The organism is Ancylobacter polymorphus (assembly GCF_030813495.1).
Lineage (GTDB): Bacteria > Pseudomonadota > Alphaproteobacteria > Rhizobiales > Xanthobacteraceae > Ancylobacter > Ancylobacter polymorphus.
The window spans coordinates 1-54,466 of record NZ_JAUSUI010000003.1; the positions used below are offsets into that span (position 1 = coordinate 1).

The 54,466-nt window shown below is 64.6% G+C and carries 61 protein-coding genes (1 of these 61 cut by a window edge); 27 read left to right on the top strand and 34 right to left on the bottom strand.

The genetic code is table 11. From position 1 onward, the window contains the following. Positions 1–178: 178 nt before the first annotated feature. The 14 genes from J2S75_RS07335 to J2S75_RS07395 all read right to left on the bottom strand — a co-directional run bounded on the left by J2S75_RS07335 (position 179) and on the right by J2S75_RS07395 (position 11,486). The gene (locus J2S75_RS07335) at positions 179–619 is read right to left on the bottom strand and encodes a CopG family transcriptional regulator (RefSeq protein ID WP_307019169.1); all 441 of its coding nucleotides are present in this window, start codon (positions 617–619) and stop codon (positions 179–181) included. A 5-nt stretch (positions 620–624) separates the two neighbouring features. Then, positions 625–2,616: a conjugal transfer protein TraG gene (locus J2S75_RS07340; RefSeq protein ID WP_307019170.1), complete on the bottom strand. Its 1,992-nt coding sequence runs from the start codon at positions 2,614–2,616 to the stop codon at positions 625–627. A gap of 21 nt (positions 2,617–2,637) precedes the next feature. Then, entirely contained in the window at positions 2,638–4,377 is a 1,740-nt protein-coding gene (locus tag J2S75_RS07345) for a relaxase/mobilization nuclease domain-containing protein (protein ID WP_307019171.1), read from the bottom strand. Between the two features lie 554 nt (positions 4,378–4,931). Then, positions 4,932–6,020 (bottom strand): IS110 family RNA-guided transposase, encoded by a 1,089-nt coding sequence (locus tag J2S75_RS07350; RefSeq protein ID WP_307019172.1) that lies wholly within the window; start codon positions 6,018–6,020, stop codon positions 4,932–4,934. A 181-nt stretch (positions 6,021–6,201) separates the two neighbouring features. Continuing rightward, positions 6,202–6,864 carry a lytic transglycosylase domain-containing protein gene (locus tag J2S75_RS07355; protein WP_307019174.1) on the bottom strand — a complete coding sequence of 221 codons (663 nt, stop codon included), beginning with the start codon at positions 6,862–6,864 and terminating at the stop codon, positions 6,202–6,204. A 1-nt stretch (position 6,865) separates the two neighbouring features. Then, positions 6,866–7,411, bottom strand: a complete 546-nt coding sequence (locus J2S75_RS07360; protein WP_307019175.1) for a S26 family signal peptidase — start codon at positions 7,409–7,411, stop codon at positions 6,866–6,868. After that, complete coding sequence (locus tag J2S75_RS07365; protein ID WP_307019176.1) at positions 7,408–7,929, bottom strand: DUF2840 domain-containing protein; 522 nt, start codon at positions 7,927–7,929, stop codon at positions 7,408–7,410. Before J2S75_RS07365 ends, J2S75_RS07360 begins: the two co-directional genes overlap by 4 nt. After that, complete coding sequence (locus tag J2S75_RS07370; protein WP_307019177.1) at positions 7,926–8,177, bottom strand: ribbon-helix-helix protein; 252 nt, start codon at positions 8,175–8,177, stop codon at positions 7,926–7,928. The genes J2S75_RS07365 and J2S75_RS07370 overlap by 4 nt, the downstream gene beginning before the upstream one ends. After that, positions 8,174–8,827 (bottom strand): ParA family partition ATPase, encoded by a 654-nt coding sequence (gene parA, locus J2S75_RS07375; protein ID WP_307019179.1) that lies wholly within the window; start codon positions 8,825–8,827, stop codon positions 8,174–8,176. Before parA ends, J2S75_RS07370 begins: the two co-directional genes overlap by 4 nt. A gap of 211 nt (positions 8,828–9,038) precedes the next feature. After that, entirely contained in the window at positions 9,039–9,926 is an 888-nt protein-coding gene (locus tag J2S75_RS07380) for a replication initiator protein A (protein WP_307019180.1), read from the bottom strand. A gap of 8 nt (positions 9,927–9,934) precedes the next feature. Beyond that, on the bottom strand, positions 9,935–10,216 hold the full coding sequence (locus J2S75_RS07385; protein WP_132036201.1) for a helix-turn-helix transcriptional regulator: 282 nt from the start codon (positions 10,214–10,216) through the stop codon (positions 9,935–9,937). A gap of 121 nt (positions 10,217–10,337) precedes the next feature. Further along, positions 10,338–10,973 carry a DUF2285 domain-containing protein gene (locus tag J2S75_RS22465; RefSeq protein ID WP_370874100.1) on the bottom strand — a complete coding sequence of 212 codons (636 nt, stop codon included), beginning with the start codon at positions 10,971–10,973 and terminating at the stop codon, positions 10,338–10,340. Continuing rightward, positions 10,915–11,118 carry a transcriptional regulator domain-containing protein gene (locus J2S75_RS07390; RefSeq protein ID WP_307019181.1) on the bottom strand — a complete coding sequence of 68 codons (204 nt, stop codon included), beginning with the start codon at positions 11,116–11,118 and terminating at the stop codon, positions 10,915–10,917. Before J2S75_RS07390 ends, J2S75_RS22465 begins: the two co-directional genes overlap by 59 nt. Before the next feature lie 107 nt (positions 11,119–11,225). Next, a complete protein-coding gene (locus tag J2S75_RS07395) occupies positions 11,226–11,486 on the bottom strand; it encodes a DNA -binding domain-containing protein (protein WP_307019182.1) in 261 nt (86 codons plus the stop codon). A 264-nt stretch (positions 11,487–11,750) separates the two neighbouring features. Here J2S75_RS07395 and J2S75_RS07400 point away from each other — a divergent pair, with 264 nt between their 5' ends. Continuing rightward, positions 11,751–12,026 (top strand): helix-turn-helix domain-containing protein, encoded by a 276-nt coding sequence (locus tag J2S75_RS07400; protein ID WP_307019184.1) that lies wholly within the window; start codon positions 11,751–11,753, stop codon positions 12,024–12,026. A gap of 23 nt (positions 12,027–12,049) precedes the next feature. On the opposite strand, the gene J2S75_RS07405 is transcribed toward J2S75_RS07400, so the two are convergent. Next, positions 12,050–12,988 carry a LysR family transcriptional regulator gene (locus J2S75_RS07405; RefSeq protein WP_307019185.1) on the bottom strand — a complete coding sequence of 313 codons (939 nt, stop codon included), beginning with the start codon at positions 12,986–12,988 and terminating at the stop codon, positions 12,050–12,052. Then, positions 12,985–13,821 (bottom strand): hypothetical protein, encoded by an 837-nt coding sequence (locus J2S75_RS07410; protein WP_307019186.1) that lies wholly within the window; start codon positions 13,819–13,821, stop codon positions 12,985–12,987. The genes J2S75_RS07405 and J2S75_RS07410 overlap by 4 nt, the downstream gene beginning before the upstream one ends. A gap of 200 nt (positions 13,822–14,021) precedes the next feature. On the opposite strand from J2S75_RS07410, the gene J2S75_RS07415 reads away from it, so the two are divergent. The 8 genes from J2S75_RS07415 to J2S75_RS07450 all read left to right on the top strand — a co-directional run bounded on the left by J2S75_RS07415 (position 14,022) and on the right by J2S75_RS07450 (position 20,900). Further along, positions 14,022–14,705 (top strand): GntR family transcriptional regulator, encoded by a 684-nt coding sequence (locus J2S75_RS07415; RefSeq protein WP_307019187.1) that lies wholly within the window; start codon positions 14,022–14,024, stop codon positions 14,703–14,705. Positions 14,706–14,713: 8 nt separating this feature from the next. After that, complete coding sequence (locus J2S75_RS07420) at positions 14,714–15,835, top strand: ABC transporter ATP-binding protein (RefSeq protein WP_307019188.1); 1,122 nt, start codon at positions 14,714–14,716, stop codon at positions 15,833–15,835. A gap of 31 nt (positions 15,836–15,866) precedes the next feature. Continuing rightward, the gene (locus J2S75_RS07425) at positions 15,867–16,940 is read left to right on the top strand and encodes an ABC transporter substrate-binding protein (RefSeq protein ID WP_307019189.1); all 1,074 of its coding nucleotides are present in this window, start codon (positions 15,867–15,869) and stop codon (positions 16,938–16,940) included. Beyond that, entirely contained in the window at positions 16,937–18,109 is a 1,173-nt protein-coding gene (locus J2S75_RS07430) for an ABC transporter permease (protein WP_307019190.1), read from the top strand. Before J2S75_RS07425 ends, J2S75_RS07430 begins: the two co-directional genes overlap by 4 nt. Then, complete coding sequence (locus J2S75_RS07435) at positions 18,106–18,924, top strand: ABC transporter permease (protein ID WP_307019191.1); 819 nt, start codon at positions 18,106–18,108, stop codon at positions 18,922–18,924. The genes J2S75_RS07430 and J2S75_RS07435 overlap by 4 nt, the downstream gene beginning before the upstream one ends. Next, positions 18,921–19,145, top strand: coding sequence for a hypothetical protein (locus J2S75_RS07440; RefSeq protein WP_307019192.1), 225 nt, complete (start codon positions 18,921–18,923; stop codon positions 19,143–19,145). Before J2S75_RS07435 ends, J2S75_RS07440 begins: the two co-directional genes overlap by 4 nt. Further along, entirely contained in the window at positions 19,142–20,584 is a 1,443-nt protein-coding gene (locus J2S75_RS07445; RefSeq protein WP_307019193.1) for an amidase, read from the top strand. Before J2S75_RS07440 ends, J2S75_RS07445 begins: the two co-directional genes overlap by 4 nt. A 112-nt stretch (positions 20,585–20,696) precedes the next feature. Continuing rightward, positions 20,697–20,900, top strand: coding sequence for a transcriptional regulator (locus tag J2S75_RS07450; RefSeq protein WP_307019195.1), 204 nt, complete (start codon positions 20,697–20,699; stop codon positions 20,898–20,900). Positions 20,901–21,213: 313 nt separating this feature from the next. Here the strand turns inward: J2S75_RS07450 and J2S75_RS07455 are convergent, their stop codons facing one another. Together J2S75_RS07455 and J2S75_RS07460 are read right to left on the bottom strand one after the other, a co-directional pair. Then, positions 21,214–21,921: a GntR family transcriptional regulator gene (locus J2S75_RS07455; protein WP_307019196.1), complete on the bottom strand. Its 708-nt coding sequence runs from the start codon at positions 21,919–21,921 to the stop codon at positions 21,214–21,216. A gap of 23 nt (positions 21,922–21,944) precedes the next feature. Beyond that, positions 21,945–23,096, bottom strand: coding sequence for a M24 family metallopeptidase (locus tag J2S75_RS07460; RefSeq protein WP_307019197.1), 1,152 nt, complete (start codon positions 23,094–23,096; stop codon positions 21,945–21,947). A 126-nt stretch (positions 23,097–23,222) separates the two neighbouring features. On the opposite strand from J2S75_RS07460, the gene J2S75_RS07465 reads away from it, so the two are divergent. From J2S75_RS07465 to J2S75_RS07475, 3 genes are all read left to right on the top strand, one after another. Then, positions 23,223–23,960, top strand: a complete 738-nt coding sequence (locus J2S75_RS07465; RefSeq protein WP_307019198.1) for a maleate cis-trans isomerase family protein — start codon at positions 23,223–23,225, stop codon at positions 23,958–23,960. After that, positions 23,961–24,647: a GntR family transcriptional regulator gene (locus tag J2S75_RS07470; protein ID WP_307019199.1), complete on the top strand. Its 687-nt coding sequence runs from the start codon at positions 23,961–23,963 to the stop codon at positions 24,645–24,647. A 103-nt stretch (positions 24,648–24,750) separates the two neighbouring features. Continuing rightward, positions 24,751–24,969, top strand: coding sequence for a helix-turn-helix domain-containing protein (locus J2S75_RS07475; RefSeq protein WP_307019200.1), 219 nt, complete (start codon positions 24,751–24,753; stop codon positions 24,967–24,969). Positions 24,970–25,023: 54 nt separating this feature from the next. Here the strand turns inward: J2S75_RS07475 and J2S75_RS07480 are convergent, their stop codons facing one another. Further along, complete coding sequence (locus tag J2S75_RS07480; RefSeq protein ID WP_307019201.1) at positions 25,024–25,350, bottom strand: DUF736 domain-containing protein; 327 nt, start codon at positions 25,348–25,350, stop codon at positions 25,024–25,026. Between the two features lie 649 nt (positions 25,351–25,999). On the opposite strand from J2S75_RS07480, the gene J2S75_RS22540 reads away from it, so the two are divergent. After that, positions 26,000–26,311 (top strand): hypothetical protein, encoded by a 312-nt coding sequence (locus J2S75_RS22540; RefSeq protein ID WP_442320028.1) that lies wholly within the window; start codon positions 26,000–26,002, stop codon positions 26,309–26,311. Between the two features lie 223 nt (positions 26,312–26,534). Here J2S75_RS22540 and J2S75_RS07490 read toward each other — a convergent pair whose 3' ends face one another. From J2S75_RS07490 to J2S75_RS07540, 11 genes are all read right to left on the bottom strand, one after another. Further along, entirely contained in the window at positions 26,535–26,702 is a 168-nt protein-coding gene (locus tag J2S75_RS07490; RefSeq protein WP_165933656.1) for a hypothetical protein, read from the bottom strand. Positions 26,703–26,984: 282 nt separating this feature from the next. Then, positions 26,985–27,407, bottom strand: a complete 423-nt coding sequence (locus tag J2S75_RS07495) for a type II toxin-antitoxin system VapC family toxin (protein ID WP_307019202.1) — start codon at positions 27,405–27,407, stop codon at positions 26,985–26,987. Beyond that, the gene (locus J2S75_RS07500; RefSeq protein WP_307019203.1) at positions 27,404–27,658 is read right to left on the bottom strand and encodes a FitA-like ribbon-helix-helix domain-containing protein; all 255 of its coding nucleotides are present in this window, start codon (positions 27,656–27,658) and stop codon (positions 27,404–27,406) included. The genes J2S75_RS07495 and J2S75_RS07500 overlap by 4 nt, the downstream gene beginning before the upstream one ends. Before the next feature lie 85 nt (positions 27,659–27,743). Next, positions 27,744–28,670: a DUF2493 domain-containing protein gene (locus tag J2S75_RS07505; protein WP_307019204.1), complete on the bottom strand. Its 927-nt coding sequence runs from the start codon at positions 28,668–28,670 to the stop codon at positions 27,744–27,746. A gap of 367 nt (positions 28,671–29,037) precedes the next feature. Then, positions 29,038–30,072, bottom strand: coding sequence for a DUF7146 domain-containing protein (locus J2S75_RS07510; protein ID WP_307019205.1), 1,035 nt, complete (start codon positions 30,070–30,072; stop codon positions 29,038–29,040). A gap of 69 nt (positions 30,073–30,141) precedes the next feature. Then, a complete protein-coding gene (locus J2S75_RS07515; protein ID WP_307019206.1) occupies positions 30,142–32,205 on the bottom strand; it encodes a ParB/RepB/Spo0J family partition protein in 2,064 nt (687 codons plus the stop codon). 174 nt (positions 32,206–32,379) lie between these two features. After that, positions 32,380–33,573, bottom strand: a complete 1,194-nt coding sequence (locus J2S75_RS07520) for a DUF932 domain-containing protein (RefSeq protein WP_307019207.1) — start codon at positions 33,571–33,573, stop codon at positions 32,380–32,382. 123 nt (positions 33,574–33,696) lie between these two features. After that, positions 33,697–34,491, bottom strand: a complete 795-nt coding sequence (gene pstB / locus J2S75_RS07525) for a phosphate ABC transporter ATP-binding protein PstB (protein WP_307019627.1) — start codon at positions 34,489–34,491, stop codon at positions 33,697–33,699. 41 nt (positions 34,492–34,532) lie between these two features. Beyond that, the gene (pstA, locus tag J2S75_RS07530) at positions 34,533–35,453 is read right to left on the bottom strand and encodes a phosphate ABC transporter permease PstA (protein ID WP_307019208.1); all 921 of its coding nucleotides are present in this window, start codon (positions 35,451–35,453) and stop codon (positions 34,533–34,535) included. Between the two features lie 15 nt (positions 35,454–35,468). Then, the gene (gene pstC, locus J2S75_RS07535) at positions 35,469–36,398 is read right to left on the bottom strand and encodes a phosphate ABC transporter permease subunit PstC (RefSeq protein WP_307019209.1); all 930 of its coding nucleotides are present in this window, start codon (positions 36,396–36,398) and stop codon (positions 35,469–35,471) included. 63 nt (positions 36,399–36,461) lie between these two features. Further along, complete coding sequence (locus J2S75_RS07540) at positions 36,462–37,463, bottom strand: PstS family phosphate ABC transporter substrate-binding protein (RefSeq protein ID WP_307019210.1); 1,002 nt, start codon at positions 37,461–37,463, stop codon at positions 36,462–36,464. A gap of 480 nt (positions 37,464–37,943) precedes the next feature. Here J2S75_RS07540 and pstS point away from each other — a divergent pair, with 480 nt between their 5' ends. The 14 genes from pstS (at position 37,944) to arsH (ending at position 49,806) form a co-directional block, all read left to right on the top strand. Continuing rightward, positions 37,944–38,960, top strand: coding sequence for a phosphate ABC transporter substrate-binding protein PstS (pstS, locus tag J2S75_RS07545; RefSeq protein ID WP_307019211.1), 1,017 nt, complete (start codon positions 37,944–37,946; stop codon positions 38,958–38,960). Between the two features lie 20 nt (positions 38,961–38,980). After that, positions 38,981–39,868 carry a metalloregulator ArsR/SmtB family transcription factor gene (locus J2S75_RS07550; RefSeq protein ID WP_307019628.1) on the top strand — a complete coding sequence of 296 codons (888 nt, stop codon included), beginning with the start codon at positions 38,981–38,983 and terminating at the stop codon, positions 39,866–39,868. Between the two features lie 88 nt (positions 39,869–39,956). Further along, entirely contained in the window at positions 39,957–40,931 is a 975-nt protein-coding gene (gene phnD, locus J2S75_RS07555; protein ID WP_307019212.1) for a phosphate/phosphite/phosphonate ABC transporter substrate-binding protein, read from the top strand. A gap of 40 nt (positions 40,932–40,971) precedes the next feature. Further along, positions 40,972–41,817, top strand: a complete 846-nt coding sequence (phnC, locus tag J2S75_RS07560) for a phosphonate ABC transporter ATP-binding protein (RefSeq protein ID WP_307019213.1) — start codon at positions 40,972–40,974, stop codon at positions 41,815–41,817. Beyond that, on the top strand, positions 41,817–42,620 hold the full coding sequence (gene phnE, locus J2S75_RS07565) for a phosphonate ABC transporter, permease protein PhnE (RefSeq protein ID WP_307019214.1): 804 nt from the start codon (positions 41,817–41,819) through the stop codon (positions 42,618–42,620). The genes phnC and phnE (J2S75_RS07565) overlap by 1 nt, the downstream gene beginning before the upstream one ends. Next, the gene (gene phnE, locus J2S75_RS07570; protein ID WP_307019215.1) at positions 42,620–43,438 is read left to right on the top strand and encodes a phosphonate ABC transporter, permease protein PhnE; all 819 of its coding nucleotides are present in this window, start codon (positions 42,620–42,622) and stop codon (positions 43,436–43,438) included. The genes phnE (J2S75_RS07565) and phnE (J2S75_RS07570) overlap by 1 nt, the downstream gene beginning before the upstream one ends. Positions 43,439–43,547: 109 nt before the next feature. After that, positions 43,548–43,934: an ArsR/SmtB family transcription factor gene (locus tag J2S75_RS07575; protein ID WP_307019217.1), complete on the top strand. Its 387-nt coding sequence runs from the start codon at positions 43,548–43,550 to the stop codon at positions 43,932–43,934. Further along, the gene (locus tag J2S75_RS07580; RefSeq protein WP_307019218.1) at positions 43,927–44,478 is read left to right on the top strand and encodes an arsenate reductase ArsC; all 552 of its coding nucleotides are present in this window, start codon (positions 43,927–43,929) and stop codon (positions 44,476–44,478) included. The genes J2S75_RS07575 and J2S75_RS07580 overlap by 8 nt, the downstream gene beginning before the upstream one ends. A 10-nt stretch (positions 44,479–44,488) precedes the next feature. Then, positions 44,489–44,914, top strand: a complete 426-nt coding sequence (arsC, locus tag J2S75_RS07585; RefSeq protein WP_307019219.1) for an arsenate reductase (glutaredoxin) — start codon at positions 44,489–44,491, stop codon at positions 44,912–44,914. Positions 44,915–44,932: 18 nt separating this feature from the next. Continuing rightward, positions 44,933–46,015 (top strand): ACR3 family arsenite efflux transporter, encoded by a 1,083-nt coding sequence (gene arsB / locus J2S75_RS07590; RefSeq protein ID WP_307019221.1) that lies wholly within the window; start codon positions 44,933–44,935, stop codon positions 46,013–46,015. 89 nt (positions 46,016–46,104) lie between these two features. Beyond that, a complete protein-coding gene (locus J2S75_RS07595; protein ID WP_307019222.1) occupies positions 46,105–46,422 on the top strand; it encodes an ArsR/SmtB family transcription factor in 318 nt (105 codons plus the stop codon). 41 nt (positions 46,423–46,463) lie between these two features. Continuing rightward, entirely contained in the window at positions 46,464–47,801 is a 1,338-nt protein-coding gene (locus J2S75_RS07600; protein WP_307019223.1) for an NAD(P)-binding protein, read from the top strand. Beyond that, positions 47,798–49,054, top strand: coding sequence for an MFS transporter (locus J2S75_RS07605; protein ID WP_307019224.1), 1,257 nt, complete (start codon positions 47,798–47,800; stop codon positions 49,052–49,054). Before J2S75_RS07600 ends, J2S75_RS07605 begins: the two co-directional genes overlap by 4 nt. Then, complete coding sequence (gene arsH, locus J2S75_RS07610; protein WP_307019225.1) at positions 49,054–49,806, top strand: arsenical resistance protein ArsH; 753 nt, start codon at positions 49,054–49,056, stop codon at positions 49,804–49,806. Before J2S75_RS07605 ends, arsH begins: the two co-directional genes overlap by 1 nt. 24 nt (positions 49,807–49,830) lie before the next feature. On the opposite strand, the gene moaA is transcribed toward arsH, so the two are convergent. The 4 genes from moaA to J2S75_RS07630 all read right to left on the bottom strand — a co-directional run. Next, positions 49,831–50,823: a GTP 3',8-cyclase MoaA gene (gene moaA / locus J2S75_RS07615; RefSeq protein ID WP_370874107.1), complete on the bottom strand. Its 993-nt coding sequence runs from the start codon at positions 50,821–50,823 to the stop codon at positions 49,831–49,833. Between the two features lie 126 nt (positions 50,824–50,949). Next, positions 50,950–53,412 (bottom strand): arsenate reductase (azurin) large subunit, encoded by a 2,463-nt coding sequence (locus tag J2S75_RS07620; RefSeq protein WP_307019228.1) that lies wholly within the window; start codon positions 53,410–53,412, stop codon positions 50,950–50,952. Between the two features lie 11 nt (positions 53,413–53,423). Continuing rightward, entirely contained in the window at positions 53,424–53,948 is a 525-nt protein-coding gene (locus J2S75_RS07625) for an arsenate reductase (azurin) small subunit (protein ID WP_307019229.1), read from the bottom strand. 189 nt (positions 53,949–54,137) lie between these two features. Continuing rightward, positions 54,138–54,466 carry the end of a sigma-54-dependent transcriptional regulator gene (locus tag J2S75_RS07630; RefSeq protein WP_307019230.1) on the bottom strand. 994 nt of this gene lie beyond the right edge of the window, so only the last 329 of its 1,323 coding nucleotides appear in the window; its start codon lies beyond the right edge, outside the window; its stop codon occupies positions 54,138–54,140.

Sequence of the window (54,466 nt, forward strand, 5' to 3'; positions counted from 1 at the left end):
TGTGCTGATCTCGCTCACGGACGCCTCCTCCAGTGGTGATGAACACATCCACTCTGACACATCGATGCCGTCAGGGGGCGTCCACCCCATCGCTTTTGGGCCGCGGCTGTTGCCAGATCAATGACCGAAATGGGGCGCAAAACGAACGTCGCTGAAAGAGCAATCGAAGGGGTCAACTTCAGCTGCCCCCCTCCTTCTCCGGTCCCCCAACATCCTCCACGATCTCCTGCCGCAGCTGTGGCCCCTTCGCGAGACGCCGACCGAGCGCGCTTGTGTAGGCTGCGTAGCGCTCGGAGAGCTTGGCCCGCGCGGCCTGGGCGGCGGGTTCGGGCAGCGCGGGGGTGGTGGCGAGCCAGAAGCGGATGAAGGTGGCGAAGGCCTCGGTCGAGATGCCGAGATCGCGCTCCAGCCGCGCGAGGCGGCGATCAATCTGGCCGAGGCGTCTGGCAAGAGCTGCCTCCTGGCGCTCGGCGCTGTCGGGGGACAGGAAGGAGGCGATCGCGGCCTGGGCAATCAGGGACATGGACTGGTCGCGCTGGGCGGCATAGTGCGCCAGCATGTCCATGATGTCGGGCTCGAGATAGACGGAAATCTGCGCTTTCTTCGTGCGACCTGCCATGGCGATCACAGCTCCATGCCGTCGTTGGGAGTTAGGCTGACCTGTCGGGCCACGCCTTGCATCAGTCCGGTCATGCGCCGGTTCCGGGCGGGGACGCCGTCCATCTCGTCGTCGCGATCCAGACCGAACTCGAACTCGTTCTCGATGGGCTGGCTTTTCTCGACCGGCTTGACGCGGCTGAGCTCGGGCTGAAGCCGGTGCTCCGACCCGGTCAGATCCTCGTCTCGACCTTCGATGGCGGCACTCCCACCCTTACTCTCCTGAGGCCTGGGCAACGGCAGCGTGGTCCAGTCATCGTGTTGGACGGTCGGGCCACGAGACCGCGTTGGCGGCGGCAAAAGCCGGTCCCGGAAGCGCGCATCCTCGTAGTAGCGCGCCTTCTTCGCCCGGATCGGCGCAGTGCCGGCGACCATGATGATCTCGTCCGTGGGCGGCAGCTGCATGACCTCGCCGGGGGTGAGCAGCGGGCGGGCGGTCTCCGAGCGCGACACCATGAGATGACCCAGCCACGGTGAGAGCCGGTGACCGGCGTAGTTCTTCATCGCCTTCATCTCAGTGGCGGTGCCGAGCGCATCGGAGACGCGCTTGGCGGTGCGCTCATCGTTCGTGGCGAAGCTCACCCGGACATGGCAGTTGTCGAGGATCGAGTTGTTCGGACCATAGGCCTTCTCGATCTGGTTCAGCGACTGGGCGATGAGGAAGGCTTTCAGGCCATAGCCGGCCATGAAGGCGAGCGCGCTCTCGAAGAAGTCGAGCCGCCCCAGCGCCGGAAACTCGTCGAGCATGAGCAGCAGACGATGGCGTGCGCTCTTCGCCTGCAGGTCCTCGGTGAGGCGGCGGCCGATCTGGTTGAGGAGGAGGCGGATCAACGGCTTGGTGCGGTTGATGTCGGAGGGTGGCACCACGAGGTAGAGCGTGGTCGGCGTTTTTGCAGCGACGATATCCGCGATGCGCCAGTCGCAGTGCCGCGTCACCTCGGCAATCACCGGATCTCGGTACAGGCCGAGGAAGGACATCGCGGTGGAGAGCACGCCCGAGCGCTCATTGTCGGATTTGTTCAGCAGCTCGCGGGCGGCGCTGGCGATGACGGGATGCGGGCCCGCCTTGCCGAGGTGGGCGGTCTTCATCATGGCGTCGAGCGTGGTCTCGATCGGCCGCTTCGGATCAGAAAGGAAGGCGGCGACGCCGGCGAGCGTCTTGTTGGTCTCAGCATAGAGCACGTGGAGGATAGCGCCGACCAGCAGCGCGTGGCTGGTCTTCTCCCAGTGGTTTCGCTTTTCCAGAGAGCCTTCGGGGTCCACCAGGATGTCGGCGATGTTCTGGACGTCGCGGACTTCCCATTCACCGCGGCGCACCTCCAGCAGTGGATTATAGGCGGCGGACTTGACGTTGGTCGGATCGAACAGCAGCACGCGGCCATGTCGGGCCCGGAAGCCGGCGGTGAGCTGCCAGTTCTCGCCCTTGATGTCGTGGACGATGGCCGATCCCGGCCAGGTCAGCAGCGAGGGCACCACCAGGCCGACGCCCTTGCCGGAGCGGGTCGGCGCGAAGCACAGCACGTGCTCGGGCCCATCATGGCGCAGATAGTTCCGTTCATACCGACCGAGGACGACGCCATCGGTGCCGAGGAGCCCGGCAGCGCGGACTTCCTCCCTTTCGGCCCAGCGCGCCGAACCATAGGTGTCGACCCGGGAGGCCTCGCGCGCCCGCCAGACCGACAGCGCAATGGCGACCGCGATGGAGAGGAAGCCGCCGGAGGCGGCGATCAGCGCCCCCCGGAAGAACACCTCCGGCGCATAGGCATCGAAAAAGTACCACCACCAGAAGAAGGCCGGCGGGTAGTAGATCGGCAGGCCGAGAAGCGCGAACCACGGCGCGCCCAACTGTGCCTGAAAGCCGAGGCACCAGGCCACATATTGTGTGGCGCCCCAGATGGCAGCCAACACGATCAGCAGCACGGTGAGGATCTGCCCCCAGAGGATTTTCGTCGCCGACATGGTGATGATCTTTCTCTCGGGTCAGAGGCCGAGGCCGCGCTTGCGACCGAAACTCCAGTCGACGCCACCATTGTCACGGGCGACACCGGAGACATGCTTGCCGAGCTGGCGCTCCAGAGAGGGTGACCAGGGCACGAGCTGGAAGCCGAGCCCGTCGTCGAGCATGGCGAAGCGGCCGGAGGCGAGGTTGAGGCGCTGGCGATACGTACCGGCGACATACTCGCCGCTACCGGCCTTGTTGAACGGCAGCCCGGTCTCGGCAGCGAGCTTCTCCCCCACGGCCTCCAGTTCCCGGCGGCGGAGCGTGTCGATGAGGTTGCGGGCGAAGACGACGCGCTGACCTTGTCGCTCGGCCAGCCCCTCGCGGACGAGATGCTCGGCGCGCCGGTCAAGTGCCTGGCTCACCTCCGCGCCGAAGCCGCCGTCCGACAGAGCGACGGGGTCACGCGCAATGGCCTGCCGGTCGAGCCAGGTGGCGCCGGTCGCCGTGACCTGATGGGCGAGATCGAGATCGGAGCGCACCGCGAGCGCGACACGCCGTTTACCGTGCGCATCATCGAAGGTTCGGAGCTCGACGATGGCGCCGGCCGCACCGTCACCAGCGGCATCGAGATCGGGCAGCCGGATGTGATGGGAACGCCCGTCCACGCCATCGACGATGGCAAAGGCGGAGCCGTGGAGTTCATCATCGAGGCCGCGCGCGACCAGCCGGCCGATCACCGGTACGTCGAGGCTCTCGGCGGCGAGGACATAACTCGCCATACCGCGCTCGATGCCGCGTTCGGTGAGGGCGCGGTGCATGCGCTTGATGATGTCGCCGCGCTCCCCCAGCCCGCGCAGGGTGGCTTCCGCTTCCGGCTCCATCACCCATTGCGCGTTGCCGATCTCGGTGGCGAGGCCGAGCGCCTCGAGCTTCCGGAGGCGCCCAATCTTCAGTGAATGGTGGTCATTCGGCTGTTGGCCGGGAGCCGGCGCCATGTCGATGATGCCGCTCTCGCGGGTCTCGCGGAGAAGCTGGCGGTCGAGCTCGGTCCAGCGTTCAGCCTCGATCTGGCGTTCCAAACTCCGGCGGATATCGAGCTCGGTGCGGGGGCCGAGTTCTTGGGTGATCAGGTCACGGGCGCGATCGCGCATGCCCTCCTTGATGTAGTCGCGGGAGATCACGAGATCCTGGCCATCGTCGCGGCGGCCGCGCACGATCAGATGCACATGGGGATGCTCGGTGTTCCAGTGATCGACGGCGACCCAGTCGAGCCCGGTGCCGTGGTCCTTCTCCATCTGCCGGGTGAGGTCACGGGTGAAGGCCTGCAGGTCTTCCATCTCCAGGGCGTCGTCGGGCGAGACGATGAATCGGAAATGGTGACGGTCCTCGCGGCAGCGCTCAGCGAAGGCGTCGACATCCGCGCTGTCGCTCTCGGGACCGAACAGCCGCGCCTCCTCGCCATTGCGGGTCACCCCCTCGCGGCGAAGATAGGTGAGGTGCTGACTGAGGGAGCCCGCGCTGGCCGTGTGTCGGACGACGCGGGCCTTCACCACGGCGCCGCGTGAGCGTGGCGTGATCCGGCGGCTGGCCTGAAGGCTGGCGACCTGTCCGCTGCCGAAGCGCGAGCGGTTGCCGGTGGCGATCTTGGCCGAGCGAGAGACCCCGCCGCCGGCCTTCCGGGCCGCAGCGAGCGCCTGGGCGACGAAGGGGCGGGCCTGCTGGGCGCGGGTCGAGCGGATGCGGCCGGGACGGACTCGGAACTCGCGGTCATCGCTCATGGCGAAGCCTCGCAATGTGCGGAAAATCGTTGATGCGGTGCCATTTGCGGCACGCGCAAACCTTGTGGTTCGGCTCCACAAGGTGCCGAAGGCACAGGAAAGACGTGCAGAAACAACACCCCGACCGCAGCGCAATGTGCGCCCTTTTATCCTGCCCTCCTAATCGGTCGCACTTTTGGTGATCTTCCTGCCATCGTCGTTTCTCCATGAATCTGCGAAGATATACGAAACTGTTCTCTACAGCGCGCCTGCGCCGCCTGGCCGTGAGTTCCGATGCGCCGTGCACTCCTCCGCGCTCATCGACGGGAGATTCCAGCTGCCCATGAGCAGCGTCCGAACCGTCGCGGCGCAATTTCCCATCGGTCTGACGGAGCATCATCACAGGCACTCGGGCGCGGTCCGGCCGTCTTGCGATCGGCGCGGCCGCAGGCAAGATAGCGTGCGTTCCGTCGTGGATGGTCTGCATCGGTCCTCATCCGCCGGGGCGGATCTCCATGTTCAGGCCGCGTCGGTCGTCCTGCGGCCGCGCTGCGTTTGCTGTGTCGTTGGACGGGTCATGCGTGCGCTCCCAGAAGCTTGCGGCCCTTGACCTGCGCGCGCCGTTCGGTCGCGGTCTCACTCGCCGCCGGGTCGCCGACATAGAAGGTTCCGTCGCTCCACATGGCGTGCATGATGACGGCGAGCTTGCGCGCAACCGCCACCACCGCTTTGCGGTGGCAGGAGCGTTTGGCGATCTGCTGCCCCCAGCTTTTGACCTTGTCCGTGCCCTTGAACCGGGTCAGCAAACCGGACGCCGCCTCGTAGAGCGCGCTGCGCACATCGGCATCGCCGGCTTTCGAGATCCGCCCCTGAACGTCGATCGACGTGCCGGACTGCCAGCGTTTCGATGTCAGCCCGAAGTAAGCCGCAACGTCGCGCGAACGGCGGAACCGTGTCGGATCATCGATCGCCGTCATGAACGACAAGGCCGTCACCGGCCCGACGCCGGGGATTGCCAGGAAGCGTCGGCACAGCTCGGTGCGCGCCACGATCTTCACGACGAGATCGTGCAAGCGGCCATACTGCTTCCACAGCGCGGCGCGGGCCGTCAGCATGGCGTCCATCAGCTCGCTCGACAGCGGATCATGCGCCACCGCCTCACGCACCGCCTGATCGAAAGCGCCTCGCGATGTGGCGCCGAGCTTGATGCCGAAACTCTTCAGCGAATGACGGATCGCGTTCTCCAGATCGAGAAATTTGCGTTTGAGATTGCGCCGGTGCGTCAGTAACAGGCGCATCCGGTAGCAATCTTCCGTCTTCACATGTGCGGCCCGGAACCAGCCGGTGCGCATGATGTGCGCGATGCCGAGCGCGTCCATTTCGTCGGTCTTGTTGCGCTGCGCCGCCATCGCGGCGCGCACATGCTGCGTCTCCAGACAGATCACCGGCAGGCCGAGCTTGGCGAGTTCGGGATGCAGCCAGGGCGACAGTGAACCTGCTTCGTGGCCAACGCGTCGCAGCCGCGCCGCGAAAGGTTTCAGCACTGCGAACAGTGCCTCCGGCTCGGTCGCCACTTTGACCGTCAGATGCACGTCGCCGCGATCGTCAACGACGCACACCGCCGTCTCGTCAATTGCGACATCCAGCCCGCAAAAATACTCCATCAGCCGCCTCCTGCGTGGTTTGACGGCCACGACAGTATCAGCGCTGGAAACCGCGGCTGTCGGACCAGGTGCGGCCTGCCGATTACGGGCGGCACTCGTGCGGTCGTCGTCTCTGTCATGCGCCTCCCGGCCCTCCATGGAGCGCCGGAACCCGCCAGAATGCGAAAGCCGGTCGGCGTGGTCATGGAGCCCTCCGCGATGGCAAAGGTGCAACGAAGAGCGTGCTCGATCGCGGGGTGAGGAGCGCCGCATCGGTGGGATTGCTGCGCGCAGTCTGTGCGGCGAACAGCGGCGCCTTGCGCCAGCTTTGCGCCGTTGGCCGCACCAATTCCGTAGCGCCGGCTGCAGACTCTTTGTCGATGATCGGCGCCAACGCTGCGATGTAAGTGCGCGTCTCCTGCGGCAGCGGCGTGCCGGCAAGCGACGCCTCATAGCGCGCCGGCCCGGCATTGTAGGCCGCGAGCATGGCGCGGGTGCTGCCATAGCGGTCATGGAGCTGGCGCAGATGGGCAGCGCCGGCGAGGATGTTGTCGCGCGGGTCGAACGGATCGGCGCCGAGACCGTGATGGACGCGAAGCTCGTCCCAGGTCGCGGGCATGATCTGCATCAGCCCCATGGCACCGGCATGCGAGACGGCGCGCGGATCGCCGCCGCTCTCGGCCCGCAGGACGGCTCGGATCCAGACGGCTGGAAGCTCAAAGCGCTGCGCAGCCTCGTCGATAAAGTCGGCGTAGGAGGTGACAGCATTCGCCAAGGTCGGCGACATGGTCTGCGCGGCGGCAGAGCCGGGCGAGGCGCCGCCGATCAGCAGTCCGGATGCGAGAAAGAGCACAGCGCGATGCATGTCAGCGCACCGCCGCGCGCCAGACGAAGTCACTGTTGCCGGCTTCATCCGTGAGGAGTGGCATCGCACGACCGATGACGGTCCCGTCTGAGATCGGCCCGAAGTAGCGCCCGTCGAGACTGTCGCCGACGTTCGGGTTCATCAGGAACACTTCGCCAGCCGCGATACGCCGGCAGCCCTGCCAGACCGGCAGATCGCGGCCCATGCGGTCGCGCGGCAGCGCTTCGCCAAGCGGTACGCCATCGACGGTGATGGCGTTGCCGAGGCGGCAGACTTCCTGTCCCGGGAGCCCCATCACACGCTTCAGCAGCGGCGTGCCTTCGCCGATATAGCCACGCGCGATGAGGAACGCGGCGAGCGGCGGCGGCTGCATCACCGCGACCAGATCGGTGATCTCGAGATGATCCGCCGGCTCGACCGAGTAGAGCCCGACAGGAACGCTCGCCGAGACATTCCAGATCAGCTTCAGCGGCGTCGGCAGCGTGGCGGCGTAGGCCATGCCGACGCTGGCGGCCGCAGCCATCAGCACATAGGCGGCGCGGTTCATTGACCGCACTCCCGCCGCTTCAGCCACGCCTGATGGCGCTCTATCGTGTAGGCGCGCGGCTCGAAGCCGACGCTGACGCGGTGCGCGACATGCCCCCAGTGGTCAGGAGCGACGGTCGCCGCATCGATGCCGATCGCTTCGATAGCGTCGATGTGCTGAAGGATTTTCTCGACCTTCGGCCAGCCATCGACCCGCAGCAGGATCTCGCCGCCGGGGCGCACGAAGGGCAGCGTCTGGTAGCCGTCGCCCGGTGCCACGCAGCGCACGATGTCGAGGCGGGAGGCCACGGTGCCGAAGTCGTTCGACGCCCACCGGACAAAGGCGAAGATGGAGCCGGGAGGGAAAGACAGGATGCGCCGGCGGCGATCCAATAGCTGCTCATTTGCGTGATGGCCGAAGCGAATCCAGTTCTCGATGCGCTTCTCGATATGGGTCAGCTCGACATGGGTCAGGGCATCGGATGGGGGACTGGACGCGGAAGCCGTGCTGGCCGCACTGGGCGCAAACGCCGCGCTCATGGCAGATCTCCAGACTGGGGAGGGAATTCACGCGCGAGGAGGTCGCGCAGCATCTCGGCGACGGTGACGCCGCGCCGGAAGGCGGCGACCTTGATCCGCCCGCGCAGTTCGGGCGTCACATCGATGGTGAGGCGCGCGGTGAACGTGGCGCCGGGGCGGTGCTCTGGCGCGACATTCGCCGCCTTGATCCAGTGCTCGGGATCGGCAGGTCGGGAGGCAAAGTCGCGGCGGATCGGGCGCTCGCTCATGGCGCGAGCCTCCCGAGGTCGAGACAATTGATCTCGGCGGCGAGCGCAGCGATCTCGCGCGTGGCCGGCCCTGCATCGTCGCGCTCGAAGACGAGACGTCCGGATTGCGCGGCCGCCGCAAAGGCGATGCGCTGTCCGACGGTGCTGGCGAGCACCGGGGGATCGTGGTCGGCCAGCGTCCGCGCCGTCTCGCGGGCGAGAACCGTGCGCGCGCCGCAGCGGTTCAGGACGAACCGGACCAGCATCTCCGGGCGGTAGATCCGCGCCTCGCGGATCAGCGCCAGCATCTCGGCCGAGGCCCATCCATCGAATGGCGAGGGCTGCACCGGGATCAGCACCAGATCGGCGGCGAGCAGCGCCGATCGCATCAGCCCGGCGACGCGGGGTGGTCCATCGATGACGATGTGATCCGTGTCACGCGCGAGTTCGGGCGCCTCCCGGTGCAGCGTATCGCGGGCGAGGCCGACGACACCGAACAGCCGCGGCAGTACCTCGCGACTGCGCTGCTGCGACCAGTCGAGGCTGGAGCCCTGCGGATCGGCGTCGATCAGGGTGATCCGCTGTCCTTGCCGGGCCCATTGCCCAGCGAGATGCAGCGCCAGGGTGGTCTTGCCGACCCCGCCTTTCTGGTTGAGGAGCGCGACGATCATGGCGCGCTCCGCACGTTCAGCGGCGACACACGCGTCGTAGTAGAATGGCGTAGTTCCGTTAGAAGGATTCCGAAGGAATCCGGGTTAGAGAAGTTACGGACGCCGGAAGCCTCTGATTCAGAAGACTGAATCGTCGATTCTGGTCCCCGATAGCACGAGGATCCGGTCCCTGATGGCACGAGGGTACTGGTCCCCGATAGCACGAGATGATTCACAGCTTGTCCCCAGATCGGATGGCCGCGAGACGGCGGCGGGTTGGCAGGGCAAGGCGTGCAGCGTCGATCTCGGCGAAGGAGAGGATGTCAGCAGCGTCCGTCTGGCGGCGCATGCCGAGCTGGTAGCCGGGCAGCGCCTGGCGGCCGACGATCGCGCGTAGGTCATAGGCGAAGTGCTTGAGGGGCGAGAGGCTGCCGGATTTGGCGTGGAGGTGAGCGACGTCGAAGCTCCAGCCGTGGTCCTGGTGCCCGCCATGCTTGCGCACGAGGCGGTAGAGCCAGCGTTCCAGCCCGCCCGTCAGCCCGAAATAGGTGCGGTCGATGGTGAGCACGAGCGCGTCGTCGAGCACGGCGCGGTAGAACCAGTCCGGCAGGATGAGGTCGACGCCGTCGGGCCGGCCGTTGCGGTCGGTGCGCTCCTGCCATTCATTGATCCAGGAGAAGCGGTGCCGGCGCCCCTCCGCGGGCTGGCGGATGGTGGTCGAGACCGTCGTGGATTGGAGGCGGTCGAGCGCGGCCTTGAGGCGCTGATAGTCGCGCAGGGAGGTGCCGCGCCCGACAAAGGTGAGGATCTCATAGGGCGTCGCGGCCATCAGGCGTGAGGTTCGCAGCCCCGCGTCGCGCGCCTCGACGATCTGGCTGGCGGCCCAGATGAGAATGTCGGCATCCCAGATGGTCGCCATGCCGTGGTCGGGCACGGCCTCGACCCGGATGGCGATGCTCCCGGTCCGGAAATCGATCGGCGCCACGCGATGGGTCTTGGAGAGGGAGAAGAAGGGATAGGCCATGAGATCCTGCGCATCTCTTGGCGCGAAGTCGCCCGGCAAGGCGCGGAACTGATCGAGCTGTCCGCGCTCCGAGAGGCTGTGATGCCGCGCCGCCATGGGAGCGTTCAGCGTGCGGCGCGGCCGGCGAACGAACCGGCGGCAAGCGCGTGGCGCTTGGCCGGCAGGACGGTGCCGCGCGGATCGGATGTCGAGGTGACCGCGCCGCGCTCGGTCCAGGCCTGCAGGTCGTCGATGGAATAGACGACGCGTCCGCCGAGCTTGCGATAGGCGGGACCGGTGCCATAGGTGCGGTGCTTCTCAAGCGTGCGGGCCGACAGGCTGAGAAATTCGGCGGCTTCCTTGGTGCGCAGGTAGCGCGGCGGGAGGGTGGCGAGATCGGGTCGCATGGAGCGGGCCTCCGTGGGCGTGGCGGGAGCCGCCGGAGTGCGGCGGCGGACGGTGACCACGGTGGCGGAGGAGGAATGTCGGGAGGGATGGGGAAGATTGGGGGACTATATTTCCCACCCCCTAGCGGGGCGAGGTGCAGCGGCGGCGTCTATGCAACAGCTTGCGATAGTCGCCCGCGACCATTCGGCTCGCATCCTCGACAAGCGCGATGACCGTGTCGCGCAGGGAGGACGTCTTCCAGGGCGCTGCTGCGACACGAACGGCACCGAAGAGTCCGGTGGCAATCTCACGATAGGTCGCACCCGCGCGCCGAGCGTCCTCTGCCTGAAGCATGTGGCGCAGGCGTTGACGCTGCTGGAGCGTGATCCTCCGATCCGGCGGCATGGACGCAGTCCGCATATGGGCAGACAGCCGCAGCAGAGCCTCGATCCGATCTGGGAGGTGTGCGTCCATTAGCACGAGAGCACAAAGGGATGGATCGAGGCGACGGCCTTCTGGCAGCATAACGGTAATCGCGTCCCGGCCCGCACCGATGATCGCACAAACAGATGCGTGCTGGTGATGTTCCCTGCCTTGAGGTGTATTACCAGCGTTCGGAGGGCCATAGGCAGTGTCGCTTGGCGCGACAAGTGAGATCAGGCCGGGGTCGGTTTCCAGGTCCCAGATGACGGAAGCGTCTCGGGCATCACATGTGGGGTCAATCGGGAAATCGCAGACCCCAGCGGGCTCGCATGAGCGCCGCGAGGGTCTCCTCATCGGCTCCGTCGGCCGCACAGAGTTTGGCAAAGTCTTGCCGATACGCCTTGTTACGCCGAAGCCATTCCCAGGCAAACTGTGCAGGCGAGAGAGTATCTACGAAGGCGTAAGCCTCTGATGACTGCCAGGCCGATTGCAGGACCATCCGGATCCCTTTCGAGCGTGCCGCGATACGCCGGACGATCTCGTCTGAGGGGAGCTTTCGGAAGAAACGCCAACGACATGCCCTGATGCCCAGCAGGCATCACCCGATCACTTGTCGGGTCGACGCAGGAGTTGCTGATATCCCTCTGCCGACATCCAGCGCGCTCGGGCCAGATGGGCCGCGTGGACACGCCGGGCGTGTTCCGGCGCGGTGAGCGGATCCAGGCTGAACAGCAGCGCGACAACTTCCTTCCAGTCGGCGCCCGCCGCTTCGGCATCGAGCAGCCGCAGATAGAGCGCGGCATGACTGCGATCGTAGTCGGTGACGGTCGGCGCATCGGGCGGCGCGTCGCGAAAGGCTCGGGTCATGGCGAGCGTCGCTCTTCATCGTGAGGAGCGAGAGCCTAGAGCGACGACCCGGTGAGGTGGTAGGTCGTGGAGCGGCATCACGTGATGAGGTGCCGGCATCGCGGAAGGCGCGGCATGACATCCACCTCGTTACGAAAGGGCGTGAAGCTCCCCTTCAGTACACGCAGTTGGCGGTCGCTTCAGTATGCCAGCGCGTAAAGCATATTAGTTACTACATATTATAGTTGATAAACTTGATTGCGGAAATCCGCGACCGCTTGCGCCATGGACATGCGCAAGCTGGTCGGCCGCAATCTCGCGCGCCTGCGTCAGGCTCAGGAGCTGACGCAGGAGGAGCTTGCCATGCGTTCGGGGTTCAGCCAGCAATATCTGTCCGACGTTGAGCGCGGCCTCAAAAATCCGACGATCATCACACTGTACGAGATCGCGCTGGCCCTGAGCGTGAGCCATGTGGCGCTTGTCGAGCCGGACGGCATGGCGAACGAGATGGCGCCACAGCCCAAGCGAAGGCGCGCCGCAGGCGCGAGCCGGATCAAGTGACACGACAACGGCATGTGTTGAGATCACGTCTGGGCGGCGCACCGGTGGCTTGGGGATTTCCTCAGTTCGCGCGCGACGGACAGAAACCGGGTCAGAGCAGGGTTGGGATTCGAGCGTGACCAGACGGCACGAAGCGGCAATCCCTGTCCTGTGAGAGGACGGCAAGTGACCGCTGCATGAGATGACAGGGAAACGGTTGTCAGCGTCAGGCCTTGTCCAAGCGCGACAAGTTGCAGGAGGTTTGTCTCCCGAGTGAGCGGCTCAACCGAAAGGCAAACAGTAGGCACGTGGGCGAAGAGGTCTCGGAAAACGGGCAGAGCCGGGTCGCCCGCCATGAAGATGAAGTGCCGCCCGGCCAGTTCATCGAGGTCGATCATGGGCGACGTGGCGAGAACATCGCGCTCGGCCATGACGATGAGCACAGGCTCGTCCCACAGATCGAGCTCGGCGTGGCTAGTCACCGCGGGGCAGCCGACTTGGAGGGTGACATCAAGCTCATGCCGGCGCACTGCCTGACACTGCGACGCCGGGTCCGTATCGAAGAGTTCGACACGGATGTTTGGGCAGACGTGTAGGACGCGACGAAGCAACTGCGTGAGCCCAGCTCCCGATGTGATCGGGGGCAGGCCGATGCGAAGCACGCCATCCTGTGCCGTTCCGGCGCGCTCCACCGCCAGTGCTGCCTGCGATGCCTGTGCCAGGATTTCCCGCGCGGGCCCCAGCAGACGACGGCCGGCGAAAGTCGGCCGCACGCCGGCATGGGATCGGGCAAAAAGGGTGGCCCCAATGGCATCCTCAATGTCACGAATACGCCGGCTCAGCGTCGATTGCTGCACACCCAGGCGGTCCGCTGCCCGCCGGAAGCTGCCCTCTTCGGCTGCCGCGAGAATGAAGCGCCAATGTTTCATCAGGAACGGATCGAGGCGCTGGGCAATGGCGGTGATATCGGGCTGAACCTTCATGCACCGTCCTCGCGAGGCGTCGACAGGTGGAAGGCAGCGTAGATATAGCCGGTCGTACGCTCCAGCCGATCATCCATGCCTTGCTCGGCCATCAAGGCGAGGATGGAGGCGCGCTCCTGCGCGGTCGAGAACCTACGTTGGCGTTGCCTGAGGTTTGGCTTGGCGATCGTGGCGAGTCCGAACCCCGCTAGCATAGTGGCGATTTCCCCGTAGCCGAACGGATGCATCGCGAAGCTCGCCACCCAGGGGCGTGAATCGGCGGTCGCCTCATAGACCTGTTGGAATGTTCGCACCGTTGCATAGCCAACGCAGCCGGTACTAATGATTAGATCCGCGCCTCGAAGAGTGTCGCGGTCTGTCACGGACAGAGGCTCTATCTCCAGATTAGCTGCCACCGCCGCTTCTATCAGGCCGACATCGCGGGCGTAACGCAATGCGCGACGGCTGGGATCCAGACCCACGAACTCAAGGTCTTCTCGCCGCTGCTGATGCGTGAAGAAGACCCGGTGATCCTCCAGGCGATGGGTCGACAGCGGTCCATCCTGCAGGATGTAGGCGGCATAGAGGTCGTCCAAGGTGAGCCGGGAACGGAGCAGAGCCGCATTGAGCCCGTAGGATGCACCCACATCAACGATCTTGAGAGGTCGACGTGGCCGCTGGCGGCGCAGGTCCTCAATGATCCCTTCGAACACCGGTCTGGCACGGTCGCAGATCATGTAGTCGAGAGCGAGATGGGCTTGGTAGTAGGCGTGCGGCCAGGGCTGGTCATAGGTCGGCGAGAAATCATGTTTGGCTGACCCCAGTCCTGATTCATACCCCCTCATCGACATCATCCGCTTTCGCCTTTTCTCGCGTTACAGCGAGGAATTTTCGCGTTCGGCGTAGTCGATGGCAAACTACATTCGAGAATGTATGAGATATTTCATGAACTTATTCCAATTGCAGCAAGCCGGTATACCGGCTTACTAATCCGGGACGCCGTCGTTGACGATACATATTTTAAGATGTACCAATTTGTCAGCAGGAGGCCGCTATGACCGTGACTGTTGAGAGCCGACCCACGCCAAGGGAGCGGTTTTCCGCTATCCACCGCGCTCTGCGCGACCGCATCTGTCTTCTGATTTACCCGCCCGGGACCGCACTCAGCGAGGCCGAGCTTGCACGCGAATTCGGTGTCAGCCGCACCCCTATGCGGCGGGTGATGCAGGCGCTGGAAAATGAAGGGCTGATCGAGACCACGCCGAATGTCGGCTCGATGGTAACCTCGGTGGAACTTAAATCGCTGCGCGACGCCTATGCGCTGCGGATGAAGCTGGCCGAGCTGCTCGGCGATCTCAACCCGGCGTCGATGCTCGCCGCCATTACCGGTACGCTCCGCGAGCTTCTGGCCGAATGCCAGCCCCTCAGCGGTCAGGTCGATGTGCGGGCCCTGGCCCAGATCAGCCACCGGCTTCAGGACGAAATACTGCATCTTTCGGGCAATGCCGAATACCGGCAGGTTTCCGAGGTTCTCTATTACAAGACGATCCGCGCCTATCTCGAGATACTGCCCGAACTGAACTGGGCGGCTGAAGTCGCGGCGCAAGCCGACGAGATCAATGAGATACTGGCCTCGCTCGCCGCCGGCGACATCCGCGCGGTAGGCTTCATCCGGCGCAACCACATCGCCCGCACTCTTAACCGCATCACCAGCTTCATGCTGGGTGATCACGATTGAGGGCGCCCATGCTGATGAAGGTTACCAGCGCGCTGGCGCGATCAGGCAACGGGAACCAGGCGGAAGCTCTTGTGCTGCGCGGCGTCGATAAAACCTATGACGGTGTCAGCAAGGTAGTGGACGCGCTTGATCTCGATGTTCACCCGGGTGAGTTCCTCACGATCCTCGGCCCTTCGGGCTCCGGCAAGACCAGCCTGCTGATGATGCTCGCCGGCTTCGAGGCGCCGAGTGCCGGTAAGATCGAGATCGGCGGGCGGGACGTGTCCAGGCTGCCGCCCTACAAGCGCAATATCGGCATGGTGTTCCAGCATTATGCGCTGTTCCCGCATCTGACCGTCGGCGAGAATCTCGCTTACCCGCTACAGGCACGCGGCTGGCGGAAATCCGACATTGCCGAGCGGGTCGCCTGGGCGCTGCAGCTGATCCGGCTCGATGGCATGCGGGACCGGCGGCCGGCGCAGCTGTCCGGCGGGCAGCAGCAACGCATCGCCGTGGCTCGGGCGCTCATCTACAAGCCGCAGCTCGTGCTGATGGACGAGCCGCTGGGCGCGCTCGACAAGCAGCTGCGCGAGCAGATGCAGGATGAGATCGTCAGGATCCATCGCGAACTGCGGCCGACCATCGTCTATGTCACCCATGACCAGAGCGAGGCCTTGTCGCTTTCTGATCGCGTCGCGGTGTTCGACGCGGGACGGATTGCCCAGATCGGCACCCCCTCGGAACTCTACGAGCAGCCAGGGACTGCCTTCGTGGCCGGCTTCATCGGCGAGAACAATCGCATCACCGGCAGCGTGATCGCTGCCACGACCGAGTTCTGCCATATCCGCTGCGCCGATGGTGCCGTCGTTGAGGCGCGAAACATCGCCGACGCGCGCATCGGCGACCAGGTAAGCCTCTCGGTCCGGCCAGAGCGGCTGCGGCCTGCACAAGCCGGGGGCGGCTCCTCGGTCGAGGTGGAGGTCGCCGACATCACCTATCTCGGTGAGGTTTCGCGCGTGCGCTGCCGGATGCGCGACGGCACCGAGATCATCTGGAAACTGCCCAATTGCGGCCAGAGCGCGCGCCCCGACCGCGGCGCAACCATCACTCTCGGCTTCAGCCGAGAGGACGCCCGGGCCTTCGCCGCCTGAGCGCACCCTTCCCATCTTAAGGAGGTTCACCATGGTCATCGCGTGCCCGAAAGTGTCGTCCGCAGCTCTTCTCGGCCTTCTGATTACCTATGGACCCGCGTGCGCGGCGGACGCCCTGACCATTGCCTCCTTCGGCGGCCAATACACGGCAAGCCAGAAAAAGTCGCAGTATGAACCGTTCACCGCCAGCACTGATGTGACGATCAAGTCGGTCGATTACAATGGTGGACTTGCCGAACTCACCGCCCAGGTGCGTTCCGGAACGGTGAGCTGGGACGTCGTCGATGTTGAGTTGCAAGATCTTGATCGTGGCTGCGCCGACGGTCTGTTCGAGAAGATCGATCCGGCGCAACTACCGGCAGGGTCTGATGGGGTTCCGGCCATCGCGGACTTTGTCACCGGGTCACTGCATGATTGTGGCGTCGGCACGGTCATCTGGTCCAACGTACTCGCCTTCCGCGATCCCGCCTTTCCCGATGCCAAGCCCAGCCGGATCGAGGACTTCTTCGATCTTGAGAGGTTTCCGGGCCGCCGCGGGCTGCCCAAGCGTCCTCACGCGATACTTGAATGGGCGTTGATGGCCGATGGGGTATCGCCCTCCGAGGTCTATCGGGTTCTGGCAACGCCGGAAGGTCTCGACCGCGCCTTCGCCAAGCTCGATACCGTCAAGGATCACGCCGTTTTCTGGGAGACCGGAGCGCAGATGATCCAGCTTCTTGCCGATGGCGAGGTGGCGCTATCCGCCGCTTATAATGGGCGCGTGCAATCGGCCATCTCGGAGGATGCCAAGCCGCTCAAGATCATCTGGGACCGGCAGATATGGAACGCCGACTACTACGCGGTCGTCGCCGGTACCGGAGCCAAGGGCCGGGCACTCGATTTCATCCGCTTTGCCACTGGAACCGTTCCGCTGGCCGAACAGACCAAATACATCGCTTATGGTCCCGTGCGCCGCTCCTCTCAGCCGCTGATCGCGCCAGCCATTGCCGCCACGCTTCCGACGGCACCGTCCAATTTCAGTAACGCCCTGGCTTTCGATGCCGCCTGGTGGATCTCACATGGCGATGCGATCAATGACCGCTATGCGGCGTGGCTGGTCCAATGAACGCGGCCTCGCCCTCCCGCGCCGGCTGGGCGCTCGTGCTTCCCCTGGTCGCCTTCATCGCCATCGCCTTCCTGGCGCCGATCGCGACCATGCTTCTGCAGAGCGTCCACGATCCGGAAATTGCCGATCTCATGCCGCGTACGCGCGAGGCTCTCGCTCGATGGGACGGGATCAGCGTTCCGCAAAATGGCGCTCAGGCTGTCACTGCGGATTTGCGGGCGGCGAGCGCGGCCAACCAGATCAGTCGGCTTGCCCAGCGTCTAAACCGCGAGCGGAGTGGGTTTCGTGCGCTGATCGACGTCACCGCGCGACAGCTGGACCGGAATCCGGACACGGAGCTTGCGCAGATCGATCCTGGCTGGAGCGATCCCGACCTGTGGCGGCTTCTGGCGCGGGTGACCTCGCCCTGGACGGGACAACATCTGCTCAATGCCCTGGATTTGACGGTGACGGCCGATGGAGCAATCGTTCGGCAGGAGGAGGCGCGGCGACTTTATGTCGATCTCTTCCTGCGCACCGCCTGGGTCGCCGCCTTGGTGACCCTCATCTGTGCGCTGCTCGGCTATCCCTATGCCTATGCCATGGCAGCGGCGGGCCCCTCTTTGCGTGCGCTGCTACTTTTTCTGGTGCTGCTGCCGTTCTGGACCTCCTTGCTGGTGCGCGCCACGGCTTGGATCGTGCTGCTGCAGCGGCGGGGCGTCATCAATGAAGGGCTGCTCGCGATGGGCGTCATTGGCGAAACCGGCCGTCTCGACATGATCTACAACATGACGGGGACCATCATCGTAATGGTTCACGTGCTGCTGCCCTTCTTTGTGCTTCCGCTCTATTCGGTGATGGCGGGACTGCCGGCGTCCTATGTGCGCGCCTCTGCAAGCCTGGGAGCGCATCCACTGCGGACCTTCGCCCGCGTCTATCTTCCGTTGACCTATCCCGGAGTCGCGGCCGGCGGCCTGCTCGTCTTTATCCTGTCCCTTGGCTACTACGTCACCCCGGCCCTTGTGGGGGGACGAACCGGCCAGCTCATCAGCAATCAGATCGCTTTTCACATGCAGAGGAGCCTGAACTGGGGCTTGGCGGCCGCTCTTGGGACGTTGCTCCTGCTCGCGGTTCTGCTCCTCGCTTTGACGCTGCCACGCCTCGCCGAACGCGGAGGGCTGCGCGCATGAACCGGCTCGCCCGTCTCGGCTTCTATCTTCTCTGCGGTCTGATCGCGGCCTTCCTCGTGCTGCCACTCCTCGTGATCGTGCCGCTGTCGTTCAACCCGGAGCCGTATTTCTCCTTCACGCCGGCCATGCTCCGACTCGATCCGATGGGCTGGTCGCTTCGCTGGTATCGCGAAATCGCAGAAAGCGCGCAGTGGCGGCTGGCCCTTCGCAACAGCCTGAGTATCGCGGCTGTGGTCACCCCGCTGGCAGCCATTCTCGGCACGATGGCGGCCCTCGGATTGCGGCGGCTGCCGACACGACCGCGCAAGATGGTCGCGGTCATCATCGCGTCGCCGCTTGTCGTGCCGGTCATCCTGTTCGCCACGGGAATCTATTTCTTCCTGGCGCCGCTGGGGCTCACTCAGTCCTTCACCGGCATTATTCTCGCCCATACCGCTTTGGCGGCGCCTTATGTGGTGGTGACGGTTGGCAGCACGCTCACCACCTTTGACGAGCGTCTGCTCCGTGCTGCGTCCATACTGGGCTCGCCACCCCTGTCCGCCTTTCTGAAGGTGACCTTGCCGCTGATCGCGCCCGGTATCGCCTCGGGTGCTCTGTTCGCCTTTGTCACGTCCTTCGACGAGGCCGTCATCGCCCTGTTCCTGGCTGGCTATGACCAGCGCACCATTCCGTTACAGATGTGGTCGGGCGTGCGGGATCAGTTGAGTCCTGCCGTGCTCGCCGCAGCCACTCTCATGGTGCTTCTCGTCACCATCGTCATGCTCGCTGCGATGTTCATCGCTCGCTCGGTGCGATCGGCAGGAGCACGCCGATGAGCCGTCAGGACTTGTTCGACGCCGATTTCCTGGTCAACGTCGCGACGCGGCTTGCCGGGCGCGACTGGCCCACTGCGACGTTGGCGCCGCTGGTGCAAGAGGCGGGGCATGGCCTTGTCAGCGGCCTGGGCGATCTGCTGGCGAGCCTGCAGCGGCTTGCAGATCAGGATCTTGGCGACATCGGACCGGCTATCCCTCCTTTCCAGGAAAAAGGCCAATGAGCGACCTTACGCATCTATCCTTGCGCAAGCTCCGACGGCTGATGATCTCCGGAGAGGTTCGGCCGGAAGAGGTGACCGCGGCGTTTCTGGCGCGAGCTGAAGCGCGCAACAGTTGCGATCTCAGCTATGTTTCGATAGGTGCGGAACATGCGCTCTCGCGTGCTGGTATGGTCGAGCAGGCTGGCGCATTAGGGCGTCTGGCCGGCATCCCCTTCTCCTGCAAAGATGTCTTTGACACTGTGACGCTGCCGACGACAGCGGGCTCGCGCGTCATGCATGATTATCGGCCGCTCAGAGACGCGCGGGCGCTTCAACGCCTCGAGGCTGCGGGCGCCATTCTTCTGGGAAAGAATAATCTGCACGAGTTCTGCTACGGCATCACCGGCGCCAACCCTATCTTCGGCACGCCGGCTAACCCACATGATCCAGGCCGCCTGGCGGGCGGATCCTCAAGCGGCTCTGCCGTTGCGGTCGCCAACCGCACGGCGATGTTTGCCCTCGGCACCGATACGGGCGGCTCGGTGCGCGTTCCCGCCAGCCTATGCGGCCTTGTCGGCTTCAAGCCGACGCGCGGGCAGATCAGCCTGAAGGGTGTGGTGCCTTTCTGCTGGTCGCTGGATCATGTCGGGATTCTTGCGCGAAGCTGCGGGGACGCGACCGAGGTTTTCCTGGCCGTTCGCGAGGCGGATGAGGCCATCTTGGCAGCGAACGCCGATCATGCCGAGCGAGGCAACTCGCTGCATGGGCTGCGCATTGGAGTGCCCAGGGGAGCCTATCTCGAGAATGTAGCGTCCGACATTGCCTTGCGCGTGCAGCAGCTGATCGCGGAATGCCGCCGGCTGGGTGCCCACATTGTCGAGGTGGTGATGCCAGACGCCACCCATGTGCGCACGGCCTCGCTGGCCGTTCAACTTGTCGAGGCCTTTGCCTGGCACCGTACAAATCTCCAGCGCCGGTTCGATCTCTATGGCGAGGATGTGCGTGAGGGGCTGCTTCAGGGCCAGTTCATCCTAGCTGAGCATTATGTGCAGGCGCTCCGGCTGATCGCTGCGAAGCAGGCCGAGGTCAGCGAGCGGCTTAAGGATATCGATGTGCTGATGACGCCGACGACGCCGGTCGTCGCGCCAGAGCTGGATCAGAGGCGGGTGACGCTGGCGGGCGTTGAGGTACCTGTCGGCAATGCACTGTCGCATTTCACCTGCCTTTTCAACCTGACCGGCCATCCCGCGCTGTCCGTTCCCATCGGTCGGGACGGCGATGGCCTGCCGGTCGGTTTGCAACTGATCGGCGCCCATCATCGAGACACGAAGCTCTTGTCGATCGGCACCGCGCTGGAACGGGCGGGTCTGGCCGGCTGGATCGAGCCGAATGACGAGATGGATGATGGTGTTTGCATGGCGCCTACGCGGTCGGAACAGCGGGAACTTCATACGCATTAGGGACATAGGCGCCACGGATGCCTCCTCCACGTCGCCTGTCCATCAGTCGGGTTTTGAACGAGCTCTTGCGCACCCACGCTGAATAGGACGTCGTAGATCCGGAGACGGTTTTATGGACATTCGACCGATTAGGACCGATGCGGATTATGATCGGGCGCTGGCCGAGATGACACGCTATTTCGAGCAGCAGCCTGAGCCTGGCTCGACGGAAGAGGACCGCTTCGACGTGCTCTCGGTCCCTATCGCGGCGTATGAAGAGCGGCACTTTCCGCAGCCGGATGCCGATTCCTGTCGAAGCGCTGCGCGCTTTCCTTGAAGCAACCGGGCGAAGGCAGCAGGGTCTTGCCGCACCACTCGCATCGGAGGTCCTGCGCCGCAAGAGAGCCCTGACCGTCGATATGATCGGCAAGTTGAGCAAGGAGTGGGGTATTCCGGCGGATGTCCTGGTGCGGCCTTACAGGCTGGCGGCGTAAAACGTCTCCAAGGAAGGTTTCATCGCGCCGCGGGATGGTGTTGGTCCGATCAAGCTCAATTGCGAGGGCGGACCGATCAGTGGGAAATTGAGATCCACAGTATCCGCCTTTCAGGACATTACGCGATCGAGGTGATGCCCTTCCCAATCACACGTGTTAGTCCTGCATCAAGGAGGTCGCGAGCGCGCGCATGACCAGATCCGGCAGCGCCACCTCAAGAACCTGGAAATGATCATTCAGACCTATCACAGCCGCCTCCATTTTTCCCTCGTTCAGTGCTGAGGCCAGGGCGGCGAGGGAGGCATGTAGCGGCACGGTCAGCTCGGACGATCGATAGGCGCAGCGGCGAACATGATGGGTCCGCTCGCAGAGATCGATCACGTTGCTCTCGATCACATCGCTGCCCGTCCATCGGCTCATGGCGATGAACAAGGCTTCGGTTCGGCGTGCCAGCGCAACGGCCGTCCTTGGATCGCACGGCGTCAAGGGGGGAGGCCGCAGATCAGTCAAGAGCCGAAATGACGCCAGGGGAGGGGCCTTGTCGAGGCTGTGACGCAGGAGGAGCTGTAGAAGGTCATGGATTTCCTTCATCTCGCGCAGGCGCAGTTCGCGGGCGAAAAATCCTCGCGCGGGGACAGCAGCAATATGACCTTCGGCATGCAGGCGGATCAGCGCCTCGCGCACAGGCGTGTTGCTGACCCTCAGCTGGTCCGACAGTTCGACGACGGCCAGATGCTGGCCAGGACGGAACCTGTAGAGCAGCGCCTGTGTTTTCAGGGCACGGTAGACCTGATGCCGCCGGTCCCCGCCGAGGCATCCTGATGGCCGTGATCCCGGGCGAAAACGGTCTCCGTCACTTTTCATCCTCGCGTCTATGGCTCCCTGCTTCAAAGAAGCTTCAGGTCACGGGGATAGGGCGTGAGATAGTCGAATCCGTCCTCGGTCACTACGATGGAATCGCCTATGCGTCCGCCGCCCTTGCCGGGCACTGTAATGCCGCCATCGACGGCAAAGGTCATGCCGGCCTGTAGCTCGCGGGTTTCGCCACGCTTGAGTTCCGGTGCCTCCAGCAGCGACATGCCGACCGAGCGGCCGGTGCGATAGCCCGGCGAGAAGCCAGCCGCCGCATACACCTCTTCTGCTGCGGCATTGACTGCCTCGCAGCGTATGCCGGGGCGGATCGTGGCCAGCGCCGTGCGCTGGGCGGCCAGAGCGGCTTCCTGGATGCGCGCCTGCTCATCGGTCACAGTTCCTACATAAAACTGGCGATCAAAGCCGAGCTTGTAGTTGCGGAAACTCACCATGCCGCAGAAGCACAGATAGACAGGATCGCCGGACTCCAGCCGGCGCACGCCGGCGCGCCGATGGACCATGCAGGTGTCCGTGCCTGACTGCAGGATCTGCAGATTATGGATCAGTGGCGAGACGTAGCGGTCCCCGGGATCGCTCAGCAGGGAGGCGGCGCGGCGCGAGCCGGCCTGCATGGCGGCAAGCGCGATCTCATATTCGGGCACGCCGGGACCAATTGCGTCCGCGGCAGCATCCATCATCGCACCAGCCACTTCGCCGGCCTGGCGCATGATGGCGATCTCGTCTGGCGACTTGATCATGCGCTGCTCGGTGATCAGCGGCGCGATATCCGTCAGGATGCGATCAGGAAGTTGCTCCCTGATCTCGGCGGCGACCACGTTCGGCAGCCGGGCTGTTTCGACCCCGACCGGAGCAGCCGTCGTGGGGTTGGTGATGAGGCCAATAAGCACGTCCCGCCATTCCCGGCCACCATCGGTCCAGGGGCGGATGTCCCCGACCCAGCTCATGGCCGCGCACATGTCTGATTCCATTAACGGCGTGAGGATCACCGGAGCACGACCGGGCCCCACGATCATCAGCGTCGGCCGCCCGAACTCCATGCCTAGATAGTTCCAGTAGCCCCCGTAATACGCGATCGAGTCCGGATCACTCAGAACGGCCAGTCCGATGCCGGCGCTCTCGAGGGACAGAGAGAGAAGACGCGTACGCATCTCAAAGGGGCTTGTCATTTGCTAACCTGTATGCAGCTATGAAGAGCCTCACGATAATGAGGCTGGAAATGCATTGTCAATATTGGAAAATATGACAGTGCCGAGCGGAAATTTTCTATAGCTGCATACATCACGGAGGCAGTCATGCGTGAGATCAAGAGCGACGCTGGTCGCCATCACCGGGCGAAGATCGGGTTCGTGCTGTTGGCGATGGAACAGACCATCGAAGACGACATGTTCACTCTCCGTCCAGGGGGCGTGGGCATTCACTTCACGCGGGCCCCAATGGCGAACCGGGTCAGCGTCGATACGCTGGCGGCCATGGCCTCGGGCATTGGCGATGCTGCCAGCCTGCTCCTGCCGGAGGAGGCGCTCGATGTCGTCTGTTACGCCTGCACATCGGGCAGCGTCGTCATCGGCGAGGAGCGGGTGTTTGCAGAGTTGATCCGGGGCAAGCCCAGCGCCCGGGCCACCTCATTGATCACCTCGGTCATGCGGGCTCTGGAGGCGCTGAAGGTTCGCCGCATCGCTATCGCCACACCCTATCTTGCCGAGGTCGATGCTATCGAGCGCAGCTATATGGCGGAACGCGGCTTCGAGATCGTTCACATGCAGGGATTGGGCATCGAGAAGGACGCCGATATGGTGAGGGTGGCGCCGGAAGCCATTTTGGAATTTGCCCTCAGCGTCGATCGCACTGAGGCCGAGGCGCTCTTCATCAGCTGTGGCGCCCTACGGTCTCTCGACATTATCGAGGAACTCGAGCGCCGGATCGGCAAACCGGTCGTGACCAGCAATCAGGCGATGATGTGGGACTGCCTGCGTCTTGCCGGGATCGCGGACCAGCGGGATGATTATGGCGTTCTGCTTCGGGAGCATTGAGTGAGCGAAAGCGCGACGAGCGAAAACTCAAGGACACGAGCCCCGCGCGGCCAGGTGACGGACATCTACCGGACCTTGCGCGACCGGATCTGTCTACTGCGTTACCCGCCCGGCATGCTGCTTGGCGAGCACGAACTCGCCGAAGAATTCACGGTCAGTCGCACGCCGGTGCGCCAGGCGCTGCAGCGGCTGGAATATGACGGACTCACTGAGACCCGCAACGGTGTGGGAACGATGGTGACCGGCGTCGATCCAAACGCCTTCCGTGATATTTATGCGTTCCGGCTTCGCCTGAGCGAAATGATGGGCGAGTTCCCCGCGGAAGACGAGGCACCGCACGCCCTCTCGACCATCTTGCTACTTCAGGACCGGTTGGTGGCCTTGAGAGGCCAGCGGGACATGGAGGCGTTCTGGCAGCTCAACCATGAACTTCATCATGCTACGAACCGGCTCATCGCCAATCTGGCTTTGCGCGAGACCCATGAGCGCTATTACTTCCAGGCCTCGCGCATCTGGTACAGCGTGATCGAGGCGTTCTTCGAGGAACAGCTCGCCGATCTGGCCAGTGAACTCAACGAAATCGTGGGTGCGCTACGCGCCGGCGACATAAGGGCGGTCGGCTATATCCAGCGCAACCATATTGCCTTTGGCCTCCATCGTGTCGCGAGCGCGCACGCTGCCGTTTGATGCTGCAGACCCAGCCCGGACGGGCCGGGTCCCATGTGGTCCAGATGTATTTACATATTATAGTTGATAAACTCGATGCGACGGAATTGCGAACGGTTTGCGCATGGATATGCGCAAGCTGGTCGGACGAAATTTCGCCCGCCTGCGTCAGGCCAAGGACCTGACGCAGGAACAGGTTGCCGAGCGCTCGGGGCTGAGCCAGCAGTATCTCAGTGGTCTAGAACGCGGCCGACGCAATCCGACGATTATCACCCTCTATGAGCTGGCACGTGCTCTTGATGTCAGCCATGTCGAGCTGGTTCTCCCGCCGGACAAGAAGTGAGGGGTGCTGGTGTGACCCCGGCCGGGAGGCCGGGGCCCTGATCCAGGCGAGATCTTAGTCGCCGCGGCGCCCGTTGGGGCGGGACCAGATGAGGGAGAAGTTCTCGCCGTCCTCGTCATCGAAGAGGTTGGCGTAGATGGCGGCGGTGAAGCTCGGATCGTCGAGCTTGAGGCCCAGATAGTCGCGGCCCTCGGTGGAGCGCTTGGACCAGGCGGCCCCGATCTCGGCGCGGCCGACCAGCACCCGATGGCTGGGGGCGTTCTCGCCGTTGACGCGGGTGTCGGGGATGATGCGCACGCCCCGGGCCTGCACGCCGAGGGTCACGATGTCGCCGGTGAACTCGTTGGTGCCGGTCTTCTTGAAGGTGCCGATGGTGGCCATGTTCCGTCTCCGTCCTGTCTCCTGAGCCCGCACCATTGCGGCCTCGATGGCGATCGGGGGCCGAAGGCGAGCGACGCCACATCGCCTCAGGGTCCCCGTCGCGCTCGCGCGATGGGGTGAGGATTGCGACCGCAGCGCAGCGGAGGACGGCGCAGGCGCGACTTTGTTCCTTCGCGAGGAATGACGGCGATCCGGGGTCCCCGCGCGGCTCAGCGCGCGGGGTGGTGTCGGCAGGGGAAGAAAGTCGGGACCAGCCGTTGTGGCATAGGCGCTCGAGGCGCAGCCGTCCTTCGGCCAGATCAGGCCATTGAAGAGGCCGTTTGGAGCGGGCACGGGCGGATGGATGAGGGAGATGGTTTGGCCTCGCGCCGGATATAGAGACCCGACCGCCCAGCATCGGCGGACGATACCCTGAGGCTGGCCAATCTGCGCATTCCCAGTCCCGTCAATGTCGCGAATGCTCTGCCCCGAGGGGCCTTTCGACAGCGACGCGGCCGCCGTTCGCCGCGAGCGCCAACCCTGCCGTACAGCATGGCGAAACGGACGCTCTGGACTTCCGCTCCCTCCCGGCCCGACCGGTTGACGCGGACCCTAAGCCATTCGCCGTCTGGTGTGCCGAGCGGCTATCGCGGTGTCAGGGAGGGGAGCTGTGCCCGTCAGAAGGGCCGAACGCCTTCCTTTCGGTGATGCGCACGAAGGCGACAATGCCAAAGGCGGCGGCTCCGAGTATCGAAAACACCATCTGCCACGTCTGGGAGGGCATGGTGTGCTTCAGGATGCCATGGGTGGCGTGGAAGCCTGCCGCCACGGCCGGGACGACGAACATGGCAGCGATGAGCAGACGCGCACAGATCGGGCGGACGATCGCGAACAGGAACTGGCCGAGGGCGTAAGTCAGGCCGGCGGCGGCAAGGCCGACAACAACGCCGAGCCATCCGGCGCCGGTGTCATAAGCCCGTGATGCCCGCAAACAGCGGCAACGCGAATACCGCCAGCGTGAAGAGCAGCCAGCAGAGGAACGCGATCGTCGCCATGCTGAGGAGAATTCCGATGAAGATCATGGGGGCGGCTCCATAAAATCAGACCGATGCGCCTCCGCCACCACGATGCACCGGCGGGATTGGCGTTGGCGGCAGAGCACGAGCGCACGCCGCCTCCGCCGATCATGGCCGCCTGTTTGCCTCTCAGGAGGCGAAGGGGTCGATTTCGCGGACGATCGCGGCTTCTTCGCCGTCATATTCGGCAGCCGGGGTGACGGAGAGCGTGCCGTCGCCGGCGCGGAAGATGACGACGGTGGCCATCAGGGTGGTGGCGAGGCTGAAGGCGAAGGCGTGAGCGATCTGGGCGGACATCGACCTGGCTCCTGCGCGAGCGGAGGTCCATCCCCCGCTGACAGGCGCCCGAAGAGGCCGGCCGTTGGCCGCAATCACCGTGTGCGGCGCAGCCGGAGCGGCGGCACGCGCAGCGTAGTCCGACCCTTCATGGGTTGATGGCGTCAGGCCATCGGCTGGACCCAAGGATCAGCGTCGTGAAGCGGGGATGGTCGTCCGATCAGGAGACCTTGATGTCAGGCGTTCGCGAATGCCGATCCCATCGGGTTGCCCAGTCCAACACCTGCTACCCGTGGCCGGTCGTCAGCTGTTGACGTTCCACGGATTGATGACCGCCACACCGGCGGCGTCGAACGCGCTGGTATCGCGCGTGGCCACAGTGAAGCCCCGGGAGGCTGCGATTGCGGCGATATAGCCGTCGGGCGTCGGAAAGCCCTTGCCAGCCTTGCGCGCCTTCACGGCGAGGTCGGCATAGCGTCGTGCGGCAGCGACATCGAACGGCAGAACGCGATCGGCGAACAGCTCCATCACCCCGTCCAGGGCCTCCGTGAGCCGGTCTTTGCGCTTGCCAGTGGGCAGCGCGCCTATGCCGAACAACAGTTCGGCGATGGTGACGCTGGAGAGATAGAGCGTCTCGGCCGCCTGCTCGTCGAACCATGCCCGAACGGTGTCGTCGGGCGCGGGCTTCATCGCCTCCGAGATGACATTGGTGTCGAGAAGGATCATTCGAAGCTCATGGGCTCGGCGGGCATCCTGTCACGCGCCGGGCTGAGGGCGTCGATATCCTCATTGGTCAGCCCCAGCCGGCGGCTACGCTCCGCGAGCGCCGTGCCGAGCCGGAGGCGCATGTCAGGGCGAACGGCGCTCTCAAGGATGTCGCGCATCTCGGCTTCGGTGCTGCGGCCATGCTGTGCCGCGCGCACCTTGAGGGCACGGTGCGTTGCCTCGGAGAGGTTACGGATCGTCACTGCGGGCATGATGGCGCCTCCCAGCACATTTGATAGCGTTGATAGCAAAATAGAGAATTTGCCATCGCATTCAAGATGGCGGGTGTGGCGGCGCTTATGCGCCGCCGGAGCCGAAGCGATAGACCGGGATGCCCATCTTACGGGCCTTGTCGGCCAGGTTGTCCTGAATGCCGGTCCCGGGAAAGATAACGACCCCGATCGGCACCACGTTCAGCATCTGGTCGTTGCGCTTGAAGGGCGCGGCCTTGGCGTGCTTCGTCCAGTCGGGCTTGAAGGCCACCTGCGGCACCTTGCGGCTGTCGGCCCAGAGGGACGCGATCTTTTCGGCGCCCTTGGGCGAGCCGCCATGCAGCAGCACCATGTTCGGGTGCTTGGCGTGGATCTGATCGAGCTTGGCCCAGATCTGCCTGTGATCGGCGGTATCGCCGCCCGAGAAGGCGATCTTCGGCCCGGCGGGCACGAGCACATCGTTATCGGCGCGCCGACGGGCGGCGAGGAAATCCCGGCTGTCGATCAGCGCTGCGGTGAGATGGCGATGGTTGACCCGTGATCCCGCCCGTGGCGTCCAGGGAGAGCCGGTGGCGATGCGGTAACGGTCGGCGGCGGCCTCGCGGAAGGATTCCATGCCGTCGCGGCGGCCGATCATGTTCATGCCAATGTCGATCAGGCGCTCGAGCTCCAGTGACTTCACCTCCGAGCCGTCCTGTTCGCGCTGAAGCTGCTTCTGGGCCTGCTCGTTGTCGTCAAGCTTCTGCTCGATCCGGTCCGCGGCGCGGTGGAACATGTTGACGGTCGACCAGAGGAGGTCGGGAAGCTCGGCATCGAGGTTGGTGTCGGTAATCGTAGCGACGAGAGCATCGAAGATATCGGCGATGGCGCCTTCGATGATGCGGTCCTGCGGTGGCGGGCGCTGGTCGCGCTCGTCCTCGGAAGCACGATGCCCGTGGATCTGCAACTCCTGGATCAGGTGGTCGGTCGGGGATGACACCTGGTGCGGCTCGTGGTCGTCATACGCGCTCATGGGATGCCCCAATGGTTGGACCGCTTGCCGTGGCGGCCTTCATGGCGACGAAGCCATCGGGCGGGACGGACCTGCACCCGGAGCGCGGGCATGGCCCCCGAAAGGGGGAACCGGTTTCGGGACAAGACCATGCCGAAAAGCGCACAGGGCCGCAGCGCAGCGGAGGATGGCGACAAGCCGGGGATTTTGCTTCGCGATGGAAAGCGGCTCGAAGGCCGCGCCGGAAAATCGTCGGCGGAAGCCATTGCCGATCCGGCCCGGCTGACGGCCGATCGCCCTCTCGAAGGCGCGAGGCGCGGTCCTTTTCCGTGGGCTGACGCATCCTTGCGGGTATGGCAGCCACGTCTCGCCGTTCAGCCTGCTCCAGCTATGAGGTCAGGCTCATGAAGCGCAAGACGTCTTCCGGGGTGAGTTGCACCCGAACTCCCGTCCGGAGCGCATCGATACCCAGCCGATGGAGATCCTCGTTGAAGTCCCCGAGCACTGGCGACAATGGGATGGCCTCGATCCCATCGGCGTTCGCCCGTTGGATCAGCATGTCCCGTGCGCCGTCTCCCGCCGGATCGTTGTCGCGGACGATGTAAAGCCGCCGCAACCTCAATGGGAACATGATGGCGGCCAGATGTGCTGCCGAGAGCGCCGGTGCCATCGCCATGTTTGGCAGGACCTGCCGGAGCGACAGCATGGTCTCGATGCCTTCGCCGGCAGCCATAACGTCACCTTGCACACCGATTAGAACGGTAGACCCAAGCAGATTACCCATCGCCTTGCGCGGCGTGTCGACTGGAGCCTTGTCCGAACCGTCGGGGGCGAGCCAGGTGCGGTGTACGCCGGTGATCCTGCCGGTGAGATCAGTGACGGCGGCGATCATGGCGGGCCAGGTCTCTGTCGGGCCATCATCGGCCTTGTAGTAGCAGTGCGGATGAAAGCGCAGGTTTCCGGTTCCGTGCAAAAGCGTAATGCCGCGTCGGCGCAAATACGTCTCTGCAAGGGTCCCGGCGAGGGGCTGCGACATGGCGAACAACCGGCGAGCCGCTTCAACCGATCCTGATGGAGCCGGCAGGACATGGCGACGTGGTGCTGCGGGCTCCGGTTCGGGATGCGGCAGGCTGAGAAAGATCCGCGCTTCCTCGGCAACGTCAGCGAAGTCGGTGAGGCCCGATGATCCGCGGATGATATCGAGGAGATCGCCATGTTCGCCGGTGGCGGCATCGGTCCATTTGCCCGCCGGGCTCTTCGCGGATGCGTGGAGCCGGACGAAGAGCGAGCGGCCGGGCGTGTTTCTGATATCGCCGACCAGCCAGTAGCGGCCCTCCCGGCGCCCATTGGAGAGATAGTGACGGCAGACGGCTTCGGCCCGATCGCCGAGCCGGCGCGACAGATCGTGAGCAATCCCGGACATGGCGAGCTTTTCAAAAACAAAGGCCCGCCGACAGAGCCGGCGGGCCGAGGTTCAGGATCGTGTTGAGGGTTACTCCGCCGCCACGGCAGGGGGGATGTCCGTGGTGTCCTCAGTATCCTCAAGGCTTTCGTCTTCGCCCATGGCCGTTGTGCCGTCCTGCGCCGCCGTTTCATCGCCAACTGCGGGTTCGGCTCCGCGCAGCGGCTCCGGCAGCCAGCCGGTATCGGCCAGCAGTGCTTCCGCCTCGCGGGCCATGTCGCCCTTCTTCAGGTGCGCGATACGCTCTGCCGCACGCGCCCCCTTCGCCTCGCTCACCGCCAGCAGAATGCGGGCCTTGGTGACCCGGCCGAGAAAATTGTCCACGGTCGGCTTCCAACCTGCCGTGGCCATGTCGAGGTCGACGGCGCAGGCGAGTTGATCGGCATGGTCGAGCGCGCGCGGGCGCCGGTTCCAGGCCTCATGAACGGCGTTAACCGACAGGCTCACCACATGGGCAAACAGGCTGGAGCGGCTGTCGCTGTCCCATTCCCCAAGCGCCCCCCAGACATCAGCCGAGTCCTTCGGCAGGACCTTCGCCCAGCCCTCATGCCGGGCGTGGATCGCCGCGGCCGAGGCGCTGTCGTTCAGCCCCGGCGCCTGCGCGCTGAACGCCACGCTCTTCAGGTCGAGTTCGAGGCAGCTATCCGAGCCGTAGCGATAGAAGCTCTTCAGCGTCAGGGCATGCAGGGCCGCGAGGAAGGCGACCTCCGGCCGATCGCCCAGCGCCTGGCGCAGGCCAAGCGTGCGGTGCGAGGTCAGCTCGGTCATCAGCCGGTCCGGGAGCGCAGACAGCCCTTCGTCCTCCTCGGGCTCGGGCGTCGGCGCGTCTGCCATGACGGCATCGCCCGCCCTCGTCGCCGTAGCGGCGGCAAGGCGCCGCCCGGCGTTTTCGGCGGCGACTTCGGGCTCCACCGGCAGCTCGTCCTCCGGCCGCACATAGCCGCGCTCAATGCGCACCGACCCATCATGGGCGATACTGACGAAGGCGCCGGCGCGCGCCATCTCCACCGGATCGAAAGTGATCGGACGCGCGTCGAAGACTTCGATCGCCATCTCGATCTCGCCGAGCCGGGCGTCCACCTCATCCGGCAGTTCATCCGCATCGGCGTATTCCGCAGACAGGCGATCATACTCCGCCTGCAGGGCGTCGCGGCTGGCTTCCTCCTCTGTGGTGAGCGGGATGGTCTCGCCGCGCATCTGGCGCAGGCCATAAGTGTGGCCATAGGCGAAGTCAGGGGCCATCTCGACCCACTTCCACCCCTCGGCGGCGACAGCGTCGGCCTCGTCCTTGAGCTTGTCAGCAACCAGTCGGACGACCAGCGCGACATCCTGCAGCCAGCCGCCGTCGTCGCCCTGAAACAGGTCGCGCAGGATGGTGCCGCCGGCCTCGACATAGGCCTCGAGGCCGATGAACTGGGCGCGCTTGTCGCAGGCACGCACCGCACCTTCGGTCAGCATGCGGCGGATGGCATAGGGCTGCTTGTCATAGGAGGTCTTCAGCCGCTCGAAGACCTGTTCCTGGCGCGCATGGTCGCCGGATACGGTAAAGGCCATGAGCTGGTCGAGCGTCACGCCGTCCTCGGCATAGACATCCAGCAGCACCGGCGACACCGAGGCGAGCTTGAGGCGCTGCTTCACCACGCCGACGGAGACGAAGAAGGCGGCGGCAATCTCCTCCTCGGACTGACCCTTCTCGCGGAGCGCCAGAAAGGCGCGGAACTGGTCGAGCGGATGGAGCGGCGCGCGCTGGACATTCTCGGCGAGCGAATCCTCCTCGGCGATGCCGCCCTCCCGGATGACGCAGGGCACCGGCGCGGTCTTGGCAAGGCGCTTCTGCTTCACCAGCAGTTCCAGCGCCCGGTAGCGCCGCCCGCCCGCCGGGATCTCGAACATGCCGGTCTCGATACCGGCGTCGTCGACGACAGGCCGGACGCTGAGGCCCTGCAGCAGGCCACGGCGGGCGATGTCCTCGGCCAGTTCCTCGATCGAGACGCCGGCCTTGATGCGCCGGACGTTCGACTGGCTGAGCAGGAGCTTGTTGAAGGGGATGTCACGCGAGGGCGAGAGCGTGATCTTCTGAACATTGGTCGCCATGGAAGGCACCTCCGCGACGGGCGGCCAAGAGCCTCTCTCTCGGCCTCCAACCCGTCACGCAGCGCCGCGCCGCCCTCTCACTCTGGAGGGCGACGCCGCAGAACCGCAGATCCGCAAAAGCGCAAAGCAGGAAAGCCGGAGACAGGGATGTCCGCGTCTCCGGCTTTCCGGAAATCAGGCGGCCCGATCGAGCAGCTTCTTGGCCCGGCCCTCGAGGTCGAGCCTTGCATCCTGGTGAGGCTTGTCGCGTGCGACCGCGGTGATGCCCTGCACGAAGTCGAAGATGCTCTCGGGCTTGCGCCCTTCCTCGGCCAGCACCGTGTCGATGATCCTGGCGGTCTCGGCCCTGGAGAAGCCCCGGTTGCGCAGGAAGTCGCTGCGGTCCTCGTCGGTGCGCGCGACGATCTTCTCCCGTGCCGCCTTGATGCCGTTGACGAAGGGCATGGGCGAGGAATTGGCAAAGCGGGTGAGTGCCGGCGCTGCCTCGTGCGCGAAGCGGGAGGCGGCGTATTTGGAGTGGCGGATGGTGATCTCCTGGAAGTCCTCGACGCCCCAGAGATTACGGTTCTGGCACACGGCACGCAGGTAGAAGCTCGCAATGCCGAGCGTCTTGGCCCCCACCTCCGAGTTCCAGCAATAGAAGCCCCGGAAATAGAGGTCCGGCGAGCCGTCGGGCAAACGCCCGGCCTCGATCGGGTTGAGATCGTCGACCAGGAACAGGAAGACGTCGCGGTCGGAGGCATAGAGCGTCGTCGTATCCTTGGTGATGTCGACACGCGGATTGTAGATGCCCGTCGACCAGTCGAGCACGCCCGGCACCTTCCAGCGCGTGTCGCCGGTGCCGTTGCCGGCGATGCGCTGCACCGCCTCGACCAGCTCGTGATCATAGATCCGGCCATAGTCGGGGCCGGTCACCGCGCGCAGCTCGACGCGGCCATTGGCGGTCTCATAGGTCTTGATCTGCTCGGCGCGGTGCGAGGTCAGGCCATACTGCAGATTGATGCCGGCCAGAGCGGCGGGAAGCTGGCGCAGATAGGCGGCCGGCGCCCCGATCTGCGCCGCGAGCTGGCCGAAGGACCAATGGTTCGGTTCGATGGGCGCATCCGCCCCCGGCAGCACCAGTGCGAGTCGCTCGGCATTGGAGCGGCTGGCCTCCACATGGATGCGGGACGTCTCCACAAGGCGCGACCGGCTGTTATCGGCCCGGCCTCGCACCATCGCGGCCAGTTCGCCGAGCGACAAGAACCGTTCGTCATCCGGCCTCGCGAACCACTCCGACGACACGCGGCCGACCCGCTCGCCGCGCGTGACATCCACCTTGTAGCCGCCACTGGCGTCGCGACCGGCATCCAGAACCTGCATGTTCATGGGGATCCACCTCCATGACGGGCGCCGGAAGACACTCTCCCAGCCCTCAACCCGTCACGGAAATCCGATCCGGCCTCTCACTCTTTGGAGTATGAGGATTCCCCAGAGCCTGCGGAGCAGATCCTAACCGAACCGTCCCGTCACATAGGCGATCGTTCGCTCATCCGCCGGCCTGCTGAACACGTCGGCCGTCGCGCCGTATTCCACCATATGGCCGAGATGCATGAAGGCGGTGTAGTCCGAAATCCGGGCGGCCTGCTGCATGTTGTGCGTGACGATAACGACCGTGTAGCGATCCCGGAATTCGTCGATCAGATCCTCAATCTTAGCCGTCGCTATAGGGTCAAGGGCCGACGTCGGCTCGTCGAGAAGCAGAACATCCGGTTCCGGTGCGAGCGCACGCGCGATGCACAGACGCTGCTGTTGCCCGCCCGAGAGGCCATAGGCTGACGTCTTCAACCGGTCCTTGACCTCGTCCCATAGAGCAGCCTGTCGCAGGGCCCTTTCGACCCGCTCGTCGAGAACCGACCGGCTGCTGATGCCGCGGATCGTCAGGCCGGCGGCGACATTGTCATAGATGCTCTTGGGAAACGGGTTCGGCTTCTGGAACACCATGCCGATGCGCAGGCGCACCAACATCGGGTCGACATCACGCCCCACAATGTTCAGTTGCTCAGGCAGCAGCATGATCTCACCCTCGTAGCGATTGCCGGGATAGAGATCGTGCATACGGTTGAAGCTGCGCAGGAGCGTGCTTTTTCCACATCCGGAGGGACCGATAAGGGCTGTTACCTTGGCGTTGGCGACAGGCAGCTGCACCGATTTCAGGGCATGGAAGGTGCCGTAATAGAAATCCAGATTGCGCACATCAACACGCAGGTCCGGTACCGCATTGAGGGCACGCGGAGCTACCTTGATCTGCGTGACGAGACTGGCGGAATCGCTTGGAGAAAGCCGGGTCACCGCATGGCCCTTCTGAGTTTGTAGCGCAGCCAGATGGCGCCGGCGTTCATGAGCAGAGTCATCGCCAGCAGGATGAGACCCGTCGCCGCAGCGTTAACGTGAAAGCCCGCCTGCGGCCGCGAAACCCAGTTGAACATCTGGATTGGCATGACGGTAAAGGGCGATCCGAGCCAATCGAAATTGATGAAGGGGAATTCGGGGCCCACCGGCGAAGGGGGTAGGAAGGCGATGAAGGTGAGCGCGCCGATCGTGATAATGGGGGCCGTTTCGCCGATTGCACGCGACATCCCGACGATGGCGCCGGTGAGAATGCCGGGCCGTGCCGCCGGCAGGATGTAGCCGCCCACCGTTTGCCACTTGTCGGCGCCCAGGGCGAACGCCGCCTCCCGAACCTCCTGGGGGATCGACCGCACGGCCTCGCGGGTCGCAACAATGATGATGGGCAGGATCAGCAAGGCGAGGGTCAGGCCGGCGACAAAGATGGTCTGGCCGAGGCCGAACATCTGAATGAATAGGCCGAGCGCCAGCAACCCGTAGATGATGGAGGGGACGCCAGCCAGGTTGGTGACGTTGATCTCGATCAGGTTGGTGATGAGGTTCTTGGGCGCGTATTCCTCGAGGTACAAGCCCGCAGCCACGCCGAGCGGCACGGCGAGCGCGGCGGTGACGATCATGACCAGCGCGCTGCCCACCCACGCCGACAGGATGCCGGCGTCGTTCGGGCGGCGGGAAGGAAAGCTGGTGAGGAAGTCGTAGTCGATTCGGCCGAGGCCATCGACCATGAAGTCGATGATCAGGGTCAACAGGACCAGCATGGTCAAGCTCAGCACTGACAGGCCGAGCAGCGCAAACCGCTTTTCGGATCGGCGCGCGCTGCGGATGATCTCGGCTTCGGACAATTGGGATATGTCGGTCATGTCGCGCCGGGATCCTCAATAGACTTCGCGGTATTTGCGCCGCAGCACGAAGGCAATGACGTTGAAGGTGAGGGTCATCAGGAACAGCGTCAGCCCAGCAGCGAAGATCGTCAGATAGGCGATCGAGTCGTGCGGCACATCGCCAAGGCTGATCTGCACGATGTAGGCCGTGATGGTGGCGGCGCCCTCCAGGGGATTGAGCGCGATCTTCGCCTGCTGTCCCGCAGCGATCGCGACCACCATCGTCTCGCCGACCGCGCGCGACATGCCAAGCATGTAGGCGGCCGTAATGCCCGAGAGAGCTCCCGGTATAACCACCTTCACGCCGGTCTGCAGCCTCGTGTAGCCGAGCGCATAAGCGCCCTCGCGCAGCGTGTTCGGCACCGCGCGCATCGCGTCCTCGCTGACCGAGACGATGTACGGCAGGATCATGATGCCCATGACAATGCCGGGAACCAGAAGATTGAAGCCCGCAAGGCCGGGGATGAAGGTCTGGAACAGCGGCGTCAGGAAGAGCAGAGCGAAGTAGCCGAACGCCACGGTGGGCACGCCCGCAATGAGCTCCAGAAACGGCTTGATGATCTCCCGCAAGGCCGGCGGGGCGAATTCACTGAGATAAATGGCGAGAATCGTTCCCGCCGGAACCGCGACAAGCAGGGCGATGCCGGATGTCATCAGGGTCCCGGACACCAGCGTCATGATGCCGAAGTGTTTGTCCTGGAAGACCGGCGTCCATTGCGTGTCCGTCAGGAAGTCAAGCATCGAGACCTGAGCGAAGAAGCGCACGCTCTCGCTCACCAGGACATAGACGATACCCATGGTCACGAGCACGGAAACGAAAGCCGCGGCGAACATCATGGCGCGCATCGCCCGGTCGACCAGACGGCGGCGCGCCAGGAAGCGCGGCGAGACGAGAAGCGGCATCGGCGTGGTGGATGCGGGCAAGACGCTGTTCCGGTAAGGTGATGAGAGGACCGGGAACCCGGACGGTTCCCGGTCCGAGCAGCATCAATAAACGAGCTTTTCCTTGAGCAGATCCTCGACCGACACGCCGACCTTGGAGCCGGTAAAGCCGGTGCCGATCTCGCGCTTGGCGAAGCGCTCCTGGAATGCCTTGAGCGCGGCTTCGGGCAGCGGCACGTAGCCGACTTCCTTGATCAGTTCCACGGCGTGCTTCGGGTCCTGGTAGAACTCGACGAACTTCGCGACTTCCGGCTTGGCCTCGGCCGCCTTCTTGCTCACATAGATGAAAATCGGGCGCGACAGCGGCTGGTACTTGCCGGTGCGGGCATTTTCGACGCTCGGTTCGATCGCGGGAGCGGCGTCATTGAGCTTGATCTTGACGGCCTTGAGCTTGTCGGCGTTTTCCTCGAAATAAGCGAGGCCGAAGAAGCCCAGCGCATTTGGGTCGCCGGCCACGCCCTGCACCAGCACGTTATCGTCCTCGGAGGCCGTGAAGTCGCCGCGGCTAGAGTGTTCCTTGCCGACAATCGCGGCAGTGAAATAGTCGTAGGTGCCAGAATCCACGCCGGCCCCGTAAAGCACGAGCGGTTTGTCGGGGAAGCTGGAGCGCACCTGCTTCCAGTTGGTGATCTTGCCCTGTGCTTCGGGTTGCCAGATCGTCTTCAGTTCGGCGACCGTCATCTCCGATGCCCAGTCATTGGACGGATGAACGATCACGGTGAGCGCGTCGAGCGCTACCGGAAGCTCGATATACTCGACGCCCGCTTCCTTGCAGGCCTTCTGCTCGGCCGCCGTGATCGGGCGAGAGGCATTGGAGATGTCGGTCTCGCCGCGGCAGAATTTCTTGAAGCCGCCACCGGTTCCCGACAGGCCGACGGTCACCTTGATGTTGGGATTGGCCTTCTGGAATTCTTCGGCCATCGCTTCGGTCACCGGAAAGACCGTCGAGGACCCGTCGGCCTGGACAACGGCCTGTGCGCTGGCGGCGTGGAACGCGCCACTGACCGCGAGCAGCGCGAGCGTCCCTGCCATGGTGATTGTCTTCATCGCTCACTCCCGTTTGAAGCTGAACCTTGGGAGATTCACCTCCCGATACGGCGCTGTCCTAGAGTTGTTATGCTTCAATTTTGTGACGCTTACGATTTTGAACGTAATCCGATCAGTGGGAAACCAATTATTATATAAGTTTAGTGGTCGTGATTTGATGATATTTTAATGTAAATATACAATAATATGGCAAAGAGTAGGGGTTTGGTGTCATATATATCGCCAAAAGCTCGGATTTTATCTGTTCTCATGGAGTTTATATCGTCGTCAGTCCCACAGGGTGGCACGGGAAAAACCGTAATGTACGTTCGGGTGCTCCTTCGGGAGGCTGCAGAGTCTCGGAGCGTCAACCACAAATGCAAAGTGATTCTGTCGATGTCTCTCGACAAAAAGAATCTAGCGCCGCGTCACGTAAGTGTCGTACACCTCCTCTAGTTTCTTGTCGATCTGTCCCGACGGATTGATATTTGAGGTGTCGTGATGACCCGTCTCCTTTCCTTCATCGTTGTGGCTTTGCTGGCCCTCACCCCAAGCGTGCGCGCTGACGAGTTGAGCGGTGCGGGCTCGACTTTCGCTTACCCAATCATCTGGAAATGGGCGGAGGCTTATCGTGGGGTCAATGGCACGCTGGTGGGTTACCAGTCGGTTGGCTCCTCCGCGGGCGTAAACCGGATCCGTGATAAGGCCGTCGATTTTGGCGCCTCTGACAAACCGCTGAAGCCCGAGGAGCTCGAGCGCCTAGGCCTCGGTCAGTTTCCGATCGTGTTCGGCGGTGTGGTGCCAGTCGTGAATCTTCCCGGAGTTTCGCCGGGCGCCATTCGCTTCACGGGAGGTGTTCTGGCGGACATCTATATGGGAAAGATCACCAAATGGTCGGATCCCGCGCTGAAGGCCCTCAACCCCGACCTTGATCTCCCTGACAGTTTGATTGCCGTGATCCATCGTTCGGATGGCTCAGGCACGACCTTCAACTTTGTGTCCTATCTCTCAAAAGCGAGTCCGGAATGGAAGCAGACGCTGGGCGAGGGAAGTGCGGTTGCCTGGCCGGTCGGCAGTGGCGCAAGGGGAAATGAAGGGGTTGCTCTGGAAGTGCAGAGGACGCCGAATGCGATCGGATATGTTGAATTTACTTATGTAACGCAAGCCAAGCTCACTTACGGTCTGGTTCAGAATCGCTCGGGCCAGTTCATTGCGCCGAGTTCTGCATCGTTTCAGGCCGCCGCCCTCGGTGTTGACTGGACGAAGGTTCGCGACTTCTATGCAACCATTAACGATTCCGCTGTGCCGGATGCCTATCCGATCGCGGCCACCACATTCATATTGATGTACAAGGCTCCGGCGAACGCCACTCGCACGCGAACGGCTCTCGGCTTTTTCGATTTTGCGCTTGGCCCCGGCAGCGCCTATGCATCGAAGCTCGGGTATGTTCCGCTGCCTGAGCCGCTCGTGCAGCAGGTGAAGACCTATTGTGCGGCGACGTTCAAGAGCGGAAGCTGAGGCGAAAGCGGGACGTGGCGATGCAAAGTCAGGCAAAGGATGTGAAGCGGCTTCTGTCGGATGATGCCGTCGCGATATTCGAAGCGCTGGCTCAGCCGACCCGCCTCGACGCCTTCCGCCTGCTTCTGCGCTATGCCCCTTTTGGACTGAATGCAGGCGATGTAGCTCGCCTGCTGGCCGTGCCCCACAACACGATGTCGACACACCTCGCCCATTTGGAGAGGGCTGGATTGGTGGGGTCCCGCCGCGAAGGTCGATCGATCATTTACTCTGCCCGAACCGCGCGGGCGGGGTCGATTCTTGAGCTGTTCCTCAGCGAATTGCCTGCTCTGGCCGATCCAGGAGGGGGATTTCCGCGCCTTCGTCCCGGCGAGCCTATGGAGCGGTGCTATAATGTGCTGCTCGTTTGCTCGCACAACTCCGCGCGCTCGATAATGGCCGAGGCGGTGCTAAACCGGGAAGGGCGCGGGCGTTTCCGTGCCTTCTCCGCCGGCAGTGCGCCGCGCGGCACACCTCACCCAATGGCGCTCGATTTGCTGGGTTCGCTCGGCTATACGACCGACGATCTTCGTTCCAAGAGTTGGGACGAATTCGCCAGCCGTGCTGTCGAACCGATGGACTTCATCATCACCGTCTGTGATGCCGCCGCAGGCGAAAGCTGTCCATTGTTTCCGGGGCACCCACTTACCGCGCATTGGGGGCTCGCTGACCCTGCTGCCGCTGGCGGAACGGAAACGGAATTGCGGGCAGCGTTCATCAGCACGTACCGGCAGATCGCGGCCCGCATGTCGGCCTTCGTCAATCTGCCAATCGAGAGTCTCGATCTTGGCGGCCTCAAGTCGCGCCTCAGCGATATTTCGATCATGGAGGGGGCTACAGAGATGACGCTTGCCTCCCGCGCGGCATGAACGTGACGAGTTGTGATCCTTTTTGTGGTCAAACTGTCATAATACACAATTACTGACGTGATCAGCCAATGTTGCTCGGGAGAGATACATGTCACTGATCCGGCGTCTACTCAAAGTATCCAGCCTTTCCGTAGCGTTCGCGCTGGCGGGTCTCGGTCTTGCAAATGCCGAATTCAAGCTTGATCCGCGGTTTACCGATGCAAATGGCGACATGGTCGCGGATGCGCCGACGGATGCATCCAAGCAGATCGACCCCGACACACTCATTTTCGCTTATACGCCGGTCGAAGACCCGGCGGTCTACGCCAAGGTGTGGCAGGAATTCCTCGACCACCTCGCCAAGACCACCGGCAAGAAGGTGCAGTTCTTTCCGGTGCAGTCCAACGCCGCCCAGCTTGAAGCGATGCGCGCCGGCCGCCTTCACGTCGCCGGCTTCAACACGGGCTCGAACCCCATCGCGGTGGCGTGCGCGGGCTTCGTGCCCTTCACCATGATGGCCTCGAAGACCGGCGCCTTCGGCTATGAGATGGAAATCATCACCTATCCGGGCTCGGGCGTGACCAAGGTCGAGGACATCAAGGGCAAGAAGATGGCCTTTACCTCCGAGACCTCGAACTCCGGCTACAAGGCGCCGTCGGCGCTGCTGCGCACCGAATTCAAGCTTGAGGCCGGCAAGGATTTCGAGCCGGTGTTCTCCGGCAAGCACGACAACTCGATCCTCGGCGTGGCCAACAAGGACTATCCGGCGGCGGCGATCGCCAACTCCGTGATGAAGCGCATGGTCGCCCGCGGCGTCATCAAGCCGGAGCAGGTCGTCACCATCTACAAGTCGCAGACCTTCCCGACCACCGGCTATGGTTATGTCTACAACCTCAAGCCGGAACTGGCCGCCAAGGTGAAGGAAGCGTTCAGCACGTTCAATTGGGAAGGCTCGGCTCTGCTCAAGGAGTTCCAGACCTCTGAGCCGCCGCAGGAAGCCTTCATCCCGATCACCTTCAAGGACAACTGGGCGGTGATCCGGCAGATCGATAGCGCCATGGGCGTCAGCTACGAGTGCAAGTGAAGGAACTGAGCTAGATTAGCGACAAACGAGGTTTGTGAGCATGCTGCGACTCGAGGGCCTTTCCAAGCGCTATGCCAACGGCGACAGGGCTCTCGATCACATCGATCTGCATGTTCCCGCCGGTCAGGTCGTCGGCCTGATCGGCCCCTCGGGTGCCGGCAAATCAACGCTCATCCGCTGCGTCAACCGGCTCGTCGAGCCGAGCGAGGGCAAGATTTTCCTCGGCGACGTCGAACTCACCGCCCTGGGCCGGGCCGGCCTGCGCCAGGCCCGGCGCCGAATGGGCATGATTTTCCAGGAATACGCGCTGGTCGAGCGTCTCTCGGTGATGGAGAACGTGCTGTCCGGGCGCCTCGGCTATGTCGGCTTCTGGCGCGCCTGGTTCCGGCGCTTCCCGCAGGCGGACATCGACCGGGCCTTTGCCGTGCTCGATCGCGTGAGCCTGATGGACCATGTCGACAAGCGCGCCGACGAGCTTTCCGGCGGCCAGCGGCAGCGTGTCGGCATTGCCCGCGCGCTGGTGCAGGAGCCGGATATTCTTCTGGTGGACGAGCCGACAGCCAGCCTCGATCCCAAGACCTCGCGGCAGATCATGCGTCTCATCGTCGAGATCTGCGCCGAGCGGAATCTCGCCGCGATCGTCAACATCCACGACGTTGCCCTCGCCCAGATGTTCGTTCAGCGGATCGTCGGCCTGCGGGCCGGCCGCGTCGTGTTCGACGGCCCGCCCGAAAGCCTCGACCCCGCCGCGCTGACGGCGATCTATGGCGAGGAAGACTGGTCCAAGACCATGACGCGGGAGGAAGAGGCCGAGGATCGCGCGCATGAGGCGGCCTCCGAGCAGTTGCGCGGCGTGCGCGCACCGCTGATCGCGGAAGCGCTCTGATGGCCGATGCCGTTCGCCCGCGCCGCTGGCGCCCTGCGCCGCTGATCGCCAATCCCTGGCTGCGCCACGGCCTGACGCTGGGCGCGGCGATCTATCTGGCGCTAGCCCTGGGCACCGTCGATGTCAACTGGGCGCGCGTCGTCGACGGCCTGGATCGGGGCGCGCGCTTCATCGGCGGCTTCCTGCAGCCGAACTTCTCCTCACGCTGGGACGACATCGTTCAGGGCATGATCGAGAGCCTGACCATGACAGTGACATCCACCGTCGTCGGCATCGCCATTTCCATTCCTATCGGCATCGGCGCCGCCCGCAATATCGTGCCGCGGCCGGTCTATTATGTGTGCCGGTCAATCATCGCGGTTTCGCGCTCGCTGCAGGAGATCATCGTCGCGATCTTCCTCGTGGCCATGGTCGGCTTTGGCCCGTTCGCCGGCTTTCTCACCCTGTCCTTCGCCACCATCGGCTTTTTGTCGAAGCTGCTGGCCGAGGACATCGAGGATATCGACCCGGCCTCGGTGGAGGCCATTCGCGCCACTGGCTCGGGCTGGTTCTCCATGCTGTCCTACGGCGTGCTGCCGCAAGTCATGCCGCGGCTGATCGGCCTGTCGCTGTACCGTCTCGACATCAATTTCCGCGAGTCGGCGGTGGTCGGTATTGTCGGCGCCGGCGGCATCGGCGCGACGCTGAATACCGCGATCGACCGCTACGAGTTCGACAGCGCGGCGGCGATCCTGCTGCTCATCATCGGCATCGTGATGGTCAGCGAATACACGTCGAGCATCATTCGCAAAAGGGTGCAGTGATGGCCGTCCAACAACTCGCCAATGGGCGCTTCGCCTGGCAGCGGCGGACGGCCAGGGCCGAATGGCTGAACTGGCTGGCCTGGCTGGCCGGCGTCGCCCTCACCGTCTTCTGCTGGCGGGTGATGACGGAAAGCACGATCTGGGACTATGTCTGGGACGCGCCGACGCAGGCCGCCGACATTGGCGGGCGCATGGTGCCGCCGCGCTGGAGCTACTTTCCCAACATCCTCAAGCCGCTCTGGGACACGCTGAACATTGCCACGCTTGGTACCTTGCTGGCCGTGTTCATCTCGGTGCCGATCGCGTTTCTGGCGGCCCGCAACACTACGCCGAGCGTCGCCTTCGTGCGGCCGGTGGCGATCCTGGTCATCGTCTCGTCGCGTTCGATCAACGCCATCATCTGGGCGCTGCTGCTGGTGTCCATTCTCGGCCCAGGCATTCTCGCCGGCATCATCGCCATCGCGCTGCGCTCCATCGGCTTCATCGGCAAGCTGCTCTATGAGGCGATCGAGGAAATCGACGCCAAGCAGGTCGAGGCGATCAGCGCAACCGGCGCCTCCGGCCCGCAGACGCTGGCCTACGCGATCGTCCCGCAGATCATGCCGGCCTTCGCCGGCATCACCGTTTTCCGCTGGGACATCAACATCCGCGAATCCACCGTTCTCGGCCTGGTAGGTGCGGGCGGCATAGGGCTCAATCTGGAGAGTTCGCTCAACACGCTGGCTTGGCCCCAAGTGACGCTGATCCTCCTAGTCATATTGGGCACCGTCGTCATCAGCGAATGGATTTCGGCCCGCATCCGCCACGCCATCATCTGAGGCGAACGAACAGGACGAGCGCATCGCCATCCGCCGCGAACCGGAGGATCGACCATAGTCGCGCATGACAATACTTGATACTCGTCCATATATCGGCTATCGTCGACATATGGACACTGATAACGCCCTTGCCGCCTTCGCCGCGCTCGCCCAGCCCACCCGGCTGGATGTGTTTCGCCTGCTCGTCGCCCATGAGCCGGAAGGCATGCCGGCGGGCGAGGTGGCGCGTCGGCTCGACGTGCCGCACAACACGCTCTCCACCCATCTCGGCATTCTCGCCCGGGCGGGGCTGATCGAGGCCGAGCGGCAGAGCCGGCTCATCCTCTATCGCGCCCGCCTCGACGCGGTGCGCGACCTCGCTGGCTTCATCCTGAAGGATTGCTGCGGCGGCAAGCCCGAGATCTGTGCCCCTTTGATCGCCGATCTCCAGCCCTGCTGTCCCGCCGCAGGACCGACCACAGACAACCCTGCCGCCAAGGAGGCGCGCCATGTCTGATCTCTCGCCCGGCCAGAACGCCGGCCACATCTACAACGTGCTGTTTCTCTGCACCGGCAATTCCGCCCGCTCGATCCTGGCGGAATCCATCCTCGCCAAGGACGGGCACGGGCGTTTCCGCGCCTTCTCCGCCGGCAGCCAGCCCAAGGGAGCGGTGAACCCGCTGGCACTGGCGACGCTGCGCAGCCTCGACTATCCCACGGACGGCCTGCGTTCGAAAAGCTGGGGCGAATTCGCCGCGCCCGACGCGCCGGTCATGGATTTCGTCTTCACCGTCTGCGACGGCGCGGCGGGCGAGACCTGCCCGGTCTGGCCGGGCCAGCCGATGACCGCCCATTGGGGCATCGAGGATCCCGCTGCCATCGAGGGGACCGATCTCGAGCGCGAAGCCGCCTTCGCCCGCACCTTCCGCTATCTCAAGAACCGCATCGCCGCCTTCGCCGCCCTGCCGATCCGCAGCCTCGACAGCATGACGCTCGGGGCGAAGCTCCACGAGATCGGCCGCAGCGAGGGGGCGACCCAGCCCCGGCGCGATGTGGCGTGAGGAGGCCCCAATGACCGACGTCACCCTCTACCACAACCCCGCCTGCGGCACCTCACGCAACGTGCTCGGCCTGATCCGCAATGCCGGCCTTGAGCCGGTGGTGATCGAATATCTCAAGACCCCGCCGAGCCGCGAGGAACTCGTCTCGCTCATCGACCGCATGGGGATCAGCGTGCGCGACCTCCTCCGCGAGAAGGGCACGCCCTATGCCGAGCTCGGCCTCGGCGACCCCGCGCTCAGCGACGACGCCCTTCTCGACGCGATGATGGCGCACCCGATCCTCATCAACCGTCCCATCGTCGTCACCCCGCGCGGCGTGAAGCTGTGCCGCCCCTCCGAGGTGGTGCTCGACCTGCTCGACGACCCGCAGCGCGGCGAATTCCGCAAGGAAGACGGCGCGCTGGTCATCGACGCCCACGGCAACCGCGCCGCCTGAACGAGAACCGGAAACCCCATGTCCCAGACTCTGGCGCTCACGCCCCGGCCCGCCGCGCGGCTGTCCTTCCTCGACCGCTACCTCACCGTGTGGATCTTCGCGGCGATGGCGCTGGGCGTCGTCCTCGGCACGGTGTTCACCGGCCTGCCGGAGGCGCTGAACACGCTCTCGGTCGGTTCCACCAACGTCCCGATCGCCATCGGGCTGATCCTGATGATGTACCCGCCGCTCGCCAAGGTGCGCTACGAGGAACTGCACCTTGTCTTCGCCGACAAGCGGGTGCTGGTGCTGTCGCTGGTGCAGAACTGGCTGATCGGTCCGGCGCTGATGTTCGCGCTGGCCGTCATCTTCCTGCGCGACTACCCGGAATATATGACCGGGCTGATCCTTATCGGCTTGGCGCGCTGCATCGCCATGGTGCTGGTGTGGAACCAGCTCGCCTGCGGCGACAACCAGTATGTCGCCGGGCTGGTGGCGTTCAACTCGATCTTCCAGATCCTGTTCTTCTCAACCTATGCCTGGCTGTTCCTCACCGTGCTGCCGCCGTTGTTCGGGCTGGAGGGCAGCATCATTGATGTCAGCTTCTGGACCATCACCGAGGCGGTGCTTATCTATCTCGGCATTCCCTTCCTCGCCGGCTTCCTCACCCGCCGCGTGCTGATCGCCCGCAAGGGACCGGACTGGTACGCCAATGTGTTCCTGCCGAGGATCAGCCCGATCACGCTCGGCGCGCTTTTGTTCACCATCGTCGCCATGTTCAGCCTGAAGGGGGGCGATCTCGTGCGCCTGCCGATGGACGCGGTGATCATCGCCATTCCGCTGACGATCTATTTCGTCGTCCAGTTCCTCATCAGCTTCGCCATGGGCAAGCTGATCGAGGCGGATTATCCGCGTACAACCGCCATCGCCTTCACCGCCGCGGGGAACAATTTCGAGCTCGCCATCGCGGTCGCCATCGCCGCCTTCGGCCTCGCCTCGCCCGTCGCCTTCGCCGCCGTCATCGGGCCGCTGGTCGAGGTGCCGGTGCTGATCCTGCTCGTGCATGTCGCCCTGCGGCTCGGCAAATGGTGGTTTCCGAGGACGGCGCCGGGCGGCCGTTAAGGACCACCGGGGACGGCGCAGCGAGACTTATTCGATAGATGTCGAAATAGGGCTTGACCGCCGGCCGCAGGGGCCCCTAATTTATTTCCATGAATCTCGAACAAGCCTCCCGCCAGCTTGAAGCGCTCGGCAATCCGACCCGCCTGCAGCTCTATCGGACGCTGGTACGGGCGGGGCCTGCCGGCCTGCCGGTCGGCGGCCTGCAGGAGCGGATCGGCATCGCCGCCTCGACGCTGTCGCATCATCTCAAGCGTCTCGTCGAGACGGGGCTGGTGACGCAGGAGCGGCAGGCGACGACCCTCATCTGCCGCGCGCATTACCCCGCCATGGACGCGCTGATCGGCTATCTCGCCGACGAATGCTGCGCCGATGCCGGATGCGTGGCGGTCGCCGCCGCTGCGAGCTGAATTTCTTAACCTCTATTTCCATCATACCGGAAGGATAGAAGATGGAACCCGCATCGACGCCTGACCTTCCGATCGGCATAATTGGTGCGGGCCCTGTAGGGCTGGCCGCAGCCGCCCATGCGATGCGGCGCGGGATCACGCCACTGATCTTCGAGCGCGGCCCAACCGTCGCGAGCGCGCTGCGCAGCTGGGCACATGTGCGGGTCTTCACGCCGTGGAAATACAATGTCGACGCCGCCGCACGCGGCTTGCTGCTGGAGCAGGGCTGGCGGGAGCCGAATCCCGACGCCCTGCCCACCGGCGCCGAGATTGTTCGCGACTATCTGGAGCCGCTGGCGCGCCATCCCGCCATCGCACCGCATCTGCGCTGCGCGGCCGAGGTGCGCACCATCGCTCGCACCGGCCTCGACAAGCTTACCACCGCCGGTCGGGAGAATGCCCCGTTCCAGATCGTCTGGCGCGGGTCGGATGGTGCCGAGCAGCGCACCGAGGTTCGCGCGGTGCTGGACGCGTCCGGGACCTGGGGCCAGCCGAACCCTCTCGGCGTCGACGGCCTCATGGTGCCCGGGGAACGCGAGGCGCAGGACCGCATCGCCTACGGCATTCCCGATATTCTGGGGTCTGCGCGCGCGGACTATGCCGGCCGGCGCGTCCTAGTTGCCGGCAGCGGCCATTCCGCCATCAATGCCGTGCTCGACCTGCTCCGCCTGCAGGAAGAGGCGACGGAGACGCGCATCGTCTGGGCGTTGCGCCGCAGCGGATTGGACAAGCTCCTCGGCGGCGGTCTTGAGGACAAGCTGGCGGAGCGCGGGGCGCTTGGGCTCGCCGCGCAGCGCGCGATCGAGACCGGCCGCCTCGACGTGCTCTCGCCCTTCGCCACGGAGCGGCTGGAGCGGACGGGCGAAGCCCTCTCTCTCACGGCGCGCGTGGCCGGCCGCACGCAGAGCCTCGCTGTCGACCGGATCATTGTCGCGACGGGCTCCCGGCCCGATCTGACGCTGTTCCGTGAATTGCGGGCCGCACTCGATCCCGTCGTCGAGGCACCGTTGGCGCTCGCGCCGCTGATCGACCCCAATCTGCACTCCTGCGGGACCGTGCCTCCGCATGGGGCGATGGAGCTGGCGCATCCGGAAACCGGCTTCTACATCGTCGGCTCGAAAGCCTACGGACGAGCGCCGACCTTCCTGATGATGACCGGCTATGAGCAGGTCCGCTCGGTCATCGCCGAGATCGCCGGCGACCATGCGGCCGCGCGCGACGTGCAGCTGGTGCTGCCCGAAACCGGCGTGTGCAGCACCGCACCGCTGGAAACCGAGGCTGCCTGTTGCGGGCCCGCACCCGCTGCCGCGCCTGCCGCCTGCTGTGGAGCCCGTGCTTGAGCGACAATGTTCTTGCCTCCGGCGCCGGGGAGCACCGCCCACCCGGCGCGCGCAGCCTGTTCGTCACCGGCCTCGGCATCGGCCAGGTCTGTTCGTGGGGCTCGCTCTATTACAGCTTCCCGCTGATCGCCGAGGCGATGGGGCGGGACCTCGGCTGGTCGAAAACCATGCTCTATGGCGCCGCGACGCTCGGCCTCGCTTTGGCGGGATTGGCCGCCTATCCCGTCGGCGCGGCCATCGACCGCGGCCATGGTCGCGCGATCATGACCATTGGCTCGGTGCTGGCCGGGCTGCTGCTGGTGCTGTGGTCGCAGGTGGAGAGCCTCGCTCTGTTCTATGTCGCGGTGGCCGGTATCGGCGCGCTGCAGGCGGCGACGCTGTACGATCCCGCCTTCGCCGTCGTTGCCCGGCGCTCCGGCCCGTCGCATGCGCGGGCCGGCATCACCGCGCTCACTTTGTGGGGCGGCTTCGCCTCCACCGTGTTCATCCCGCTGGTGCAGCTTCTGCTCGACACGGTCGGCTGGCGCGACGCGCTCATGGTACTGGCGGCGATCAACATCCTCGTCTGCGCCTTCTGCTACTGGTCGGTGATCGACCCGGACGCCGATGCGCCGGCGCGTCCCGCCGCCAGCGGCCGGCCGGCGCTGAGCGGGCGGGCGGCGGTGGCCTGGGCGGCGCGCCAGCCGGTGTTCTGGGCGCTGGCGGTGGCTTTCACCGCCTATTCCGCCGCCTTCTCGGCCTTCACCTTCCACCTCTACCCGCTGCTGGTGGAGAAGGGGTTCGAGGTGTCGTCCGTGGTCGCGGCCATGACATTGATCGGCCCGGCGCAGGTGGCGGGGCGCATCGCCATCTGGGTGTTCGCGCCGCGCGCCCCGGTACGGGTGATCGGCTCGCTCACCGTGGCGGTGTTTCCGCTGGCGCTGGTGGCGCTCGACCTGCTGCCGCCGAGCTTCCTGCTCATCGCCCTGGTCGCTTTGTTCTATGGCGGCGCCAACGGCATCACCACCATCGTGCGCGGGCTCTCCGTGCCGGAGATGCTGACGCGGGAGGCCTATGGCGCGGTGAACGGGGCGATGTCGGCGCCGAGCACCGTCTCGCGTGCGCTCGCCCCGCTCGGCGCGGCGCTGATCTGGTCGGCCTCCGGCTCCTATGACGCGGTCCTGCTGAGCATCATCCTCCTGACGGTCATCGTGGCCGCCGGCTTCTGGCTCGCCGCCTTCCTGTCGCGCCGCGCACGGTTCGAGGTTTCCTGATGACAACTGACGATTTCACCGAGGCGCTGGACCCCGCCCATTTCGACCGGCCGAATGCCGACAAGCTGGCGCCGGCCGCGCCGCTGACGCATCCCCCGCGCATCCTGCTGCTCTACGGTTCGCTGCGCGCGCGGTCCTATAGCCGGCTGCTGGTCGAGGAGGCCGCGCGCCTGCTCACCGCCATGGGCGCGGAAACGCGCATCTTCGATCCGCGCGGCCTGCCGCTGCCGGACGCGGAGCCGGCCGACCATCCCAAGGTCGTGGAACTGCGCACCCTGTCGGAATGGTCGGAGGGCCAAGTCTGGTGCAGCCCGGAGCGGCACGGCACCATCACAGGCGTGTTCAAGTGCCAGATCGACTGGCTGCCGCTGGAATATCGCGGCATTCGCCCGACGCAGGGGCGCACGCTGGCGGTGATGCAGGTTTCGGGCGGCTCGCAATCCTTCAATGCGGTGAACACGCTGCGCGTGCTCGGTCGCTGGATGCGGATGATCACCATCCCCAACCAGTCCTCGGTCGCCAAGGCCTTCGAGGAATTCGACGAGACCGGGCGGATGAAGCCGTCTTCCTATTACGACCGCGTCGTCGACGTGATGGAAGAGCTGATGAAGTTCACCCTGCTCACCCGCGAGCGCCGGGACTATTTCACCAGCCGCTACAGCGAGCGTCGCGAGGCGTCGCTCAAGGCGGCGGTCGCTGAGGCCGCGGATCTCTCGGCAATCGCAATGGCGGAAACCGGCACACAGCGATGACGTGGCACTCGGCGGTTTTCCTCTTCAGCCGCCGGTAACGCTCATGTGCCGGCGCAGTGCGGGCGGGCGGCCGGGACGGTCGATCACGAAATCGTGGCCCTTCGGCTTGCGGAAGATCGCGTCATCAAGCGCCGTGTGCAGCGTCTCGTCGCTCTCCGAGGCGCGGAGCGGCGTGCGCAGGTCGGCCGCGTCGTCCTGACCGAGGCACATATAGAGCGTGCCGGTGCAGGTGACGCGCACCCGGTTGCAGCCCTCGCAGAAATTATGCGTCAGCGGGGTGATGAAGCCGAGCCGCCCGCCGGTCTCCTTGATCGAGACATAGCGCGCCGGGCCGCCGGTGCGGAACGGGATATCCTCCAGTGTCCAGCGTTCAGCGAGGCGCGCCCGCACGGTGGAAAGCGGCAGATATTGGTCGAGGCGCTCGGCCCCGGTCTCGCCCAACGGCATGACCTCGATGAGCGAGACGTCCATGCCGCGCCCATGCGCCCATTCGATGAGGGCGGGGATTTCCGCCTCATTGCCGGCCAGCGCGACGGCGTTGAGCTTCACATGGATGCCGGCATTCTGCGCCGCGTCGATGCCGGCGAGCACCTTGGAGAGGTCGCCCCAGCGGGTGAGGGCGCGGAACTTCGCCGGGTCCAGCGTGTCGAGCGAGACATTAATGCGCTTGACGCCGCAGGCGGCGAGATCGCCGGCGAAACGGGCGAGCTGCGAGCCATTGGTGGTGAGGGTGAGTTCTTCCAGCGCGCCCGAATCGAGATGACGCGAGAGCGAGCGGAACAGCGTCATCACGTCCCGGCGCACCAGCGGCTCGCCGCCGGTGAGGCGCAGCTTCTTCACCCCGCGCACGACGAAGGCGGAGCACAGGCGGTCCAGCTCCTCCAGCGTCAGCAATTCCGGCTTCGGCAGGAAGGTCATGTGCTCCGCCATGCAGTACACACAGCGGAAGTCGCAGCGGTCGGTGACGGAGACGCGCAGATAGGTGACGGCGCGGCCGAACGTGTCGATGAGTGGCATGCGCGTAACGAGGCGCTCCGCGCTGGTGACGGAGGAAACTCGGACATTCATCAGGGGACTCCAGAAAGCCGCTGCAGCTCAAGGCAGGAAGATGGGCCGCCGCCTGGGGGCGGCGGCCCATTGCCGTCAGGAGATGTATTCCTTCGACTTGAAGGTGAGGTGCTGCACCGATTTCGGGGCATCAGCGATCTTGCGGATACTGCCCCAAGTCTGCTTGTAGTTGGGAATGACGAACTCGTTGACACCCGCCGAGACGACATTGCCCTGCACGCCGGTGGGATAGCCGAACAGCATGAAGGCCTGCTTCGGTTTGGCCGTCGGCGTCGGATAGGCCATGGCCTGTGTCGAGCCGTTGTCATTGTAGACTTCGACGAGGTCGCCGTTTTTCAATCCGAGATCGGCCATGTCCTTCGGGTTCATTTCGATGAACGGGTAAGGCCAGCGGTCCATGACGAACTCGTTCTCGACATCGAGATAGGCGCTCTGCCAGACCAGATTGGCCCGTCCATTGTTGATCAGGAAGGGGTATTTGTCCTTCTCGGCCTGCTTGCCGGGTGCTTCCAGACCACGCCACTGCGTGGCGGCGAACACCGCCTTGCCGTCCGGCTTGTTGAACTTGCCGTCCGCGAACAGCCGCTTGGTGCCGACAATCTTTCCATCCTGAACGCCTGTCGCCGGTTCCTGGAAGCCGTTGGTTCCCATGGCCCGCAGCAGGTCGTAGGTGACGAACTCGCCGCCTTTCTCATGTCCGTGATAGCCATCCATGAAGGCGTCTTCCTCAGTCTTCCAGTCGAAGCCGGAGAACTTCGTCGCTATGTCCGCCTTGCCCATCTCGCCGAGCACGCGCTGCATGTGGTTTGCAATCCGTGCCGCGATCAGGCAGTCGGGCATGGCGGCGCCGGGCGGGTCCATGTAGCGCTCGGTGAGCCGCATCCGCCGTTCGCCATTCATCGAGGTGAGGTTCATCTCACCTGAGGTGGCCGCCGGCAGCATGACGTGAGCGGCTTCGCCGACCTTGGTCGGCACGATATCAACGTCGACCGAGAACAGTCCCCCCTTGCGGATCGCGTCCATGATGGCTGCGACCATGGCCGGCCGATCGCCGTATGGAACGGCGTTCATGGCGTCCTTCACGAGGTCCGTGCGCTTCTTGTAGACCCGCTTGAACTCCATGGCGTTCAGCGTCGTCTTGTAGTGGTCGCAGCCCCATATGTGGTGGACGCCGCCCTTGCCCTCGATCAGCAGTTTGTCGACATAGGCGGCGGGACGTCCGACATGGGCGTCTGAGGGACGGGAATAGCCCTCCTGATGGCCGCCCATGCGCACGCAGCCACCGCCCGGACGGCCGATATTGCCGGTCGCCAGAGCGAGATTCACCAGCGACTGGTTGGTGCGGTAATTGTCGTTGCCCCAGATGAGGCCCTTCTCATAGGCGAACATGGCGCGGCGACGCGCGCCTCCCGCCTTGGGCTCGGCGATCCAAGTGATCGCCTTGACGATGTCCGCCTCGGACAGGCCGGTGATCTTCGCCGCCTCGGCAATTGATACCTTGTTGGCCGCGACCGCCTTCTCGAAGTCCTTGGTCGAGGCGCCGATGAAGGCCTTGTCGATCCAGCCCTTCTCCGCCGCATAAGTGAACCAGGCATTGAACAGCGCAAGGTCGGTGCCGGAGTTGAGCGCGAGATGCAGCACATTTTCTTTGCCTGCTTCCACTTCGCAGGCATTGACCGTCACCGTGCGGCGAGGATCGACGATGACGACCCGGCCCTGGGCCACCGGCTCGTCGCCGAACTCCGCCTTTTTCTTGTCGAGCGAGGTGCCGCGCAGGTTCGGCACCCAGTGGTTCAGGAAGTAATTCGTCTGGGTTTCCAGCGCATTGGTTCCGACAGCGACGATGGTGTCGGCGAGCTGCGCATCCTCGTAGCAATTGTTCAGTTCGCCCACGCCCATGTCGCGCGAGCCGTGGACCTCGGAATTATAGGCCGGGCGGTTGTGGATGCGGATGTTCTTGACCTTCATCGCCCCGAAATAGAGCTTGCCGGTGCCCCAGGTGTTCTCATAGCCGCCGCCGGCGCCACCATGGTCGAAAGCGGAAACGAACAGCCCGTCCTCGCCCTGCTCGGCGATCACAGCGGCCGTCACCCGGGCGACGAGGTCTAGCGCGTCGTCCCAACTGGTCGGCTGCAGCTGGCCGTAGCGCCAGACCAGCGGGTCGGTCAGGCGCTGAAGCTGCGTGTTGCGCTGGCGCGAATAGCTCATCTCCGCGATGCGCGCACCGCGCACCGAGCCGAGCCCGGAGTTCACGCTGCAGTCCTGATCCGGTTTGATGACGATATGCACGTCACGGCCGTCCTGGCGGACGAGATTGTACATGGACGGCGCGTACCAGGCGGGCGTGTCCGCGCCCTGCTGCTCGGCGAGATCGACGCCGAACTTGTTGTCGGCGGGGGCGGTCCCGCCTTCATAGCGGGCGTCCCAGCTATAAGCTTTGTAGCCGCAGCCGACGATGCAGTAGTGGCAGACGACGTTGTGGACCTTGGCGTTGGCCGGGACGATAGGCAGCCGGCCGATCTGGCGCTTGTAAGCCATTGTTTCCTCCCTCAAAGCACGTTCGACAGGCGGCCATACAGGAGCTCGTCGACGCCCTCGGCGTAGATGTCGCCCTTGTCGTCGATCCGCAGCGCGTATTGGGGAAGGTTCTGCGTCGCCTGCCCCCAGACCTGCTGTCCGCCCTTCTCGCAATCGAAGCGCGAGTAATGGCCCGGGCAGTTCAGCGTCTTGTCGCCGGCGGAATAGGCCAGCGGATATCCCTTGTGCGGGCAGACGGTCGAGAAGCCGACGATGTCGCCGTCGGGACCGGCGCCACCTGGCACACGGGTGCCGAGCTTCAGCAGGACGCCCGGCGCGTCCTCGTCGGGATAGGCGACATCCAGCGGCTCGTTGGCTTTGAGGTCCTTGACGTTGGCGAGCCGGTTCGCCGGATATTTCACCAGTGCCGCCGTGGGTTCAGCGGCTCGGGCTTCTGCCGGCAGCACGGTGGCCGCAGCCGCCCCGGCTGTCATCACACCTGCGCCGGTCAGAAACTGGCGGCGTCCGGCATCTATGAGGCTGTTGCACCTCTTCATATTCGCTCCCTCCCATCATGCAGGTCCGCGTGCGGACGACATTGCACTGCAGGAGTCGAGCCAGTTTAGAATAGTGATAAAAATCAGCGATTTAGATTGTTTCGGCGGGCGCGCGTTGACATTTCGCGTTCGACAATCCGAACATGCTGCGCCGCCGTTGGTTCGGACTTTCGAACAGGAGGTTCCGCCTTATGGCTCCGCACCCAGTCCGAGTCGGCGCATCTTCTCCCACAGCGTGGTACGCCCGATGCCAAGCAGCCGCGCCGCTGCGCTGATCTCGCCCTGCGTGCTGGCGAGCGCGCGCACGATGTGCCGCTTCTCGGCATCAAGGCGCGCCTCTTCCAGCGAGCCGAGCTGAGGGGCGCCCTCAAGGCCGCCGGCGGCCTGCTCGGGAAACAGGTCGCCCGGCATGATCCAGGGCCCCATGCCGAGAGCGATGGCGCGCTCCATGCGATTACGCAGCTCGCGAATATTGCCGGGCCAGGAATGGGCAAGCGCTGCTTCCTCGGCGAGGGCGC

What these genes read in the sequence shown, in the direction of transcription:
- J2S75_RS07335 (WP_307019169.1), bottom strand. Translation starts at nt 619, where the DNA reads ATGGCAGGTCGCACGAAGAAAGCGCAGATTTCCGTCTATCTCGAGCCC.
- J2S75_RS07340 (WP_307019170.1), bottom strand. Translation starts at nt 2,616, where the DNA reads ATGTCGGCGACGAAAATCCTCTGGGGGCAGATCCTCACCGTGCTGCTG.
- J2S75_RS07345 (WP_307019171.1), bottom strand. Translation starts at nt 4,377, where the DNA reads ATGAGCGATGACCGCGAGTTCCGAGTCCGTCCCGGCCGCATCCGCTCG.
- J2S75_RS07350 (WP_307019172.1), bottom strand. Translation starts at nt 6,020, where the DNA reads ATGGAGTATTTTTGCGGGCTGGATGTCGCAATTGACGAGACGGCGGTG.
- J2S75_RS07355 (WP_307019174.1), bottom strand. Translation starts at nt 6,864, where the DNA reads ATGCATCGCGCTGTGCTCTTTCTCGCATCCGGACTGCTGATCGGCGGC.
- J2S75_RS07360 (WP_307019175.1), bottom strand. Translation starts at nt 7,411, where the DNA reads ATGAACCGCGCCGCCTATGTGCTGATGGCTGCGGCCGCCAGCGTCGGC.
- J2S75_RS07365 (WP_307019176.1), bottom strand. Translation starts at nt 7,929, where the DNA reads ATGAGCGCGGCGTTTGCGCCCAGTGCGGCCAGCACGGCTTCCGCGTCC.
- J2S75_RS07370 (WP_307019177.1), bottom strand. Translation starts at nt 8,177, where the DNA reads ATGAGCGAGCGCCCGATCCGCCGCGACTTTGCCTCCCGACCTGCCGAT.
- parA (WP_307019179.1), bottom strand. Translation starts at nt 8,827, where the DNA reads ATGATCGTCGCGCTCCTCAACCAGAAAGGCGGGGTCGGCAAGACCACC.
- J2S75_RS07380 (WP_307019180.1), bottom strand. Translation starts at nt 9,926, where the DNA reads ATGGCGGCGCGGCATCACAGCCTCTCGGAGCGCGGACAGCTCGATCAG.
- J2S75_RS07385 (WP_132036201.1), bottom strand. Translation starts at nt 10,216, where the DNA reads ATGCGACCCGATCTCGCCACCCTCCCGCCGCGCTACCTGCGCACCAAG.
- J2S75_RS22465 (WP_370874100.1), bottom strand. Translation starts at nt 10,973, where the DNA reads ATGAGGAGACCCTCGCGGCGCTCATGCGAGCCCGCTGGGGTCTGCGAT.
- J2S75_RS07390 (WP_307019181.1), bottom strand. Translation starts at nt 11,118, where the DNA reads ATGGTCCTGCAATCGGCCTGGCAGTCATCAGAGGCTTACGCCTTCGTA.
- J2S75_RS07395 (WP_307019182.1), bottom strand. Translation starts at nt 11,486, where the DNA reads ATGACCCGAGCCTTTCGCGACGCGCCGCCCGATGCGCCGACCGTCACC.
- J2S75_RS07400 (WP_307019184.1), top strand. Translation starts at nt 11,751, where the DNA reads ATGGACATGCGCAAGCTGGTCGGCCGCAATCTCGCGCGCCTGCGTCAG.
- J2S75_RS07405 (WP_307019185.1), bottom strand. Translation starts at nt 12,988, where the DNA reads ATGAAGGTTCAGCCCGATATCACCGCCATTGCCCAGCGCCTCGATCCG.
- J2S75_RS07410 (WP_307019186.1), bottom strand. Translation starts at nt 13,821, where the DNA reads ATGATGTCGATGAGGGGGTATGAATCAGGACTGGGGTCAGCCAAACAT.
- J2S75_RS07415 (WP_307019187.1), top strand. Translation starts at nt 14,022, where the DNA reads ATGACCGTGACTGTTGAGAGCCGACCCACGCCAAGGGAGCGGTTTTCC.
- J2S75_RS07420 (WP_307019188.1), top strand. Translation starts at nt 14,714, where the DNA reads ATGCTGATGAAGGTTACCAGCGCGCTGGCGCGATCAGGCAACGGGAAC.
- J2S75_RS07425 (WP_307019189.1), top strand. Translation starts at nt 15,867, where the DNA reads ATGGTCATCGCGTGCCCGAAAGTGTCGTCCGCAGCTCTTCTCGGCCTT.
- J2S75_RS07430 (WP_307019190.1), top strand. Translation starts at nt 16,937, where the DNA reads ATGAACGCGGCCTCGCCCTCCCGCGCCGGCTGGGCGCTCGTGCTTCCC.
- J2S75_RS07435 (WP_307019191.1), top strand. Translation starts at nt 18,106, where the DNA reads ATGAACCGGCTCGCCCGTCTCGGCTTCTATCTTCTCTGCGGTCTGATC.
- J2S75_RS07440 (WP_307019192.1), top strand. Translation starts at nt 18,921, where the DNA reads ATGAGCCGTCAGGACTTGTTCGACGCCGATTTCCTGGTCAACGTCGCG.
- J2S75_RS07445 (WP_307019193.1), top strand. Translation starts at nt 19,142, where the DNA reads ATGAGCGACCTTACGCATCTATCCTTGCGCAAGCTCCGACGGCTGATG.
- J2S75_RS07450 (WP_307019195.1), top strand. Translation starts at nt 20,697, where the DNA reads ATGGACATTCGACCGATTAGGACCGATGCGGATTATGATCGGGCGCTG.
- J2S75_RS07455 (WP_307019196.1), bottom strand. Translation starts at nt 21,921, where the DNA reads ATGAAAAGTGACGGAGACCGTTTTCGCCCGGGATCACGGCCATCAGGA.
- J2S75_RS07460 (WP_307019197.1), bottom strand. Translation starts at nt 23,096, where the DNA reads ATGACAAGCCCCTTTGAGATGCGTACGCGTCTTCTCTCTCTGTCCCTC.
- J2S75_RS07465 (WP_307019198.1), top strand. Translation starts at nt 23,223, where the DNA reads ATGCGTGAGATCAAGAGCGACGCTGGTCGCCATCACCGGGCGAAGATC.
- J2S75_RS07475 (WP_307019200.1), top strand. Translation starts at nt 24,751, where the DNA reads ATGGATATGCGCAAGCTGGTCGGACGAAATTTCGCCCGCCTGCGTCAG.
- J2S75_RS07480 (WP_307019201.1), bottom strand. Translation starts at nt 25,350, where the DNA reads ATGGCCACCATCGGCACCTTCAAGAAGACCGGCACCAACGAGTTCACC.
- J2S75_RS07490 (WP_165933656.1), bottom strand. Translation starts at nt 26,702, where the DNA reads ATGTCCGCCCAGATCGCTCACGCCTTCGCCTTCAGCCTCGCCACCACC.
- J2S75_RS07495 (WP_307019202.1), bottom strand. Translation starts at nt 27,407, where the DNA reads ATGATCCTTCTCGACACCAATGTCATCTCGGAGGCGATGAAGCCCGCG.
- J2S75_RS07500 (WP_307019203.1), bottom strand. Translation starts at nt 27,658, where the DNA reads ATGCCCGCAGTGACGATCCGTAACCTCTCCGAGGCAACGCACCGTGCC.
- J2S75_RS07505 (WP_307019204.1), bottom strand. Translation starts at nt 28,670, where the DNA reads ATGAGCGCGTATGACGACCACGAGCCGCACCAGGTGTCATCCCCGACC.
- J2S75_RS07510 (WP_307019205.1), bottom strand. Translation starts at nt 30,072, where the DNA reads ATGTCCGGGATTGCTCACGATCTGTCGCGCCGGCTCGGCGATCGGGCC.
- J2S75_RS07515 (WP_307019206.1), bottom strand. Translation starts at nt 32,205, where the DNA reads ATGGCGACCAATGTTCAGAAGATCACGCTCTCGCCCTCGCGTGACATC.
- J2S75_RS07520 (WP_307019207.1), bottom strand. Translation starts at nt 33,573, where the DNA reads ATGAACATGCAGGTTCTGGATGCCGGTCGCGACGCCAGTGGCGGCTAC.
- pstA (WP_307019208.1), bottom strand. Translation starts at nt 35,453, where the DNA reads ATGACCGACATATCCCAATTGTCCGAAGCCGAGATCATCCGCAGCGCG.
- J2S75_RS07540 (WP_307019210.1), bottom strand. Translation starts at nt 37,463, where the DNA reads ATGAAGACAATCACCATGGCAGGGACGCTCGCGCTGCTCGCGGTCAGT.
- pstS (WP_307019211.1), top strand. Translation starts at nt 37,944, where the DNA reads ATGACCCGTCTCCTTTCCTTCATCGTTGTGGCTTTGCTGGCCCTCACC.
- J2S75_RS07550 (WP_307019628.1), top strand. Translation starts at nt 38,981, where the DNA reads ATGCAAAGTCAGGCAAAGGATGTGAAGCGGCTTCTGTCGGATGATGCC.
- phnD (WP_307019212.1), top strand. Translation starts at nt 39,957, where the DNA reads ATGTCACTGATCCGGCGTCTACTCAAAGTATCCAGCCTTTCCGTAGCG.
- phnC (WP_307019213.1), top strand. Translation starts at nt 40,972, where the DNA reads ATGCTGCGACTCGAGGGCCTTTCCAAGCGCTATGCCAACGGCGACAGG.
- phnE (WP_307019214.1), top strand. Translation starts at nt 41,817, where the DNA reads ATGGCCGATGCCGTTCGCCCGCGCCGCTGGCGCCCTGCGCCGCTGATC.
- phnE (WP_307019215.1), top strand. Translation starts at nt 42,620, where the DNA reads ATGGCCGTCCAACAACTCGCCAATGGGCGCTTCGCCTGGCAGCGGCGG.
- J2S75_RS07575 (WP_307019217.1), top strand. Translation starts at nt 43,548, where the DNA reads ATGGACACTGATAACGCCCTTGCCGCCTTCGCCGCGCTCGCCCAGCCC.
- J2S75_RS07580 (WP_307019218.1), top strand. Translation starts at nt 43,927, where the DNA reads ATGTCTGATCTCTCGCCCGGCCAGAACGCCGGCCACATCTACAACGTG.
- arsC (WP_307019219.1), top strand. Translation starts at nt 44,489, where the DNA reads ATGACCGACGTCACCCTCTACCACAACCCCGCCTGCGGCACCTCACGC.
- arsB (WP_307019221.1), top strand. Translation starts at nt 44,933, where the DNA reads ATGTCCCAGACTCTGGCGCTCACGCCCCGGCCCGCCGCGCGGCTGTCC.
- J2S75_RS07595 (WP_307019222.1), top strand. Translation starts at nt 46,105, where the DNA reads ATGAATCTCGAACAAGCCTCCCGCCAGCTTGAAGCGCTCGGCAATCCG.
- J2S75_RS07600 (WP_307019223.1), top strand. Translation starts at nt 46,464, where the DNA reads ATGGAACCCGCATCGACGCCTGACCTTCCGATCGGCATAATTGGTGCG.
- arsH (WP_307019225.1), top strand. Translation starts at nt 49,054, where the DNA reads ATGACAACTGACGATTTCACCGAGGCGCTGGACCCCGCCCATTTCGAC.
- moaA (WP_370874107.1), bottom strand. Translation starts at nt 50,823, where the DNA reads ATGCCACTCATCGACACGTTCGGCCGCGCCGTCACCTATCTGCGCGTC.
- J2S75_RS07620 (WP_307019228.1), bottom strand. Translation starts at nt 53,412, where the DNA reads ATGGCTTACAAGCGCCAGATCGGCCGGCTGCCTATCGTCCCGGCCAAC.
- J2S75_RS07625 (WP_307019229.1), bottom strand. Translation starts at nt 53,948, where the DNA reads ATGAAGAGGTGCAACAGCCTCATAGATGCCGGACGCCGCCAGTTTCTG.